At 72.0% G+C, this 56,525-nt stretch carries 58 protein-coding genes (1 of these 58 cut by a window edge); 35 read left to right on the top strand and 23 right to left on the bottom strand.

From position 1 onward, the window contains the following. The first annotated feature begins 37 nt into the window (after positions 1–37). The 3 genes from ACERUN_RS00815 to ACERUN_RS00805 are packed head-to-tail and all read left to right on the top strand — an operon-like array spanning position 38 to position 2,311. Positions 38–766 carry a LamB/YcsF family protein gene (locus ACERUN_RS00815; RefSeq protein ID WP_370287658.1) on the top strand — a complete coding sequence of 243 codons (729 nt, stop codon included), beginning with the start codon at positions 38–40 and terminating at the stop codon, positions 764–766. Then, positions 763–1,422 (top strand): allophanate hydrolase subunit 1, encoded by a 660-nt coding sequence (locus ACERUN_RS00810; protein WP_370287636.1) that lies wholly within the window; start codon positions 763–765, stop codon positions 1,420–1,422. The genes ACERUN_RS00815 and ACERUN_RS00810 overlap by 4 nt, the downstream gene beginning before the upstream one ends. A 1-nt stretch (position 1,423) precedes the next feature. Next, positions 1,424–2,311 carry a biotin-dependent carboxyltransferase family protein gene (locus ACERUN_RS00805; RefSeq protein ID WP_370287635.1) on the top strand — a complete coding sequence of 296 codons (888 nt, stop codon included), beginning with the start codon at positions 1,424–1,426 and terminating at the stop codon, positions 2,309–2,311. Between the two features lie 22 nt (positions 2,312–2,333). Here the strand turns inward: ACERUN_RS00805 and mce are convergent, their stop codons facing one another. Then, complete coding sequence (gene mce / locus ACERUN_RS00800; protein ID WP_370287634.1) at positions 2,334–2,783, bottom strand: methylmalonyl-CoA epimerase; 450 nt, start codon at positions 2,781–2,783, stop codon at positions 2,334–2,336. 141 nt (positions 2,784–2,924) lie between these two features. On the opposite strand from mce, the gene ACERUN_RS00795 reads away from it, so the two are divergent. The 9 genes from ACERUN_RS00795 to ACERUN_RS00755 all read left to right on the top strand — a co-directional run bounded on the left by ACERUN_RS00795 (position 2,925) and on the right by ACERUN_RS00755 (position 12,784). Next, the gene (locus ACERUN_RS00795) at positions 2,925–4,121 is read left to right on the top strand and encodes an acetyl-CoA C-acetyltransferase (RefSeq protein WP_370287633.1); all 1,197 of its coding nucleotides are present in this window, start codon (positions 2,925–2,927) and stop codon (positions 4,119–4,121) included. A 5-nt stretch (positions 4,122–4,126) separates the two neighbouring features. Next, a complete protein-coding gene (meaB, locus tag ACERUN_RS00790; protein WP_370287632.1) occupies positions 4,127–5,104 on the top strand; it encodes a methylmalonyl Co-A mutase-associated GTPase MeaB in 978 nt (325 codons plus the stop codon). A gap of 2 nt (positions 5,105–5,106) precedes the next feature. After that, positions 5,107–6,216 (top strand): 1-deoxy-D-xylulose-5-phosphate reductoisomerase, encoded by a 1,110-nt coding sequence (gene dxr, locus ACERUN_RS00785; protein WP_370287631.1) that lies wholly within the window; start codon positions 5,107–5,109, stop codon positions 6,214–6,216. Between the two features lie 59 nt (positions 6,217–6,275). Further along, positions 6,276–7,637 (top strand): RIP metalloprotease, encoded by a 1,362-nt coding sequence (locus ACERUN_RS00780; RefSeq protein ID WP_370287630.1) that lies wholly within the window; start codon positions 6,276–6,278, stop codon positions 7,635–7,637. 45 nt (positions 7,638–7,682) lie between these two features. Then, complete coding sequence (gene ispG, locus ACERUN_RS00775; protein ID WP_370287629.1) at positions 7,683–8,834, top strand: flavodoxin-dependent (E)-4-hydroxy-3-methylbut-2-enyl-diphosphate synthase; 1,152 nt, start codon at positions 7,683–7,685, stop codon at positions 8,832–8,834. Between the two features lie 54 nt (positions 8,835–8,888). Beyond that, a complete protein-coding gene (locus ACERUN_RS00770; RefSeq protein ID WP_370287628.1) occupies positions 8,889–9,734 on the top strand; it encodes a GNAT family N-acetyltransferase in 846 nt (281 codons plus the stop codon). Between the two features lie 59 nt (positions 9,735–9,793). After that, positions 9,794–10,162 carry a DoxX family protein gene (locus ACERUN_RS00765; RefSeq protein ID WP_370287627.1) on the top strand — a complete coding sequence of 123 codons (369 nt, stop codon included), beginning with the start codon at positions 9,794–9,796 and terminating at the stop codon, positions 10,160–10,162. Between the two features lie 76 nt (positions 10,163–10,238). Next, entirely contained in the window at positions 10,239–11,993 is a 1,755-nt protein-coding gene (locus ACERUN_RS00760; protein WP_370287657.1) for a proline--tRNA ligase, read from the top strand. 80 nt (positions 11,994–12,073) lie between these two features. Then, positions 12,074–12,784 carry an HAD family hydrolase gene (locus ACERUN_RS00755; RefSeq protein WP_370287626.1) on the top strand — a complete coding sequence of 237 codons (711 nt, stop codon included), beginning with the start codon at positions 12,074–12,076 and terminating at the stop codon, positions 12,782–12,784. Positions 12,785–13,062: 278 nt separating this feature from the next. Here ACERUN_RS00755 and ACERUN_RS00750 read toward each other — a convergent pair whose 3' ends face one another. Next, entirely contained in the window at positions 13,063–13,557 is a 495-nt protein-coding gene (locus tag ACERUN_RS00750) for a DUF4439 domain-containing protein (RefSeq protein ID WP_370287625.1), read from the bottom strand. Next, complete coding sequence (locus ACERUN_RS00745; RefSeq protein WP_370287624.1) at positions 13,554–14,111, bottom strand: hypothetical protein; 558 nt, start codon at positions 14,109–14,111, stop codon at positions 13,554–13,556. Before ACERUN_RS00745 ends, ACERUN_RS00750 begins: the two co-directional genes overlap by 4 nt. Before the next feature lie 137 nt (positions 14,112–14,248). Here ACERUN_RS00745 and rimP point away from each other — a divergent pair, with 137 nt between their 5' ends. From rimP to ACERUN_RS00700, 9 genes are all read left to right on the top strand, one after another. Then, a complete protein-coding gene (gene rimP, locus ACERUN_RS00740) occupies positions 14,249–14,851 on the top strand; it encodes a ribosome maturation factor RimP (protein ID WP_370287623.1) in 603 nt (200 codons plus the stop codon). Then, positions 14,851–15,828 (top strand): transcription termination factor NusA, encoded by a 978-nt coding sequence (nusA, locus tag ACERUN_RS00735; protein ID WP_370287622.1) that lies wholly within the window; start codon positions 14,851–14,853, stop codon positions 15,826–15,828. The genes rimP and nusA overlap by 1 nt, the downstream gene beginning before the upstream one ends. Before the next feature lie 59 nt (positions 15,829–15,887). Then, complete coding sequence (locus ACERUN_RS00730; protein WP_370287621.1) at positions 15,888–16,274, top strand: YlxR family protein; 387 nt, start codon at positions 15,888–15,890, stop codon at positions 16,272–16,274. Between the two features lie 94 nt (positions 16,275–16,368). Beyond that, positions 16,369–19,245: a translation initiation factor IF-2 gene (gene infB, locus ACERUN_RS00725; RefSeq protein WP_370287620.1), complete on the top strand. Its 2,877-nt coding sequence runs from the start codon at positions 16,369–16,371 to the stop codon at positions 19,243–19,245. Positions 19,246–19,344: 99 nt separating this feature from the next. Continuing rightward, positions 19,345–19,818 carry a 30S ribosome-binding factor RbfA gene (rbfA, locus tag ACERUN_RS00720; RefSeq protein ID WP_370287619.1) on the top strand — a complete coding sequence of 158 codons (474 nt, stop codon included), beginning with the start codon at positions 19,345–19,347 and terminating at the stop codon, positions 19,816–19,818. Further along, positions 19,818–20,684, top strand: a complete 867-nt coding sequence (truB, locus tag ACERUN_RS00715) for a tRNA pseudouridine(55) synthase TruB (protein ID WP_370287618.1) — start codon at positions 19,818–19,820, stop codon at positions 20,682–20,684. The genes rbfA and truB overlap by 1 nt, the downstream gene beginning before the upstream one ends. 43 nt (positions 20,685–20,727) lie before the next feature. Then, positions 20,728–21,675, top strand: a complete 948-nt coding sequence (locus tag ACERUN_RS00710) for a bifunctional riboflavin kinase/FAD synthetase (protein ID WP_370287617.1) — start codon at positions 20,728–20,730, stop codon at positions 21,673–21,675. Between the two features lie 3 nt (positions 21,676–21,678). Next, positions 21,679–22,701: a hypothetical protein gene (locus tag ACERUN_RS00705; RefSeq protein ID WP_370287616.1), complete on the top strand. Its 1,023-nt coding sequence runs from the start codon at positions 21,679–21,681 to the stop codon at positions 22,699–22,701. Positions 22,702–22,733: 32 nt separating this feature from the next. Continuing rightward, complete coding sequence (locus tag ACERUN_RS00700; RefSeq protein ID WP_370287615.1) at positions 22,734–23,915, top strand: sulfite oxidase; 1,182 nt, start codon at positions 22,734–22,736, stop codon at positions 23,913–23,915. Positions 23,916–23,942: 27 nt separating this feature from the next. Here ACERUN_RS00700 and arfB read toward each other — a convergent pair whose 3' ends face one another. Both arfB and ACERUN_RS00690 read right to left on the bottom strand, forming a co-directional pair. Beyond that, positions 23,943–24,356 carry an alternative ribosome rescue aminoacyl-tRNA hydrolase ArfB gene (arfB, locus tag ACERUN_RS00695; protein ID WP_370287656.1) on the bottom strand — a complete coding sequence of 138 codons (414 nt, stop codon included), beginning with the start codon at positions 24,354–24,356 and terminating at the stop codon, positions 23,943–23,945. Between the two features lie 52 nt (positions 24,357–24,408). Beyond that, positions 24,409–26,535, bottom strand: a complete 2,127-nt coding sequence (locus ACERUN_RS00690; RefSeq protein ID WP_370287614.1) for a molybdopterin-dependent oxidoreductase — start codon at positions 26,533–26,535, stop codon at positions 24,409–24,411. Positions 26,536–26,693: 158 nt separating this feature from the next. Between ACERUN_RS00690 and rpsO the strand changes: the two genes are divergently transcribed. The 3 genes from rpsO to ACERUN_RS00675 all read left to right on the top strand — a co-directional run bounded on the left by rpsO (position 26,694) and on the right by ACERUN_RS00675 (position 30,833). Beyond that, positions 26,694–26,969 (top strand): 30S ribosomal protein S15, encoded by a 276-nt coding sequence (gene rpsO / locus ACERUN_RS00685; RefSeq protein WP_370287613.1) that lies wholly within the window; start codon positions 26,694–26,696, stop codon positions 26,967–26,969. Between the two features lie 244 nt (positions 26,970–27,213). Then, entirely contained in the window at positions 27,214–29,445 is a 2,232-nt protein-coding gene (locus tag ACERUN_RS00680; protein ID WP_370287612.1) for a polyribonucleotide nucleotidyltransferase, read from the top strand. After that, entirely contained in the window at positions 29,442–30,833 is a 1,392-nt protein-coding gene (locus tag ACERUN_RS00675) for a M16 family metallopeptidase (RefSeq protein WP_370287611.1), read from the top strand. Before ACERUN_RS00680 ends, ACERUN_RS00675 begins: the two co-directional genes overlap by 4 nt. A gap of 85 nt (positions 30,834–30,918) precedes the next feature. On the opposite strand, the gene ACERUN_RS00670 is transcribed toward ACERUN_RS00675, so the two are convergent. After that, positions 30,919–32,682, bottom strand: coding sequence for a BCCT family transporter (locus tag ACERUN_RS00670; RefSeq protein ID WP_370287610.1), 1,764 nt, complete (start codon positions 32,680–32,682; stop codon positions 30,919–30,921). 242 nt (positions 32,683–32,924) lie between these two features. Further along, positions 32,925–33,440 carry a trans-aconitate 2-methyltransferase gene (locus tag ACERUN_RS00665; RefSeq protein ID WP_370287609.1) on the bottom strand — a complete coding sequence of 172 codons (516 nt, stop codon included), beginning with the start codon at positions 33,438–33,440 and terminating at the stop codon, positions 32,925–32,927. A 51-nt stretch (positions 33,441–33,491) separates the two neighbouring features. On the opposite strand from ACERUN_RS00665, the gene dapB reads away from it, so the two are divergent. Continuing rightward, the gene (dapB, locus tag ACERUN_RS00660) at positions 33,492–34,298 is read left to right on the top strand and encodes a 4-hydroxy-tetrahydrodipicolinate reductase (RefSeq protein WP_370287608.1); all 807 of its coding nucleotides are present in this window, start codon (positions 33,492–33,494) and stop codon (positions 34,296–34,298) included. Between the two features lie 20 nt (positions 34,299–34,318). Here the strand turns inward: dapB and ACERUN_RS00655 are convergent, their stop codons facing one another. Further along, a complete protein-coding gene (locus ACERUN_RS00655) occupies positions 34,319–34,813 on the bottom strand; it encodes an FBP domain-containing protein (RefSeq protein ID WP_370287607.1) in 495 nt (164 codons plus the stop codon). 74 nt (positions 34,814–34,887) lie between these two features. Between ACERUN_RS00655 and ACERUN_RS00650 the strand changes: the two genes are divergently transcribed. Further along, a complete protein-coding gene (locus ACERUN_RS00650) occupies positions 34,888–35,487 on the top strand; it encodes a TetR/AcrR family transcriptional regulator (protein ID WP_370287606.1) in 600 nt (199 codons plus the stop codon). A gap of 10 nt (positions 35,488–35,497) precedes the next feature. Here the strand turns inward: ACERUN_RS00650 and ACERUN_RS00645 are convergent, their stop codons facing one another. The 3 genes from ACERUN_RS00645 to ACERUN_RS00635 form a co-directional block, all read right to left on the bottom strand. Continuing rightward, a complete protein-coding gene (locus tag ACERUN_RS00645; RefSeq protein ID WP_370287605.1) occupies positions 35,498–35,809 on the bottom strand; it encodes an AzlD domain-containing protein in 312 nt (103 codons plus the stop codon). Continuing rightward, on the bottom strand, positions 35,806–36,513 hold the full coding sequence (locus ACERUN_RS00640) for an AzlC family ABC transporter permease (protein ID WP_370287604.1): 708 nt from the start codon (positions 36,511–36,513) through the stop codon (positions 35,806–35,808). The genes ACERUN_RS00645 and ACERUN_RS00640 overlap by 4 nt, the downstream gene beginning before the upstream one ends. 64 nt (positions 36,514–36,577) lie before the next feature. Next, positions 36,578–37,183: an N-acetyltransferase family protein gene (locus tag ACERUN_RS00635; protein ID WP_370287603.1), complete on the bottom strand. Its 606-nt coding sequence runs from the start codon at positions 37,181–37,183 to the stop codon at positions 36,578–36,580. A 61-nt stretch (positions 37,184–37,244) separates the two neighbouring features. Here ACERUN_RS00635 and ACERUN_RS00630 point away from each other — a divergent pair, with 61 nt between their 5' ends. Further along, complete coding sequence (locus tag ACERUN_RS00630) at positions 37,245–38,255, top strand: aldo/keto reductase family protein (RefSeq protein ID WP_370287602.1); 1,011 nt, start codon at positions 37,245–37,247, stop codon at positions 38,253–38,255. On the opposite strand, the gene ACERUN_RS00625 is transcribed toward ACERUN_RS00630, so the two are convergent. From ACERUN_RS00625 to ACERUN_RS00610, 4 genes are all read right to left on the bottom strand, one after another. Next, complete coding sequence (locus ACERUN_RS00625) at positions 38,248–38,919, bottom strand: hypothetical protein (protein WP_370287601.1); 672 nt, start codon at positions 38,917–38,919, stop codon at positions 38,248–38,250. The genes ACERUN_RS00630 and ACERUN_RS00625 overlap by 8 nt on opposite strands. 82 nt (positions 38,920–39,001) lie before the next feature. Further along, a complete protein-coding gene (locus ACERUN_RS00620; protein WP_370287600.1) occupies positions 39,002–39,613 on the bottom strand; it encodes a DUF3043 domain-containing protein in 612 nt (203 codons plus the stop codon). An 87-nt stretch (positions 39,614–39,700) separates the two neighbouring features. Further along, complete coding sequence (nadA, locus tag ACERUN_RS00615; protein ID WP_370287599.1) at positions 39,701–40,876, bottom strand: quinolinate synthase NadA; 1,176 nt, start codon at positions 40,874–40,876, stop codon at positions 39,701–39,703. Positions 40,877–40,930: 54 nt separating this feature from the next. Continuing rightward, positions 40,931–41,845 carry a GNAT family N-acetyltransferase gene (locus ACERUN_RS00610; RefSeq protein ID WP_370287598.1) on the bottom strand — a complete coding sequence of 305 codons (915 nt, stop codon included), beginning with the start codon at positions 41,843–41,845 and terminating at the stop codon, positions 40,931–40,933. 78 nt (positions 41,846–41,923) lie between these two features. Here ACERUN_RS00610 and ACERUN_RS00605 point away from each other — a divergent pair, with 78 nt between their 5' ends. Next, entirely contained in the window at positions 41,924–43,009 is a 1,086-nt protein-coding gene (locus tag ACERUN_RS00605) for a glycerate kinase (protein ID WP_370287597.1), read from the top strand. A 143-nt stretch (positions 43,010–43,152) separates the two neighbouring features. Next, positions 43,153–43,572, top strand: a complete 420-nt coding sequence (gene erpA / locus ACERUN_RS00600) for an iron-sulfur cluster insertion protein ErpA (RefSeq protein WP_370287596.1) — start codon at positions 43,153–43,155, stop codon at positions 43,570–43,572. Positions 43,573–43,714: 142 nt separating this feature from the next. Here erpA and ACERUN_RS00595 read toward each other — a convergent pair whose 3' ends face one another. Then, positions 43,715–43,927: a hypothetical protein gene (locus ACERUN_RS00595; protein WP_370287595.1), complete on the bottom strand. Its 213-nt coding sequence runs from the start codon at positions 43,925–43,927 to the stop codon at positions 43,715–43,717. A gap of 175 nt (positions 43,928–44,102) precedes the next feature. On the opposite strand from ACERUN_RS00595, the gene ACERUN_RS00590 reads away from it, so the two are divergent. Then, positions 44,103–45,035 carry a carbohydrate kinase family protein gene (locus ACERUN_RS00590; RefSeq protein WP_370287655.1) on the top strand — a complete coding sequence of 311 codons (933 nt, stop codon included), beginning with the start codon at positions 44,103–44,105 and terminating at the stop codon, positions 45,033–45,035. A gap of 57 nt (positions 45,036–45,092) precedes the next feature. Here ACERUN_RS00590 and ACERUN_RS00585 read toward each other — a convergent pair whose 3' ends face one another. Then, a complete protein-coding gene (locus ACERUN_RS00585) occupies positions 45,093–45,329 on the bottom strand; it encodes a sulfurtransferase TusA family protein (RefSeq protein WP_370287594.1) in 237 nt (78 codons plus the stop codon). A gap of 2 nt (positions 45,330–45,331) precedes the next feature. Next, positions 45,332–46,447: a cysteine desulfurase family protein gene (locus ACERUN_RS00580; protein WP_370287593.1), complete on the bottom strand. Its 1,116-nt coding sequence runs from the start codon at positions 46,445–46,447 to the stop codon at positions 45,332–45,334. A 219-nt stretch (positions 46,448–46,666) separates the two neighbouring features. On the opposite strand from ACERUN_RS00580, the gene coxB reads away from it, so the two are divergent. The 4 genes from coxB (at position 46,667) to ACERUN_RS00560 (ending at position 50,887) form a co-directional block, all read left to right on the top strand. Further along, positions 46,667–47,467 (top strand): cytochrome c oxidase subunit II, encoded by an 801-nt coding sequence (gene coxB, locus ACERUN_RS00575; protein WP_370287592.1) that lies wholly within the window; start codon positions 46,667–46,669, stop codon positions 47,465–47,467. 3 nt (positions 47,468–47,470) lie between these two features. Further along, positions 47,471–49,156, top strand: coding sequence for a cytochrome c oxidase subunit I (gene ctaD / locus ACERUN_RS00570; protein WP_370287591.1), 1,686 nt, complete (start codon positions 47,471–47,473; stop codon positions 49,154–49,156). After that, positions 49,153–49,569 (top strand): cytochrome c oxidase subunit 4, encoded by a 417-nt coding sequence (locus ACERUN_RS00565; RefSeq protein WP_370287590.1) that lies wholly within the window; start codon positions 49,153–49,155, stop codon positions 49,567–49,569. The genes ctaD and ACERUN_RS00565 overlap by 4 nt, the downstream gene beginning before the upstream one ends. A gap of 115 nt (positions 49,570–49,684) precedes the next feature. After that, the gene (locus ACERUN_RS00560) at positions 49,685–50,887 is read left to right on the top strand and encodes an Ig-like domain-containing protein (RefSeq protein ID WP_370287589.1); all 1,203 of its coding nucleotides are present in this window, start codon (positions 49,685–49,687) and stop codon (positions 50,885–50,887) included. A gap of 16 nt (positions 50,888–50,903) precedes the next feature. Here ACERUN_RS00560 and ACERUN_RS00555 read toward each other — a convergent pair whose 3' ends face one another. From ACERUN_RS00555 to ACERUN_RS00535, 5 genes are all read right to left on the bottom strand, one after another. Then, on the bottom strand, positions 50,904–51,689 hold the full coding sequence (locus ACERUN_RS00555) for a peptidoglycan-binding protein (protein WP_370287588.1): 786 nt from the start codon (positions 51,687–51,689) through the stop codon (positions 50,904–50,906). A gap of 133 nt (positions 51,690–51,822) precedes the next feature. Continuing rightward, a complete protein-coding gene (locus ACERUN_RS00550) occupies positions 51,823–53,535 on the bottom strand; it encodes a cytochrome bc complex cytochrome b subunit (protein WP_370287587.1) in 1,713 nt (570 codons plus the stop codon). Next, on the bottom strand, positions 53,525–54,625 hold the full coding sequence (locus ACERUN_RS00545) for a Rieske 2Fe-2S domain-containing protein (protein ID WP_370287654.1): 1,101 nt from the start codon (positions 54,623–54,625) through the stop codon (positions 53,525–53,527). Before ACERUN_RS00545 ends, ACERUN_RS00550 begins: the two co-directional genes overlap by 11 nt. Before the next feature lie 2 nt (positions 54,626–54,627). Further along, positions 54,628–55,503 (bottom strand): c-type cytochrome, encoded by an 876-nt coding sequence (locus ACERUN_RS00540; protein ID WP_370287586.1) that lies wholly within the window; start codon positions 55,501–55,503, stop codon positions 54,628–54,630. Positions 55,504–55,603: 100 nt separating this feature from the next. After that, positions 55,604–56,242 carry a heme-copper oxidase subunit III gene (locus tag ACERUN_RS00535; protein WP_370287653.1) on the bottom strand — a complete coding sequence of 213 codons (639 nt, stop codon included), beginning with the start codon at positions 56,240–56,242 and terminating at the stop codon, positions 55,604–55,606. A 211-nt stretch (positions 56,243–56,453) separates the two neighbouring features. Here ACERUN_RS00535 and ACERUN_RS00530 point away from each other — a divergent pair, with 211 nt between their 5' ends. Beyond that, positions 56,454–56,525, top strand: the 5' portion of a protein-coding gene (locus tag ACERUN_RS00530) for a hypothetical protein (RefSeq protein WP_370287585.1). 330 nt of this gene lie beyond the right edge of the window; the window shows 72 of its 402 coding nt (coding positions 1–72); the start codon lies at positions 56,454–56,456; the stop codon falls past the right edge of the window.

Genomic DNA, 56,525 nt, shown 5'->3' with positions numbered 1-56,525 from the left:
CACCTCGCAGTCCGTGTCGCGATCCGTGTCGCGATCCGTGGCGCGGATCGTCGACCTCAACGCGGACGTGGGGGAGTCCTTCGGCCGCTGGCGCCTCGGTGAGGACGACGCCCTCCTCCCGCTGCTGACGAGCGCCAACGTCGCCTGCGGGTTCCACGCGGGCGATCCGCTCATCCTGCGCCGCACCTGCGAGCTGGCCGCCGCGCACGGCGTGCGCATCGGTGCCCAGGTGGGCTACCGCGACCTCGCCGGATTCGGACGCCGCTTCATCGACGTCGAGCCGGCCGAGCTCGCGGCCGACGTCCTCTACCAGGTCGGGGCCCTGCGGGCGCTGGCCGAGGCGGCCGGGGCGCAGGTGGCCTACCTCAAGCCGCACGGGGCGCTCTACCACGCCGTCAGCTCCCACCCGGCCCAGGCGGAGGCGGTGATCGAGGCCGCGCGTCTCAGCGAGCTGCCCGTGCTCGGCCTGGCGGGCTCGCCGTTCCTCGCGGCGGTGCGAGCCGCGGGGCTCGAGGCCGTGGGCGAGGGCTTCGCCGATCGTGGCTACCGACCCGACGGCACGCTGGTGCCCCGCAGCGAGCCCGGGGCACTGCTCACCGAGACCGGGGCGGTGGCGCAGCAGGCCGTCGCGCTGGCGACCCGCGATCGCGAGCCGGCCGCGCGTTCGCTCTGCCTGCACGGCGACACCCCGGGTGCCGCCGCCTCCGCGGCGGCGGTGCGCGAGGCGCTCGCGCGTGCCGGCGTGACGGTGCGGGCGTTCGCGTGAGCGGTGCCGACGCGGCACCCGTGCGACCCGGGCCGGTGTCGTGGAGCCGCTACGGCGACCGTGCGCTCCGCATCCGCGTGCCGGACGCCGACCACGCTCTCGCCTGCGCGCGCATCGTCGCCGAGCGCGGCCGCCCCCTCGTGGACGACGTGGTGCCCGGCGCACGCACGGTGCTGGTGCTCGCCCGGCCGGGCGTCGACCTCGCCGCGGTGCAGCAGCTGGTGCCGGGCGTCGGCGAGCTCGAGGCGGCCGTCGCGGCGTCGTCCACCGCGGCGGAGATCGAGGTGGTGGTGCCCACTGTGTACGACGGACCGGACCTCGCCGAGGTCGCGGCGCTCACCGGCCTGAGCGAGGACGACGTCGTGGCTGCGCACACCGGCAGGCCCTGGCGGGTCGCCTTCGTGGGCTTCGCCCCCGGCTTCGGCTACCTCACCGGCGGCGACCCGCGCCTCCAGGTGCCGCGGCGCGCCGAGCCGCGCACGCGGGTGCCGGCGGGCTCGGTGGCGCTGGCGGGGGAGTACGCCGGGGTCTACCCCCGCGCCTCCCCGGGCGGATGGCGGCTGCTGGGGCGCACCGACCTCGTGCTGTTCGACCTCGACCGTGATCCCGCGGCGCTGCTGACCCCGGGCACCCTCGTGCGCTTCGAGGCGGTCTGAGGTGGGGCTGCTCGTGCGCGCGGTCGGCGCCTCCTGCCTCGTCCAGGACGCCGGACGCCCCGGCCGCGCCGCTCTCGGCGTGGCGCCGTCGGGGGTGGCCGACCGTGCGTCGTCCGGCCTCGCGAACCGGCTGCTCGGCAACGCCCCCGGCGCGGGCGTGCTGGAGGTGCTGCTCGGAGGTCTGGAGGTCGAGGCGACCGCCGACCTGTGGGTCTGCGTGACGGGGGCGCCGGTGCCGATCCGCGCCGACGGGCGGGCGCGCGCGATCGGCGACGTCGTGCGTCTGCGGCGCGGTGAGCGCCTCGCGCTGGGCGTCCCCGCCCGAGGGCTGCGCGCCTACCTCGCGGTGGGCGGAGGCGTGGCGGCCGAGGAGGTGCTGGGCTCGGTGGCCCACGACACGCTCAGCGGACTCGGGCCGCCGCCCGTGCGGGTCGGCGACCTGCTCCCCGTCGGCCGCGGCGGCTCCGGCGCGCTCGGTACCCCGCTGGCGGGTGCCGTGGCTGAGGCGACCGTGCCGCGGGAGGTGCTGGTGCTCCGGGCGGTGCCCGGGCCGCACACCGACCGGCTCGTCGATCCGGGAGCCCTCCACCGCACGACGTGGGTCGTGAGCTCCGACAGCGACCGCGTGGGCGTGCGCCTGGTCCCCTCGCGCGGGGACGAGCCGGGCGCCCTGCCGGCGATGCGGCACCGGGAGGGGGTGGGCGAGCTCCCCAGCGAGGGGGTCACCCGCGGCACGGTGCAGGTGCCGCCGAGCGGGCTGCCCGTCGTCCTCGGGGCCGACCACCCGGTCACGGGCGGCTACCCGGTGGTGGGCGTCGTCCTCGACGCCGACACCGACGCCCTCGCCCAGGCCCGGCCGGGCACCGCGGTGCGCTTCGTCCGGGCCTGAGCGGGATCCGCCGGGACCGACCTCAGTGGCCGCCGCCCGCAGCGGGCTCGACGAGCTCGACGAGCACGCCGCCGGCATCCTTGGGGTGCACGAAGTTGATGCGGCTGTCGGAGGTGCCGCGCTTGGGCTCGGGGTAGAGCAGGCGCACGCCGCGCTCCTTGAGGATCGCCGACACCGCGTCCAGGTCGGTGACGCGGTAGGCCAGCTGCTGCATGCCGGGGCCGCTGCGGTCGATGAACTTCGCGATCGTGGACTGCTCGTTGAGCGGGGCGAGCAGCTGGATGCACGAGCCCGACTCGCCGACGGCGAGCATGGCCTCGCGCACGCCCTGCTCCTCGTTGGTCTCCTCGTGCACCGACACCAGGTTGAAGGTGTCGCGGTAGAACGCGATCGCCTCGTCGAGGTCGGGCACGGCGATGCCGACGTGGTCGATGGCGGTGAACAGGTGCTGGGGCAGGCCGTCGAGAGTCATGGGCCCATCATGCCGCTCCGTCCGCGGTGACCAGCGCCACATCGGGTGCCCCTGAGACCCCTCGCGGCCCGCGCGGGGGCGCGAGTAGAGTCCGGCGGGTTACCGCTCGGTCACATCTTTTCTCTCGTCACGGAGGCAGCAATGTCCGACAACCCCACCGTCATCGTCGCCGGCGCACGGACGCCGATCGGTCGCCTCCTCGGCGGCCTGAAGACCCTGTCGGCCGCTGACCTCGGTGGCGTGGCCATCAAGGGTGCGCTCGAGAAGGCCGGTGTGTCGGGCGACCAGGTCGACTACCTGATCATGGGTCAGGTCATCCTGGCCGGCGCCGGTCAGAACCCGGCCCGTTCGGCGGGCATCGCCGGCGGTCTGCCGCTGAACGTCCCCTCGATCACCATCAACAAGGTGTGCCTCTCCGGCCTCAACGCCATCGCCACCGCTGACCAGCTGATCCGCGCCGGCGAGGCCGAGATCATCGTGGCCGGCGGCATGGAGTCGATGACCCAGGCCCCGCACCTGCTGCCGAAGTCGCGCGAGGGCTTCAAGTTCGGCGACACCAAGCTGGTCGACTCGATGGCTTACGACGCCCTCTACGACCAGGCCACCCAGCAGGCCATGGGCGGCCTCACCGAGCAGATCAACGCCGAGGGCACCCAGCTCACCCGCGAGGAGCAGGACGCCTTCGCCGCCGCCTCGCACCAGAAGGCCGCTGCGGCGTGGAAGAACGGCGTCTTCGACGAGGAGGTCGTGCCCGTCTCGATCCCGCAGCGCAAGGGCGACCCGATCGTCGTCTCCGCCGACGAGGGCGTGCGTGGCGACACCACCGCCGAGTCCCTCGGCAAGCTGCCCCCGGCCTTCTCGAAGTCGGGCACCATCACCGCCGGCTCGGCCTCGCAGATCTCCGACGGCGCCTGCGCCGTGGTCGTGATGAGCAAGGCCAAGGCCGAGGAGCTCGGCCTCGAGTGGCTCGCCGAGATCGGCGCGCACGGCATGGTCGCCGGCCCCGACACCTCGCTGCAGCTGCAGCCGGCCAACGCCACCGCGAAGGCCTGCGAGAAGGAGGGCATCACGCCCGCCGACCTCGACCTCGTCGAGTTCAACGAGGCCTTCGCCGCCGTCGGCATCGAGTCGGCCCGCAAGCTCGGCCTCGACGACGCCAAGATCAACGTCAACGGCGGTGCGATCGCGCTCGGCCACCCGGTCGGCATGTCCGGCGCCCGCGTGGTGCTGCACCTGGCCCTCGAGCTCAAGCGCCGCGGTGGCGGCATCGGTGCCGCCGCCCTGTGCGGCGGCGGCGGCCAGGGCGACGCCCTCATCGTGCGCGTGCCCAAGGCCTGAGCCGTTTGACCGTCCAGAGCACCGGGGGCGGCCGTCGTGCGATCAGCGCGGCGGCCGTCCCCGATCTCGTCTCCAAGGCCCGCGAGGGCGACCCCCGCTCGGTCGGCCGCCTCGTCTCGCTCGTCGAGGACGAGTCGCCGCTGCTGCCCGAGCTGATGCGCCTGCTCGCGCCGCACACCGGCGGGGCGCGCATCGTCGGCCTCACCGGCGCCCCCGGCGTCGGGAAGTCCACCTCGACCAACGCCCTCATCGGCGAGTTGCGCCGGCGCGGCCAGCGGGTCGCCGTGCTGGCGGTCGACCCGTCGTCCCCGTTCTCCGGGGGCGCGCTGCTCGGCGACCGCATCCGCATGGGCGACCACGTGCTCGACCCCGGCGTCTTCATCCGCTCCATGGCCGCCCGCGGCCACCTCGGCGGCCTCGCGTGGACGACGCCCCAGGCCCTGCGCGTGCTCGACGCCGCCGGGTTCGACGTCGTGCTCGTCGAGACCGTGGGCGTCGGCCAGAGCGAGGTCGAGGTCGCCGGCCAGGCCGACACCACGATCGTGCTGCTCGCCCCCGGCATGGGCGACGGCATCCAGGCCGCCAAGGCGGGCATCCTCGAGATCGGTGACCTCTACGTCGTCAACAAGTCCGACCGCGACGGCGCCGACCGCGTGCGTCGCGACCTGCGCGCCATGCTCGGCCTCGCCGAGCGGCGCGACGACGCCTGGCGCCCGCCCGTGCTCGGCACCGCCGCCTCCACCGGCGCCGGCGTGCCCGACGTGGTCGACGCCATCGAGCAGCACGGCGAGTGGCTGCGCACCAGCGGCGAGCTGCACCGCCGTCGCGTCCGCCGGGCCCGCGAGGAGATCGAGACCCTCGCCCTCACCGCGCTGCGCCGCCGCTGGGGTTCGGTGGACGACGGCGACCGGCTCGACGAGCTCGCCGCGGCCGTGGTGGCCGGCACCGAGGACCCCTACACCGCCGCCGAGCGCCTGCTGTGAGCATGCAGCAGGATGGCGGCGTGAAGGACGTCGTCATCCTCGGCTCGACCGGCTCCATCGGCATGCAGGCGCTCGACCTCGTGCGGGCCAACCCCGACCGGTTCCGCGTCGTCGGTCTCACGGCCGGCGGCAGCAACCCCGAGCTGTTCGCGCGTCAGGTCGAGGAGTTCGCGCCCGTCGTCCACGGGCTGGGGGAGGAGGCGAGCATCGACGCCGCCGCGCACGAGTGCGACGTCGTGCTCAACGGCATCACGGGCGCCGTGGGCCTGCGCCCCACCCTCGCTGCGCTCGACGCGGGTCGCACCCTCGCGCTGGCCAACAAGGAGTCGCTGGTGATGGGCGGTCCGCTGGTGCTCGACCGGGCCGCACCCGGCCAGATCGTGCCCGTGGACTCCGAGCACAGCGCCCTCGCCCAGTGCCTGCGCAGCGGCGCCGACCACGAGGTGCGCAAGCTCGTGCTCACTGCGAGCGGCGGCCCGTTCCGCGGGCGCAGCCGCGGCGAGCTCGCGCAGGTCACCCCCGAGCAGGCGATGGCCCACCCCACCTGGGACATGGGTCCGGTCATCACCATCAACTCGGCCACGCTGGTCAACAAGGGCCTCGAGGTCATCGAGGCGCACCTGCTCTTCGGCGTGCCCTACGACGCCATCGAGGTCGTGGTGCACCCCACGAGCGTCGTGCACTCGATGGTCGAGTTCGTCGACGGATCGACGCTGGTGCAGGCCAGCCCGCCCACGATGCTCATCCCGATCGCGCTCGGCCTCTCCTGGCCCGACCGCGTTCCCGACGCCGCGCCGGCGGTCGACTGGAGCACCGCCCAGACCTGGCAGTTCGACCCGCTGGACGACGACGCCTTCCCCGCCGTCGCCCTCGCCCGCGAGGCCGGGCGCCGGGGCGGCACCGCCCCCGCCGTCTACAACGCAGCCAACGAGGTCGCGGTCGCCGCCTTCCGCGAGGGCCGGCTGTCGTTCACCGGGATCGTCGACGTGGTGGCCGACGTCGTCTCGTCGCACGACGTAGTCTCGGAGCAGGCGATCGCTCTCGACGACGTCCTCGGAGCCGATGGATGGGCGAGGGAGGCGGCCGCCGCGGCCGTCGCCGGCAACCGCTGACGCCGACCCTCGTCGCCCCACCGCAACTCGAACCCGAACCCCGCGAGGACCGCACCCTCATGACCGCACTGCTCTACCTGCTCGGCGTGGTGATCTTCGTCGTCGCGATCCTGGCCTCGATCGGCCTGCACGAGCTGGGCCACATGATTCCGGCCAAGGCCTTCGGCGGGAAGGTGACCCAGTACTTCATCGGCTTCGGACCCACGGTCTGGAGCAAGCAGGTCGGCGAGACCGAGTACGGCATCAAGGCCATCCCGCTCGGCGGCTACGTGAAGATCGTCGGCATGCTGCCGCCGGGTGCCGACGAGCTCGTCGAGGTCGAGGCGGGCGCAGCCGCGGCCGGCGAGCCGCAGACCTTCCGGGTGCGCAAGTCCAACACCGGCATGTTCACCCAGCTGATCTCCGACGCCCGTGCCGCCGAGTGGGAGCTCGTCGGCCCCGAGGACTCCGATCGGCTCTTCTACCGCATGTCCTGGTGGAAGAAGGTCGTCGTCATGGCCGGCGGGCCGACGGTCAACCTCGCCATCGCGTTCGTGATCTTCACCGGTGTCTTCGCGACCTTCGGCAACCCCGCCGACATCCGCAGCAAGACCGTCATCGACGAGGTGAACGCCTGCGTGCTGCCGAGCTTCGACAGCGGTCGGGTGTGCACCCCCGAGGAGATCGACTCCTCACCGGCCCCGGCCCGTGCGGCGGGCATGCGCGCCGGCGACCGGATCGTGTCGTTCAACGGCACGCCCATCACCAGCTGGTCGCAGGTGCAGCGCTTCGTCAAGGACAACGGCACCCGCACCGCCGAGATCGTCGTCGAGCGCGGCGGCCGCGACGTCGCCCTCACCGTGACCCCGGCGGTGCGCCCGCCCACGAGCGCGGGGCAGAAGGCCGACACGAAGGTCGGCTTCCTGGGCGTCGTCCCGGTCACCGAGCGCGCCACGGGTGGCCCGTTCTACACGCTGCGCCAGATGGGCACGATGACCGTCGACGTGGTCCAGTCGCTCGTCACCCTGCCCGCCAAGGTCTGGGGTGTCGCCAAGGCGATCGTCGGCGTCGAGCAGCGCGACCCGGAGGGACCCGTCAGCATCGTCGGCGGGGGCCGCCTGGCCGGGGAGACCGCGGCCGAGACGAGCATCGACACCACCTCGAAGCTGGTCTCGCTGCTGCTGCTCGTGGCCGGCTTCAACTTCTTCATCGGCATGTTCAACCTCGTGCCGCTGCTGCCGCTCGACGGCGGCCACATCGCCAGCGCGCTGTGGGAGGCCGTGCGGCGCGGCTGGGCGCGGGTCACGCGTCGTCCCGACCCGGGCTACGTGGACGCCGCGAAGCTGCTCCCGGTCGCCTACGTGGTGGCGAGCGTCCTGCTCGTGATGAGCCTGGTGCTCATCGTGGGCGACCTCGTGGTGCCCGTGCGCCTCTACTCCTGATCAGGTCGGCCCGGGCCGCCATCGCGTGCGGACTAACCTGGTGCCATGACGTCGATCGACCTCGGCATGCCGGCCCCGCCCCCGCCCGTGCTGGCCCCCCGCCGCCCGACCCGCCAGATCCAGGTGGGCAAGATCGGGGTGGGCAGCGACCACCCGATCTCGGTGCAGTCGATGACGACCACCCTCACCGCCGACGTCAACAGCACGCTCCAGCAGATCGCCGAGCTCACCGCCGCGGGCTGCGACATCGTTCGCGTCGCCTGCCCCAGCCAGGACGACGCCGATGCGCTGCCGCAGATCGCGCAGCACTCGCAGATCCCGGTGATCGCCGACATCCACTTCCAGCCGAAGTACGTCTTCGCCGCCATCGAGGCGGGCTGCGCCGCCGTGCGCGTCAACCCCGGCAACATCAAGCGCTTCGACGACCAGATCAAGGAGATCGCCCAGGCCGCCACCGAGCACGGCACGTCGATCCGCATCGGCGTCAACGCGGGCTCGCTCGACAAGCGACTGCTCGAGAAGTACGGCAAGGCCACGCCCGAGGCGCTCGTCGAGTCGGCGGTGTGGGAGGCCTCGCTCTTCGAGGAGCACGGCTTCCGCGACTTCAAGATCTCGGTCAAGCACAACGACCCCGTCGTCATGGTGCGCGCCTACGAGCTGCTCGCCGAGCAGGGCGACTGGCCCCTCCACCTCGGTGTCACCGAGGCCGGCCCGGCCTTCCAGGGCACCATCAAGTCGGCCACCGCCTTCGGCGCCCTGCTCAGCAAGGGCATCGGCGACACCATCCGCGTCTCGCTGTCGGCGCCTCCGGTCGAGGAGGTCAAGGTCGGCATCCAGATCCTGCAGTCGCTCAACCTGCGCCCGCGCAAGCTCGAGATCGTCTCGTGCCCCTCCTGCGGTCGCGCCCAGGTCGATGTCTACAGCCTCGCCGAGAAGGTGACCGCCGGTCTCGACGGGCTCGAGGTGCCGCTGCGCGTGGCGGTCATGGGCTGCGTCGTCAACGGCCCCGGCGAGGCCCGCGAGGCCGACCTCGGCGTCGCCTCCGGCAACGGCAAGGGCCAGATCTTCGTCAAGGGCGAGGTCATCAAGACCGTGCCCGAGTCGGAGATCGTCGAGACGCTCATCGAGGAGGCGATGAAGATCGCCGAGACGATGGAGCCCGTGGACGGCGCGACGCCCGACGTCTCCGTCGGCTGAGGCCGGCGAGCGCGGCGGGAGCGCGGGCGAGGCCCGACCCCCTAGGCTCGTGGCGTGTTGACCACCCGCCACGGCGTCCGCGTGCTCGCGAGCGCCGACCTGCCGGCTTTCCTCGAGCTGGCCGGTCGCGATCCCGTGGTCAACGTCTTCGCGATCCACCGTGCCCGCACCACGAACCTCGAGCCGCGGTGGCTCGGCGGCGAGATGTGGGGGCGCTACGTCGACGGCGAGCTCGTGGCCGCCTGTCACGCCGCTGCCAACCTGGTGCCGATCGGTGCGAGCGTGGACGACGCCCGCGCCTTCGCCGAGCGGGCGATGGCGCGCCGGCGCACGGCGTCCACCATCGTCGGCCCGCAGGACGCCGTGCGCGAGCTGTGGGTGCGGGTCTCCGAGCAGTGGGGGCCGGGCCGCGACCTGCGCTGGGACCAGCGGCACCTGGCCATCGCCGGCCCGCCGGCGGTCGACCCCGACCCCGAGGTACGCGTCGGGGTGCGCGGCGACCTGCCGACGCTCTATCCCGCCTGTGTGGCGATGTACACCGAGGAGGTCGGGGTCTCGCCGGAGGCGGGAGGCGGCGCCGACCTCTACCGCGCCCGGGTGGCGCAGCTGGTGAGCCGCGCCTGGTCGTTCGTCCGCTACGACGGCGACGAGCTCGTCTTCAAGGCCGAGGTCGCCTGCGCGACGCCCGAGGCCGCCCAGGTCCAGGGGGTCTGGGTGCCCCCGCACCGCCGCGGTGAGGGGATCGCGACGACGGGCATGGCGGCGGTCGCCGCCCTGGTGCGAGCGCGCATCGCGCCCACGGTGTCGCTCTACGTCAACGACTGGAACACCCCGGCCCGCAGCGCCTACGAGCGGGTCGGCTTCGTCGAGACGGCACGCTTCGCCACGATCATGTACTGAACCGCGGCCCGGGTCGGCCCGGGTCGGCCCGTGCCCGGGGCGTCCGGTAGGAAGGACCCATGAGCCTTCCCCTCACCGCCAAGGCCGTCACCGGCGCCTTCGCCGTCAGCGGCGTGATCCACCTGGTCAAGCCGGAGGTCTTCGAGCCGCTCGTGCCCGAGCAGCTGCCCGGCGGCCCGCGCCCGTGGGTCGTCTGGAGCGGAGTGGCCGAGCTCGCCTGCGCGGCCGGGCTCGCGGTGCCGGCCACCCGTCGTCCTGCTGCCGTGGCGAGTGCGGCGCTGCTGGCCGGCGTCTTCCCCGGCAACGTCAAGATGGCGCTCGACGCCCAGCGCAGCTCGAACACCGCGTTTAAGGCGGGCACGCTGGCCAGGCTGCCGCTGCAGTGGCCGATGATCCGCAGCATGCTGAAGGTGGCGCGCGAGTCCTGACCCCGCGCGCCGCGGTGCTGTAACCGGTTCGTGCCGCGCCTCGTGCCGCCCGTAGGCTTCGCCCGTGCTGATGCGGATGTCGACCCTGTTCGTGCGGACCCTGCGGGAGGACCCGGCCGACGCCGAGGTGCCCAGCCACCGGTTGCTGGTGCGTGCGGGCTACATCCGCCGCGCGGCCCCCGGCATCTACACGTGGCTGCCCCTGGGTCTGCAGGTGCTGCGCCGCATCGAGGCGATCATCCGCGAGGAGATGAACTCGATCGGCGCCCAGGAGGTCAGCTTCCCGGCGCTGCTGCCCCGTGAGCCCTACGAGGCCACCAACCGGTGGACCGAGTACGGCGACGGCATCTTCCGGCTCAAGGACCGCAAGGACGCCGACTACCTCCTCGGCCCCACCCACGAGGAGATGTTCACCCTCCTGGTGAAGGACATGTACAGCTCCTACAAGGAGCTGCCGCTGAGCCTCTACCAGATCCAGACGAAGTACCGCGACGAAGCACGCCCGCGTGCCGGTCTGCTGCGCGGGCGCGAGTTCACGATGAAGGACTCCTACTCCTTCGACATCGACGACGCCGGCCTCGAGGCCAGTTACCGGGCCCACCGCGACGCCTACGTGCGCATCTTCGACCGCCTCGGCTTCGACTACGTCATCGTCAAGGCGACGGCGGGCGCGATGGGCGGCTCGACGTCGGAGGAGTTCCTGGCCCGGGCCGATGTCGGCGAGGACACCTACGTGCGCTGCGACACCTGCGACTACGCCGCCAACGTCGAGGCGGTGCAGGTCCGCCGTCCCGACCCGCTGCCCGTGGACGACGCCCCGACCGCGCACGTGGAGGACACCCCGGACACGGCGACGATCGACGCGCTCGTCGACCACCTCAACGCGGCCTTCCCGCGCCAGGACCGGCCCTGGCACGGCGGCGACACGCTCAAGAACGTGCTCGTCATGCTCAAGCACCCCGACGGCACCCGCGAGCCGCTCGCCATCGGCGTGCCGGGGGACCGCGAGGTCGACGCCAAGCGACTGGAGGGACAGCTCGAGCCCATCGAGGTCGAGCCCATGGACGAGGCCGAGTTCGCCCGCCACCCCGCCCTGGTCAAGGGCTACATCGGCCCCGGCGCCCTGGGGGAGGAGTCGACCAGTGGCATCCGCTACCTCGTCGACCCGCGGGTGGTCGACGGCTCGCGCTGGGTGACGGGCGCCGACGAGTCCGGCAAGCACGTTCTCGACCTCGTCGCGGGCCGCGACTTCACCCCCGACGGCACCATCGAGGCCGCCGAGGTGCGCGAGGGCGACGCGTGCCCGGTGTGCGACGGTGCGCTGCACACCGCCCGCGGCATCGAGATGGGCCACGTCTTCCAGCTCGGCCGCAAGTACGCCGACGCCCTCGACCTCAAGGTGCTCGACGAGAACGGCAAGCTGGTCACCGTCACCATGGGCTCCTACGGCATCGGTGTCACCCGCGCGGTGGCGGTGATCGCCGAGGCCACCCTCGACGACATCGGTCTCTGCTGGCCGCGCCACGTCGCCCCGGCCGACGTCCACGTCGTGGCGGCGGGCAAGGACGCCTCGATCTTCGAGGCCGCCGAGAAGCTGGCGGCCGACCTCACCGCGGCCGGTCTCGACGTCCTGCTCGACGACCGCGCCGGCAAGGTGAGCCCGGGCGTGAAGTTCAAGGACGCCGAGCTGATCGGCGTCCCGACGATCGTCACCGTGGGCCGCGGGGTCGCCGACGGCGTCATCGAGGTCAAGGACCGTCGCAGCGGCGAGAAGCAGGAGATCGCCCTCGAGGGCGCCAGCGAGGCGCTGGTCGCCCTCGTGCGGGGCTGAGCGCGCTGCTCGCCGACGCTCGTCCGGAGTGATCCGGGCGGGCGTCGTGCGTGTCGGCGGCGCTGCCTAGGGTGGGCGCCATGGCGATCGACGCAGTGATCTTCGACTGGGGCGGCACGCTGACCGCTTGGCACGACATCGACTTCCACGCCGAGTCCGTGGCGCTGGCGCAGGCGGTGCGCAGCACCCCCGACCCCAGCGACGACCACCACGCGTTCGCCGAGCGGCTGCACCGCGCGGGATCGGTGATCTGGGGACGCAGCCGCGACCACCAGCGCAGCGCGAGCATCGGCGACCTGTTCGACGAGGCGGGCCTCGACCACGACCCCGACCTGCTCGACGCCTACTACGACTTCTGGGAGCCCCACACCCTCACCGACCCCGAGGTGGCGCCGCTGTTCCGGTGGCTGCGCGGCGAGGGCATCAAGGTCGGGATCCTCTCCAACACCCTCTGGCCGCGCGCGTGGCACCGCGGCTTCTTCGAGCGCGACGGCGTACTCGACCTCATCGACGGCGACGTCTACAGCTGCGAGATCCCGTTCACCAAGCCGGCTCCCGAGGCCTTCCGTGCGGCCATGGACGCCGTCGGCGCCACCGATCCCGCGCGTTGCGTCTACGTCGGCGACCGGCTCTTCGACGACGTCTGGGGCGCCCACAACGCCGGACTCCGCGCCATCCACGTGCCGCACAGCGACATCCCCGCCGAGCAGGTCGGCCACACGGAGGGCACTCCGGACGCCGTGGCGCACCGCCTCAGCGAGATCCCCGACCTGCTCGCTCCCTGGCGCTGAGCCGGTGATCGTCTGCAGGTTTGTGCACTGCACATTTATGAGGATTGCGAGCTAGAGACCGCACCCGGTCGCGTGTTGCATGATTGTGCACACGGACGGCGACGAGCCCCACCTCTCCCGCCGCTCCGCGACCGTGTCCCCGGTCGACCAAGCGGTTCGTGGCCTCCGAGTTTCGGGGGACGTCTCGGGAGTTCCTCGGAACTCGGAGGCCACGAACCGCTGACTGGTTTTGGGGACCAGTCGAGTCGGCCGGCGGCCCGCGCCCTGTGCCCCGCGCTCTACAGCCCGGGCAGGCGATCGGGCGCCGCCCCGAGACCCACCGCGCGCACGGCCGCGTCGATCAGCGCCTCCACGCCGAACTGGCGCACCGCCCCGCTGCTGCGGGCCACGAGGTAGGCGTAGGTGGCCGCGCACGACTCCTCCAGCGAGGCGGCGCGGCGCCGGGTCGCGGCCGCGTCGGGTCGCAGCGGCAGGGCGTAGGCGGGCTCTGCCGCCACCGGTGTGGCCCGCCGCGCGGCGAGCAGTCGCTCGACCTGGTCGCGGCGCCCGCGGTGCACGTCGTAGGCGGAGGTCAGCGCCCGGTAGCCGCGCGGGTCGCCGCTGCTCGAGGTGCGCGCACCCAGGGCCGCGAGGACGAAGACCGCCGCGTGCTCGGCGGCCAGCACGGTCTGGAGGGCCTCGACCTCGGCGCTCGCGGCGTCGGAGCGCTCCGCACCGTCGGTGCCCGGCGAGGACGAGGAGCCCGGCGACGGCGCGCTCGTCGTCCCGCTCACCTCAGCACCGCCCGCTGCTGGGCCACTGACGCGGCCATGGAGGCGAGGAGTTGAGCCAGGACACCGCTGCGGGCCTGCAGCGCGGCTCCCACCAGTTCGTCCTGGAGGCGACGCTCCGCGGTGACCAGTGCGCGCAGTGCCCGCGCTCGGTCGCCTGCGGGCGCCGGCGCGGCCGGCGCGTTCGTGGAGGGCGAGGTGGAGGCTGCCGGCGAGGAGGACGTCGCGGTGCCGGCGACGGCGCCGAGCTCGCGCAGGTGCGCGCGGTGCAGTCGCGCGAGGCGGGAGCCGATCGCGGCGAGCGCGGGCACGCCGGCCGCGGCGACGGCGGCCCGCTCGGCCGACTCCAGAGCGGCCTTCGCGCGACCGACGACCGCGTCGTCGGCATCGGCTGCGGGGGCCGTGGGGGTGACATCACCGGAGGGGGAGGCGCCGTCGGGGCCGCCAGTGACGGCGTCGAGGGCATCGCACCCGCTGAGGGCCACCACGGCGCCCGCTCCGACGGCGATCACCGCGCGGCGCGACGGGCGCGTCCGGCCGAGAGAGGTGTCGCGCACATCGTGACCCTAGCGGCCCACGCGCTAGGGTGATGGATCCACCCGCGGTGGAGACGAGCGTGCCTCAGGCAGCCGGTCCCGCCCGCCGCGAGCGGACGCACCCACAACCAGACACACAACAGGACACGGAGGCATCCATGGGTTCGGGCCAGGGCGCACGTCGCGCCACCGAGGAGCGGGTCGCCGCCGCTCTCACCACACCGCTCGCCGAGGTCGGCCTCGACCTCGAAGCCGTCGAGCTCAGCCCGGCCGGCAACCGCCGCGTGCTCCGTGTCGCCGTCGACGCCGACGGCGGCGTCTCGCTGGACGACGTGGCCTCGGCCACCAAGGTGATCGACCGCGTGCTCGAGACGCCCGGCCCCGACGGCGCCTCCGACGCGATGGGCCAGCAGCCCTACACCCTCGAGGTCACCTCCCGCGGCGTCGATCGACCGCTCACGCATCCCCGCCACTGGCGGCGCAACCACGACCGGCTCGTGGCCGTCGTGCTGGGCGAGGGCGAGACGCGCGAGGAGGTGACCGGCCGCATCGGCGAGAGCGACGACGAGGGCGTCGTCCTCGAGGTCGACGGCGCGCCCCGCCGCCTGGCCTACGCCGAGATCACCAAGGCGCTCGTGCAGATCGAGTTCAACCGCCGCCCCGCCCGTGGCGCGGCCGACGAGCCCGACGACGGGATCGACGCCGAGGGCACCGACACCGACGGCACCGACAACGACGACACCGACGAGGTGGAGAACTGATGGACATCGACCTGAGCAACCTGCGCGCCCTCGAGCGCGAGAAGGAGATCTCCTTCGACGTCCTCGTCGAGGCCATCGAGCAGGCCCTGCTCACCGCCTACTACAAGACCGACCGAGCCCTGCCCGGCGCGCGCGTCGAGCTCGACCGCAAGTCCGGACGCGTGCGGGTGATCGTGCCCGAGCTCGACGGCGAGGGCGCGAAGGTGGGGGAGTACGACGACACCCCCGACGACTTCGGCCGCATCGCCGCCACCACGGCGCGGCAGGTGATGATGCAGCGGCTGCGCGACGCCGAGGACGAGATCAAGTTCGGCGAGTTCTCCGGCAAGGAGTTCGACATCGTCTCCGGCGTCATCCAGCAGGGGCGTCGCTCGGACGACGTCCTGGTCGATCTCGGCCGCCTCGAGGCCCAGCTGCCCGCGAGCGAGCGGGTGCCCGGCGAGGACTACAGCCACGGCACGCGCATCAAGGCGCTCGTGGTGTCGGTGCGCAAGGGCATGCGCGGTCCGCAGGTCTCGCTGTCGCGATCGCACCCGACCCTGGTCAAGAAGCTCTTCGCCCTCGAGGTCCCCGAGATCGCCGACGGCACCGTCGAGATCGTCGCGATCGCGCGCGAGGCGGGCCACCGCTCGAAGATCGCTGTGCGCTCGACCGTCCCCGGCGTCAACGCCAAGGGCTCCTGCATCGGCCCGATGGGCCAGCGCGTGCGCAACGTGATGGCCGAGCTCGGCGGCGAGAAGATCGACATCGTCGACTGGGCCGAGGACCCCGCCCGCTTCGTGGCCAACGCCCTCTCGCCGGCCCAGGTGCGCTCGGTCACGGTGGTCGACGCCTCCGCTCGCGCGGCCCGGGTCGTCGTCCCCGACTTCCAGCTCTCGCTCGCGATCGGCAAGGAGGGGCAGAACGCCCGACTCGCCGCGCGACTCACCGGATGGCGCATCGACATCCACTCCGACGAGGAGTCGAACGACTCCTGAGCCGCCGCGACACCGCCGGTTCGTGCTGCGGCCCACACCGGCGGTAGAGTGGACGCTCGGTGACCCGCCGACGAGATTCCCCTGCAGGGGCAGACGACCTCCCGATCCCGGGACCTGTCCGCACTTGCATCGGGTGTCGGCAGCGGGCCACCCGACGCGAGTTGTTGCGGGTGACCGCCGGCTCGGGACGCGACGGCCGCCCGGCCGTCGTCCCCGACCCGACGGGAGCTGCGCCGGGCCGTGGGGCGCATCTGCACCCCACCTCCGGCTGCTACGACCTCGCCGTGCGGCGGAAGGCCTTCGCCCGCGCCCTGCGCATCGCGCCGGGTCCGGACGGGCTGTCCACCGCGCCGGTGGGGGAGTACCTCGCGGCTGCGGCCGCCGGCGACCCGCACGATCCGAATCCGACCGAACCGTCCACCAGAGACTGGAGCAGCAGCTCATGAGCACTCGATGAGTACCTCGCGATGAGCCAGTTCGTTCTGCACCACCCACCAACGGTCTGAAGATCCCCCCGGGTCTTGGGCCAGAAGGAGAAACGTGGCCAAGACCCGAGTTTCCGAGCTCGCGAAGAAGTACGGCATCCCCAGCAAGGAAGCGCTGGAGAAGCTGAGCGCGATCGGTGAGTTCGCCAAGACGGCGTCCTCCAGCATCGAGCTCCCCGCCGTGAAGAAGTTCGAGGACACCTACGGTGCCGACCTTCTCGCGAAGATGAAGCCCGCCGGCGGCGAGGCTGCGGCACCTGCCGCTGCGCCCAAGCCCGCCGCGCCCAAGCCGGCCCCCAAGGCTCCGGCCGCTCCCGAGGCCCCGGCAGCGCCCGCTGCTCCGGCCCCGGCGGCCCCGGCCGCGCCCGCCGCCGACAAGCCGTCGGCGCCGCGCCCCGGCCCCCGCCCCGGTCCGGCGAAGACCCCCGAGGCGCCCGCCGCCCCGGAGGCCCCCGCCGCTGCTGCGCCCGCCGCCCCCGAGGCGCCGGCCGCCCCTGCTGCCCCCGCCGCGCCGGCCCCCGGCCGCACTGACGGTGGTGCGACCCCGGGTCCCCGTCCGGCCGCCCCGCGTCCGCCGGCCCCCAAGGCCCCGGCCCCGCGTCCGGTGGGCAAGCCCGGTGGCACGCCGCGCCCCGGCAACAACCCCTTCGCCCCCAGCCAGGGCATGGGACGACGCCCCGCCCCGCCGCCGCGCGAGGGTGACGCCGGCCCCGGCGGCCCGCGTCCGCCGGCCGGCGCCGGTGCCGGCGGTCCCCGCCCCGGCGGGATGCCGCGTCCGAACCCCGCGATGATGCCCAAGAACCCGGCCGCCTTCGGCCAGGGTCCGGGCGGTCGCGGTCCGGGTCGTCCCGGCGGCGGTCCCGGCCGCCCCGGTGCCCCCGGTCGCGGTGCCCCGGGTCGTCCCGGTGCCGGCGCGGGTGCTCCCGGTCGCGGTCCCGGCGGCTTCGGCCCCGGTCCCTCGGGCGGCGGTCGCCCCGGCGGCGGTCGCCCCGGCCAGCGCGGTCAGACGCAGGGCGCCTTCGGTCGTCCCGGCGGCCCCGCGCGTCGCGGTCGCAAGTCCAAGCGGGCGCGTCGCCAGGAGTTCGAGGCCATGGAGGCCCCGACGATCGGCGGCATGCGCGTCCGCAAGGGCAACGGCGAGACCGTCCGTCTGGCCCGTGGCTCCTCGCTCACCGACTTCGCCGAGAAGATCGGCGTCGACGCCGCCTCGCTCGTGCAGATGCTCTTCCACCTCGGTGAGATGGTCACCGCCACCCAGTCCGTGGGCGACGAGACCCTCGAGCTGCTCGGCGACGAGCTGAACTACGTGGTCGAGGTCGTCTCCCCGGAGGACGAGGACCGCGAGCTGCTGGAGTCCTTCGACATCGAGTTCGGTGCCGACGAGGGCGACGAGTCCGACCTGGTCGTGCGACCCCCGGTCGTCACGGTCATGGGTCACGTCGACCACGGAAAGACCAAGCTGCTCGACGCCCTGCGCAACGCCAACGTGGTGGCCGGCGAGGCCGGTGGCATCACCCAGCACATCGGCGCCTACCAGGTGCGCACCGATGTCGACGGCGACGAGCGTCGCATCACCTTCATCGACACCCCGGGTCACGAGGCGTTCACCGCCATGCGTGCTCGCGGTGCGCAGGCCACCGACATCGCGGTGCTGGTGGTCGCGGCCGACGACGGCGTGATGCCGCAGACGATCGAGGCGCTCAACCACGCCAAGGCGGCGAACGTGCCGATCGTGGTTGCGGTCAACAAGATCGACAAGGAGGCGGCCGACCCCACCAAGGTGCGCGGTCAGCTCTCCGAGTACGGCCTGGTGCCCGAGGAGTACGGCGGCGACGCCATGTTCGTCGACGTCTCGGCCAAGGCCGGTCTGCACCTCGACAAGCTGCTCGAGGCCGTCGTCCTCACCGCCGACGCCTCGCTCGACCTGCGCGCCAACCCCGTGCAGGACGCACAGGGTCTCGTCGTGGAGGCGCACCTCGACCGCGGTCGCGGTCCGGTGGCCACGATCCTCGTGCAGCGCGGAACCCTCCGCGTCGGCGACTCCATCGTCGCCGGCCCGGCCCACGGCCGCGTGCGCGCCATGCTCGACGAGCACGGCAACGAGATCACCGAGGCCGACCCGGCTCGCCCGGCGATGGTCCTGGGTCTGTCGTCCGTGCCGGGCGCGGGTCAGAACTTCATCGTGGTCGAGGACGACCGCATGGCCCGCCAGATCGCCGAGAAGCGCGAGGCACGCGAGCGTGCGGCCATGCAGGCCAAGCGTCGGGTGCGCCGCACCCTCGAGGACTTCATGGCCTCCATGGAGAAGGGCGAGAGCCAGGAGCTCAACCTCATCCTCAAGGGCGACGTGTCCGGTTCGGTCGAGGCCCTCGAGGACGCCCTGGCGCAGATCGACGTGGGCGACGAGGTCAGCCTGCGCGTGATCGACCGCGGTGTCGGTGCGATCACCGAGACCAACGTCGACCTCGCCGCCGCCTCCGACGCCATCATCATCGGCTTCAACGTCCGGCCCCAGGGCAAGGCGGGCCAGATGGCGGAGAAGGAAGGCGTCGAGATCCGCTACTACTCGGTCATCTACCAGGCGATCGAGGAGATCGAGGCGGCCCTCAAGGGCATGCTCAAGCCTGAGTACGAGGAGTCGACGCTCGGTCAGGCCGAGATCCGCGCGATCTTCCGCTCCTCCAAGGTCGGCAACATCGCGGGCTGCATGGTCATCGGCGGCGTCATCCGACGCAACGCCAAGGTCCGTGTGCTCCGTGACGGTGCCGTGGTGGCCGACAACCTGGACCTCGCCTCGCTCAAGCGCGAGAAGGACGACGCCGCCGAGGTCCGTGAGGGCTTCGAGTGCGGTCTGGTCCTGCGCAACTTCCAGGACATCAAGGAGGGCGACATCGTCGAGGCCTTCGAGATGAAGGAGATCCCGCGGGGCTGAGACGCCTCCCGGTCCTCTGCGCCGCCCGTCCCGCACCGGGGCGGGCGGCGCAGCCGCTCCACCCTGCGAATCCCACAGCCGAACTGATAGGAACACCCCATGGCCAGCCCCCGCGTGCGCAAGATCGCCGACCGCATCCAGGTGATCGTCGCCGAGATGCTCGAGCGCCGCATCAAGGATCCCCGGCTCGGCTTCGTCACCATCACCGAGGTGCGCCTCACCGGCGACGCCCAGAACGCCACCATCTACTACACCGTGCTCGGTGAGGACGCCGACCAGCAGGCCACCGCGGCGGCGCTCGAGTCGGCCAAGGGGATGCTGCGCTCGGAGGTCGGCAAGCAGCTGGGCATGCGGCACGTGCCGAGCCTGGCCTTCGAGTTCGACGGCGTTCCGGAGTCCGCACGTCAGCTCGACGAGGTGCTCGCCCGCGCCCGCGAGGCCGACGCCGCCGTCGCCGCCGCCCGCGAGGGCGCACAGCCGGCTGGCGAGGCCGACCCCTACAAGAAGCCGCGCGAGATCGGCGAGGACGTCGAGGATGTCGAGGACGGCGAGGGCGACCGGGACGACGACTGATGGCGGGCTCCTTCATCGTGGTCGTCGACAAGCCGGAGGGCATGACCTCCCACGACGTCGTGGCCCGCGTGCGGCGCACCTGCGGCACCCGCAAGGTCGGCCACGCCGGCACCCTCGACCCGATGGCCACCGGCGTGCTCGTGCTGGGGGTCGAGCGCGCCACCCGTCTGCTCGGGCACCTGATGCTCACCGAGAAGGTCTACTCCGCCACCGTGCGCCTGGGCCAGGCCACGACGACCGACGACCGCGAGGGCGAGGTCGTCTCGACAGCCTCGGCCGCCCACCTCGACGAGGCCGCCGTGCGCGCGGCGCTGGAGGCCTTCCGCGGCGAGATCGAGCAGGTGCCCTCGGCGGTCTCGGCCATCAAGGTCGACGGGCGCCGCGCCTACGAGCGGGTGCGGGCCGGTGAGCGTGTCGAGCTGAAGGCCCGGCGGGTCGTCGTCCACGACCTCGAGGCCGATGGCTTCCGGCGGGCCGGCGAGGACGGCGCGCTGCTCGACCTGACCATCCTGGTGCGCTGCTCGAGCGGCACCTACATCCGCGCCATCGCCCGCGACCTCGGGGCGGCGCTCGGCGTCGGCGGCCACCTCACCTCGCTGCGGCGGCACTCGGTGGGCGGGTTCACCCTCGACGAGGCGAACACCGACCTCGACCACCTCGGCGTGATCGGCCTCGACGACGCCGCCCGGCAGAGCTTCCCGAGCCTCGACCTCGACGCCGAGCAGGCGCAGGCCGTGCGCTACGGACGCCGCCTGGCGCTGCGCATCGACGACCTCACCGCTCTGTTCGACCCGGCGGGGGAGTTTCTCGCCCTCTACCGCCCCGACAGCGACGGCGCGCGCCCCGAGGCCGTCTTCGTCGGCTGAACCCGGAGCCCCACGTCACCGGCGATGTGGGAGAGTGACCGACGTGCGAGTGTGGCGTGACTTCAGCGACGTCCCGGCCGATCTCGGCCGCACGGTGGTGACGATCGGCAACTTCGACGGCATGCACCGCGGGCACCGCCACGTGGTGGCGCAGGCCCGCGAGGTGGCCCGGCGCGTCGGCGTCGACCACGTGATCGCCGTGACCTTCGACCCGCACCCCATCGCGGTGCTGCGACCCGACCACGCGCCGGCCGCGCTCACGAGCATCGCGGAGCGCACCCGGCTGATGGCCGAGGCCGGGGTGGACGACGTGCTCGTCATCCCCTTCAGTCGCGACATCGCGGCCTGGAGCCCGCAGGAGTTCATCGACCGGATCATCGTCGACACCCTGCACGCGCGCGCCGTCGTGGTCGGTGCGAACTTCCGCTTCGGCAACCGCGCCGCCGGCGACTGCAACCTGCTGCGCGCCGTGGGCACCGAGAAGGACTTCGAGCTCGAGGAGGTCACCCTCGACGGCGGGCCCCAGGTGTGGTCCTCCACCTACGTGCGCACCTGCCTGGCGGCCGGCGACGTCTCCGGCGCCGCCGAGGCCCTCGGCCGGCCCTTCACCACGCGCGGGATCGTCGTGAAGGGCGACCAGCGGGGCCGTGAGCTGGGCTACCCCACGGCCAACGTGGCGGTCGGTGAGGGAGCCGCCGCTCCGGCCGACGGCGTCTACGCCGGACGGCTCACGGTGCTCGACGGACCCGACGCCGGCACCACCTATCCCGCGGCGATCAGCGTGGGCACCAATCCCACCTTCGCCGGCGAGCGCGAACGCCGGGTGGAGTCGTACGTGCTCGACCGCGACGACCTGCGGCTCTACGACCGCGAGGTCGAGGTGGCCTTCGTCGAGCGCGTGCGCGGCATGGCCCGCTTCGACTCCGTCGAGGAGCTGCTCGAGGCGATGGCGGGCGACGTGGCCGACACCCGCAGGGCCCTCGGGCTGTAACCGGTGGCGGCATCGGCGGCGGAGGTCGAGGCGGCCGAGCGGTGGTTCGTGGACCACGGCCTGCCCTACTTCGTCGACGGCTACCGCGCGTCGGTGGCCCGCGGGCTGACGCGAGCCCGCCTCGTGCCGATCACCGCGGCGGCCGTGGTGCTCGCAGCAGCCGTGGGCGCGGTGGGGGCGCCCCTGCTCGGGGCCGCCGCCTCGCTCGGTGCGGCACTGACGACGATCGGGCTCGTCCTGTCGGTGTACGCCGTGGCCACGCTGCGCGCCTGGCTCATCGTCGTCTGGGCGCTGCGGCGCACCTTCGGTTCGCTCGGGCTCCTGCTGCCGCTGGTGACGCGCGCCCTGCCGCTCCTGCTCCTGTTCATCACCTTCCTCTTCATCAACACCGAGGTCTGGCAGGTGGCGGCCGCACTCGACAGCGGCGTGCTCTGGATCGCCGTACTGCTCTTCGCCGCGGTGGCCGTGGGCTTCCTGCTCACTCGGCTGCCCGAGGAGCTCGATCGCGTCGACGACCAGGTCGAGGCCGAGCAGCTCGTCGAGGCCTGCGCGGGCACGCCGTTCGAGCCGACCTCGCGCGCCATCGCCGACCGTGTCGATCGGGTCGGCGGGGTGCATGCCGAGGTCACCGGTCTGCAGCGGGCGAACCTCGTGCTGGTGCTCCTCGTGACGCAGTTCGTCCAGGTGCTCCTGCTCGCGGTCGCGGTGTGGGCCTTCTTCCTGCTCTTCGGTGTCGTGGCGATGGATCCGGCCGTGCTCGAGCTGTGGCTCACGCACCCGCTCACCGCCGTCCGCGGGCCGGTCGGCGACCTGTTCGGCACCCGACTCAGCCTCGAGCTGCTGCGCGTGGCCACCTTCCTCGCGGCGTTCAGTGGGCTCTACTTCACCGTTTACGCCGTCACCGACGACCTCTACCGGCGCCAGTTCTTCTCCACCGTGACCCGCGAGCTCGAGCGGGCTGTGAGTGCGCGGGTGGCCTACCGCGAGATGCGTCGCGACGACTCCCCGACGATCGAAGAAGATTAAGAGGACTAAGAGAGTCTTGTTACTCTCTTCGCATGTCGCTCTCGGTGGACCGTCGCTCCCTGCTCGCCCTCCCGGCCGTCGGCGCCGCTGGCCTGGCCGCGGCTCGACTCGGGGCCCTGGTGCCTCCTGCTCAGGCGGCCAGCCCCGCGATCCTCAAGCCGACCCCGCCCGCGACCTTCATCGACTTCGGCACCAATGCCGAGATGCGCTTCTCCGCCGTCGATCCGCGCCGCTACCTCACTCCGCAGCCGCGCCTGTTCGTGCGCAACCACACCCGCACGCCGCAGATCGACCCCGCGACCTACCGGTTGCGCCTGCACGGCGACGGCCTGCGTCGCCCCGAGGGCGTGAGCCTCGGGCTCGATGAGCTGCGACGACGCTTCCGCGTCGTCGAGCTCACCTCAGTGCACGAGTGCACCGGGAACGGCCGCAGCTTCTTCGCCACCCAGCAGGGCACGCCCGCGCCGGGCACGCAGTGGACGCTCGGTGCGGTCGGCACCGTGCGCTGGCAGGGCGTGCGGCTGCGCGACGTGCTGCGCTGGGCCGGAGTGCGCCCCGACGCCGTCTCGATCCAGGCGGTCGGCCTCGACGACGACTACATCGACAAGGGCGAGAACCTCGGGCGCGTGCGCCGTGCCTTCCCCGTCGCCAAGGCGCTGGACGACGCCCTCCTCGCCTGGGGTGCCAACGGGCGGCCCCTGCTGCCCGACCACGGGTTCCCGCTGCGACTGGTGCTGCCCGGCTGGGTCGGCATCGCCAGCATCAAGTGGCTCGGGGAGCTCGAGGTGGCCAGGCGCGAGCTGACCTCGCCGTGGAACACCCGCTGGTACAACATCGGCGGTCCGCTGACGGTCAACCCCGTGCGCTCCGCGTGGGAGCTGCCGTGGGAGGCCGCGCTGCCGGCCGGGCGCAGCGTCGTCCTCACGGGCCGCTCGTGGTCGGGAGCAGCGCCCATCGCCCGCGTCGAGATCAGCACCGACGGCGGCACGACGTGGCGGGCCGCCCGCCTGCGCCGCGACGACGCCCGCAGCGCCGACCACGGCAACGGCTGGACGCGCTGGAGCCACGTCTGGAGGTCGCCCCGAGCGGGGCGCCACGAGCTGCTCGCGCGCGCCACCGACCGGCTCGGCCGCACCCAGCCCGACGTGGCCGCCGCCAACCCCAACGGCTACTTCTTCGACGCCGTGGTGCGCCACCCCGTCGTCGTCGGCTGAGAACGGCGGCTGGGCCGCCAGGCAGCTTCAGTCCTGGACGCGCCCGCGCAGCCGCTTGACGTCGCCGCGACGCGACTTGGCGTCGAGCCGGCGTCGCTGCGAGCCGCGGGTCGGCTTGGTCGCGCGTCGCGGGGGCGGCGGAGGAGCGAGCAGCTCGCGGATAAGCGCCGCCAGTCGTTCACGGGCTGCCACCCGGTTGCGGTGCTGGGAGCGGTGCTCGTGGGCCACCACGCTCAGCGGCCCGGGCGCGCGGACGACGAGCCGCTCGCGCCGTCGCTCGTCGAGCACGCTCGAGGTGGCGGGGTCCCAGAGGAGCTCGACGCGGCTGTCGGCGGTGTTGACCGACTGGCCGCCGGGGCCGGGAGAGCGGGAGAAGCGCTCCACGAGCTCGCCCGCGGGCACGACCAGTCCACCGGGCACGCCCGGCCCGGGAGGCACGATCAGGTCCACCGGGTCTCCCGTGGGGTCATCCGCGCGCCGACACGGCAGCCGGTCAGGCGACCGTGACCGGCACGCCCGACAGGGCGGCGTTGCCGGACACGTCGAGGCGCTCGGGATCGGTGAGGTCGTTGATCGAGACGCCGACGACCGACTCGGCCACCGCCAGGCGCACGTTCGCGCCGGGTCGCTGGTGCCCGTAGCCGTGCGGCAGCGAGACCACGCCGCGCATGACGTCCTCGCTGGCGCGCACCTCCACCTGCACCGACCCGACGCGGGAGGTGACCGTGACCGTCGCGCCGTCGACCAGCCCGCGCTCGGCCAGGTCGCCGGGGTGCATCAGCAGGTGGTGGCGGGCCTGCCCCCTGGTCAGCCGCTCGGTGTTGTGCAGCCACGAGTTGCAGTCGCGCTGGTGGCGCCGGCCGATGAGCAGCAGGCGGCCGTCGTCCACGGGCTGCTGGGTGCGCAGGCGGGCGAGGTCGTCGCCCACGATGCCGGGCAGCGCCCGCACTCGCTTGTCGCGGGTGAAGAGCCGTTGCGGCAGCTGGCCGGGGGTGAGCGGGCCGAGGTCGACTCCCTGCGGGGTGCGGCGCAGGTCGGTGAGGGTGACGCCCGAGCGGCCCGTGCGCAGCAGCATGCCGACGAGGAACGTGGGGCTCATGCTCATCCTGGCCCGCGCGGTGAGTCGCGAGCGGAGCGATCCACCGGCGGGCAGGCGCTGCTGGAGTCGGGCGTGGAGGTCGCGGAAGATCTGCCAGTCGTGACGCTGGTCGCGGCCCTTCGGCAACAGGGCCGGGGTGAAGCGGGCGGTGTCGCGCACGGCCAGCGCGTGGAAGACGAGGTCGTAGTGGTCGCGCTCGAGCAGGGTCGTCGGGGGCAGGATCACGTCGGCGTGGCGCGTGGTCTCGTTGAGGTAGATGTCGATGGACACCATGAAGTCCAGGTCGTCCATCGCGCGGTCGAGCGCAGCGCCGTCGGGGGTGGAGAGCACCGGGTTGCCGGCGATGGTGAGCAGCGCCCGCACCTGCCCCTCGCCAGGGGTCTCCATCTCCTCACGGAGCACCGAGACCGGCAGCTCGCCGCCGGTCTCCGGCGCCTGTCGCACCCGCGAGCGCCAGCGGGCGTGACCACCGCGGCCGATGAGACCGCGTCCGACGATGTCGATCGCCGGCCGCGTCAGCATCATGCCGCCCTCGCGGTCGACGTTGCCGGTGACGAGGTTGATCAGCTGCACGGCCCACTGGCACACGAGGCCGAACTCCTGGGTCGAGACCCCCATGCGGCCGTAGACCGCGGCGCCGTCGGCGGCGGCGATCTCGCGCGCCAGGCGCTCGATCGTCGCTGCGGGGACGCCGCTGGCCCGCTCGGCAGCGTCGGGGGTGAAGTCCGCGATCGCGGCGCGGACGTCGTCCACGTCGTCGAGCCAGGCCGGGGGAGTGGCGAGTCCCTCGTCGAGGATCGTGCGCAGCACCGCGAGCAGCACCCAGGCGTCCGTGCCGGGCCGCACGAAGTGGTGCTCGTCGGCGCGTTGCGCGGTCTCGGTGCGCCGCGGGTCGAGCACCACCATGCGCCCGCCGCGCTCCTGCAGCGCGCGCAGCCGTCGCGGGAAGTCGGGCACGGTCATCAGCGAGCCGTTGGAGGCCATCGGGTTGCCGCCGATCACCACGAACAGCGAGGTGCGGTCGATGTCGGGCACCGGGAGCAGCAGCTGGTGGCCGTAGAGGAGGTGGCCGATCAGCTGGTGGGGGAGCTGGTCGACCGAGGTGGCGCTGAAGGGGTTGCGGGTGCGCAGCGACTTCACCAGCGCCGTGCCGTGGGTCATCGAACCGAGGCTGTGCGCGTTGGGGTTGCCCAGGTAGACCGCCACGGCGTCGCGCCCGTGCTCGCGGACGACGCCCGCCAGCCGATCGGCGACGAGGTCGAGCGCCTCGTCCCAGGACATCTCCTCCCAGCGCGCGGCCTCGCCGTCGCCGATGCGGCGCACCGGACGGCGCAGGCGGTCGGGGTCGGCGTGGACGTCGCCCAGGGCGACGCCCTTCGGGCAGATGTGCCCGCGCGAGAGCGGGTCGTCGGGGTTGCCGCGCGCGCGGGTGACGCGGCCGTCCTCGATCGTCAGGAGCAGACCGCAGGCGGCCTCGCACAGATTGCAGACTCCCACGCGCTCCGCGGCCTTCTCGCTCATCCGTGCATCCTCACACGCGCGCGAGGCCCGTTCCGCGATTGGGTCGGGCCCGCGGGGCGTTGGTAGTCTCCTGCGGTTGCCGTCAGAACGGCCGCGGACAAAGAGAGCCCCAGGATTCCAGGCTGGAGCGCCGCGCAACGAGTGAGAGAAGGGTCCCCATGTCAGTCGGAACCGACGCTGAGACCAAGAAGAAGATCATCGCCGAGTACGCCACCGTCGAGGGCGACACCGGCTCTCCCGAGGTGCAGATCGCGCTGCTGAGCCACCGCATCAGCCACCTCACCGAGCACCTCAAGAAGCACAAGCACGACCACCACAGCCGTCGTGGCCTGCTGCTGCTCGTCGGCCAGCGCCGTCGCCTGCTCAACTACCTCAAGAAGACCGACATCGAGCGCTACCGCTCCATCATCGAGCGCCTCGGCCTGCGCCGCTGATCTCGACACGTCTGCGGAGCGTCTCCGGCGTTGCCGGCTCTCGACGGCCCGCTCCGCTCGAAGGCCGCCTTCGAGCCGGCGCCTTGGAGCCGCACACGCAGACGTGCCGAGCATCCCGCTCGAACGGGCGACCCTCGTGGGTCGCCCGTTCCGCATTTCCGGCGCTGCTCGCTAGTGTGGTGCGCGACATCTACGTCCATTGCGCGGGGCAACGCGTCCCGCACCGTACGAATAAGAGAAGATTTTGACTGACCCCGTCATCTCCGAGGTCGAGACCGTCCTCGACAACGGCAAGTTCGGCACGCGCACCATCAAGTTCGAGACCGGGCTCCTGGCCCGCCAGGCCGCCGGTTCGGTGAGCGCCTACCTCGACGGCGACACCATGCTGCTCTCGGCCACCACGGCCGGCAAGCACCCGAAGGACCACTTCGACTTCTTCCCGCTCACCATCGACGTCGAGGAGCGGATGTACGCCGCGGGCCGCATCCCCGGCTCGTTCTTCCGTTCCGAGGGCCGCCCGGGCGAGGACGCGATCCTCGCCTGCCGCCTCATCGACCGCCCGCTGCGCCCGACCTTCAAGAAGGGTCTGCGCAACGAGGTCCAAGTCGTCATCACCGTGATGGCGCTCAACCCCGACACCCCCTACGACGTCCTCGCGATCAACGCGGCGTCGCTGTCGACCCAGCTCTCGGGCCTGCCGTTCAGCGGCCCCGTCGGCGCCACCCGCGTCGCCCTCATCGACGGCCAGTGGGTCGCCTTCCCGACCCACAGCCAGCTCGAGACGGCCGTGTTCGACATGGTCGTCGCCGGCCGCGTCACCGCGTCGGGCGACGTCGCGATCATGATGGTCGAGGCCGAGGCCACCGAGCAGACCATCGAGCTCGTCCGCGGCGGTGCGACCGCCCCCACCGAGGACGTCGTGGCCGGCGGCCTCGAGGCCGCCAAGCCGTTCATCAAGCAGCTGTGCGAGGCCCAGGCCGAGCTCGCCGCCGTGGCCGCCAAGCCCGTCCAGGAGTTCCCGATCTTCCTCGACTACGAGGACGACGTGTACGCAGCCGTCGAGGCGGCCGCCAAGGACAAGCTCTCGCAGGTCATGACGATCGGCGACAAGCAGGAGCGCGAGTCGGCCACCGACGAGCTCAAGGCCGAGGTCCTCGAGTCGCTCGGCGCCCAGTTCGAGGGTCGCGAGAAGGAGCTCGGCGCGGCCTTCCGCTCGGTCAACAAGCAGGTGGTGCGCGAGCGCATCCTGCGCGACAAGGTGCGCATCGACGGCCGAGGCCTCGCCGACATCCGTCCGCTGCACGCCGAGGTCGGCGTGATCCCGCGCGTGCACGGCTCCGCGCTGTTCGAGCGTGGCGAGACCCAGATCCTGGGCGTCACCACCCTCGACATGCTCAAGATGGAGCAGCAGATCGACACGCTGTCGCCGGAGACCCACCGGCGCTACATGCACAAGTACATCTTCCCGCCGTTCTCCACCGGCGAGACCGGTCGCGTGGGTTCGCCCAAGCGCCGCGAGGTCGGCCACGGCGCGCTGGCGCGCCGCGCCCTGCTGCCGGTGCTCCCGAACCGCGAGGAGTTCCCCTACGCGATCCGCCAGCTCTCCGAGGCGATGGGCTCCAACGGCTCCACCTCGATGGGCTCGGTCTGCGCCTCCACCCTCGCGCTGCTGCAGGCCGGCGTGCCGCTCAAGGCCTCGGTCGCGGGCATCGCCATGGGTCTCATCTCCGGTGAGGTCGACGGCAAGACCGAGTACGTCGCGCTCACCGACATCCTCGGTGCCGAGGACGCCTTCGGCGACATGGACTTCAAGGTCGCCGGCACCAAGGAGTTCGTCACCGCGTTGCAGCTCGACACCAAGCTCGACGGCATCCCGGCCGACGTCCTCGCCGCTGCGCTGCAGCAGGCGCGCGGCGCCCGACTGACGATCCTCGAGGTCATGGCCGAGGCGATCGACGCTCCCGAGGAGATGTCGATCCACGCGCCGCGCATCATCACCGTCAAGGTGCCCGTCGACAAGATCGGCGAGGTGATCGGGCCCAAGGGCAAGGTCATCAACCAGATCCAGGACGACACCGGCGCGAGCGTCTCGATCGAGGACGACGGCACCGTCTACATCGGCGCCACCAACGGCGAGGCCGCCGAGGCCGCCCGGGCCGCGATCAACGCGATCGCGAACCCGACGATGCCCGAGGTCGGCGAGCGCTACCTCGGCACGGTCGTGAAGACCACCAACTTCGGTGCCTTCATCGCGCTCATGCCGGGCAAGGACGGCCTGCTGCACATCAGCAAGCTGCGGGGTCTCGCCGGCGGCAAGCGCGTCGAGAACGTCGAGGACGTCGTCGCGGTCGGCCAGAAGATCCAGGTCGAGATCGCCGAGATCGACGACCGCGGCAAGCTCTCGCTGATCCCCGTGGTCGACGAGGCGGCCGAGGGTGCCGGCACCGAGGGCTCCGAGGAGTCCGAGGAGGCGTGAGCACCACCCGCTCCACGACGGCCGGTCAGCAGCACGCTGACCGGCCGTCGGCCGTCTCCCGGGCCACCACCCGCACCCTCGAGACCGTGCGCGACGACGCCGGTCAGGTCACCTCGGTGGTCCGCCGCACCACCCTGCCCTCCGGCCTGCGCATCGTCACCGAGCAGATGGCCGGCGCCCGCTCGGCCTCGCTCGGTGTCTTCGTCGGGGTGGGCTCGCGCGACGAGAACCCCCGCACGCACGGCGCCTCCCACTTCCTGGAGCACCTGCTCTTCAAGGGCACCGCCGAGCGCTCGGCACTCGACATCTCGATCGCGCTCGACGCGGTCGGGGGCGAGTTCAACGCCTTCACCGCGAAGGAGTACACCTGCTACCACGCGCGGGTGCTGGCCGACGACCTCCCCGTCGCAGTCGACGTCCTGGGCGACATGATCACCGGCTCGCTCATCGAGGCCCCCGACGTCGACGCCGAGCGCGACGTGATCCTCGACGAGATCGCCATGCACGACGACGATCCCGACGACGTCGTCCAGAACCTCGTGGCCGCGCTCGCCTGGGGTGAACAGTCACCGCTCGGGCGCCCGATCGCCGGCAGCACCGCCTCCATCGAGGCGATGACCCCGCGCCAGATCCGCACCTTCTACCGGCGCCACTACACCCCGGCGAACACCGTCGTGGCGGTGGCCGGTGCACTCGACCACGCGGACGTCGTCCGCGCGGTGCGGGTCGCCTTCGCCCGCAACGGTTGGCTCGAGGACGCCGCGGCTCCCGCCCCGGGCCGTGGCGCGGGACCCCGACGCCGCCCCGCGCTGAGCGAGGCCGAGGGCCGCGTCGAGCGGCCCTTCGAGCAGGTGAACCTCGTCGTGGCCCGCCAGGGTCTGCACCGCGACGACGAGCGCCGCTACGCCCTCGGCGTGCTCAACACCGCGCTCGGCGGCGGCACGTCGAGCCGGCTGTTCCAGGAGGTGCGCGAGGTCCGCGGCCTGGCCTACTCGGTCTACTCCTTCGCCTCGCAGTACGCCGACGCCGGGCTGGTGGGCGTCGCCATCGGCTGCCTGCCCGAGCGCACCGACGAGGTCCTGCGGGTCGTGCGCGAGCAGCTGCAGATCATCGCCGCCACCGGCATCACCGCCGACGAGCTCGCCCGCGGCAAGGGCCAGCTGATCGGCGGCATGATCCTCGGGCTCGAGGACAACGGCTCGCGCATGATGCGCCTGGGCAAGAACGAGCTCGTCCACCACGAGGTCGTCGGCATCGACGACGTCATCGCCCGCATCGAGGCCGTCACCGTCGAGCAGGTCCGCGACGTCGCCGCCGACGTCTTCACCCGCCCCGAGATCCTCGCGGTCGTCGGGCCGGCGGGGGCAGATTCACCGGCCGGCCGGTGAAACTGGCACTGGGACGACGGAACTCCGTCGTCCCAGTGCCAGTTTCCTCGTCCAGGTCACATCGACCCCTGTGGACGACGCCCGCTCAGCGTCCGCTGACGGAACTCTGTCGCCGCTCGGCCGGGGTCGGCTCGCTCGCCCCGACCACCAGCGCGAAGTCGTCGCCGTGCTCGCTCACCCCGTCGATGACGGCCTGCTCGACGGCCTCGACGGCGTAGCGGCGCCGCACGACGAGGGGGTCGGTGCGCAGGTCGGCGACGAGTGAGACGGCGAGGCCGATCAGCACGAACACGAAGGGCAGCGCCGCGACGATGGTGATCGTCTGCAGCCCCTCGAGCGCGTCGGTGCCCGCGAGCAGCATCACCGCGGCCACCGCGCCGGTGGCCACGCCCCAGAAGATCACCACGGGGCGGCGCGGAGAGGTGCTGCCGTGCTCGGACAGGCTTCCCATCACGATGGAGGCGGCGTCGGCCCCGCTGACGAAGAAGATGGCGACCAGCACCATCACCACCACGCCGGCGATGGTGCCCAGCGGTAGTGCGCCGAGGGTGTCGAAGAGCTGTGCCTCGAGGCCGTCGGCGCTCGCGAGGTCGCGCCCGGCGTCCTGGAGGTCGATGGCGGTGCCGCCGAGGATGCAGAACCACAGCAGGCTCACGGCGCTGGGGACCAGCAGCACGCCGGTGACGAACTGCCAGATGGTGCGTCCGCGCGAGATCCGGGCGATGAACATGCCCACGAAGGGCGTCCACGACAGCCACCAGGCCCAGTAGAAGACGGTCCAGTCGCCGAGCCAGTCCTGGGTGCCGGTGCCCTCCGCGCCGGTGCGTCCAGCCATCATGCCGAGGTCCTGCACGTAGCTGCCGAGCGAGGTCGGCACGAGGTTGAGGATGAATACGGTGGGGCCGACGATGAAGACGAAGAGCGCGAGGACGACGGCCAGCACCATGTTGGTGTTCGACAGCCACTGGATGCCCTTGGCCACCCCTGAGACCGCCGAGGCCACGAAGGCGGCGGTGAGCACGGCGATGATGGCCACGAGTGCCCCGTTGCCCAGCGGCCCGACGCCGCCGACGATCTCAAGGCCGCTGCTGATCTGCAGCGCCCCCAGGCCCAGCGAGGTCGCCGAGCCGAAGAGGGTCGCGAAGATCGCGAAGACGTCGATGAGTCGTCCGGCGCCGCCCGACGCGCGACGGCCGAGGAGCGGGGCGAAGGTCGCGGAGATCAGCTGCACCCGGCCCTTGCGGTAGCTGCCGTAGGCGATGGCCAGGCCCACGAGGGCGTAGATCGCCCAGGGGTGCAGGGTCCAGTGGAACATCGTGGTGGCCATCGCGGTGGCGGCCGCCGCGTCGTCCCCGCGACCCTCGGTGCCGGGCGGGGGAGTCGTGTAGTGCGACAGCGGCTCGGAGACGCCGTAGAACATCAGACCGATGCCCATGCCCGCGCTGAACATCATCGCGATCCACGAGACGGTGCGGAACTCCGGCTCCTCGTCGTCGCGCCCGAGGGGGATGGCGCCGTAGCGGCTCAGCGCCAGCCACAGCACGAAGACCACCACGGCGCTGGTGGTGAGCACGAACAGCCAGCCGGTGTTGGTGAGCACCCAGTCGAGCGCCGCGCTCGAGGACGACGACAGCGAGGCGGTGTCGAGCAACCCCCAGACCACGAACCCGACGATCACCGCTGCCGCGATCCCGAAAACGGTGCGGTCCAGGCCTGCGGCGGGAGCGGGGGCGGTGGCGAGGTCGTGGTCGACGACCTCCGACAGCGCGGGGTGAGGGGCCTCGTCCGCCGGTGGCGGCGCCTCGTCGAAGGGGGTGGCGGTCGGCGTTCGGTCCAGCTGATCGGTCACGGCGCTCCTCGTCGGGGTCGCGGGCAGGTCCGCGGCGGCTCCGGGCGTCCTGGACGACGGCAGCCGGCCGCTGGGGGAGGAACCTGCTCGCGGGTGGCAGCGCACGAGTAGCAGCGCGAGGGCACGGCTACGTGCAGGCTCGACGTCCCCGAGGAGATCGAGTACCCGGCGTCCCGGCGGGCACACCCTGGCATGCGTCGGTGCGAGTCACGTCACGGTGCGGCGTGACCAGCCGCGAGCGTTCAGCGGCGGCCGATGATGCCGATGACGGGCGGTTGTTTGGAGTCGACGATGTACACGCGGAAGCCACCGTCGCGCAGCTGCGCGGAGGCCTTCTCGAGCACCGCAGGAACCTGCTCGGGCCGCGAGGTGTCGAAGAAGAGGTTGACCGAGCCGCCGGGCATGAGGCGCTCGTGCAGCAGTGCGATCTCCTCGGCGGCGTCGCGCACCCAGAAGAGGTTGACGTCGAAGGCGAACACCTTGGTGAGCCGCTTCACGGGCACCCGGAGGGTCGCGAGGTCGATCTGGCGCACGGTGAGCCGTCCGGCCTCGACGTACTCCGCGCAACGCGCCTTGGTGCGGTCGACGCCGGCCTCGGAGCGGTCGATGGCGAACATCTTGCCCTTGCCCTCGAGGCGGCTGCAGATGAGCTCGGCGGCAGCCCCGTTGCCGCATCCGATCTCGAGCACGTGGTCGCTGGGCTGCACGTCGATGAAGTCGACCGCCCAACGGATCCGGGCAGGGATCTTGTTCACCATGGGGGTCAGCCTGCCAGAAGCGTCGGGGCCGCGACGCACTACGGTGGTGCTGTGACGTCACGTGTCGCCCACAGCACAGGTCCTGACGCCGATTCCGCCGCCACCGGCGCGCCCCTCAGGGTCGGCGTCCTCGGTGCCCGCGGCAAGGTCGGCTCGGAGGTGGTCGCTGCCGTCGAGGCCGCCGACGACCTCGAGTTCACCGTCGGCGTGGACGCCGGCGACGACATCGCCGAGCTCGCCGCGAGCGGCACGCAGGTCGTCGTCGACTTCACCCACCCCGATGTCGTGATGGACAACCTGCGCTTCTGCATCGAGCACGGCATCCACGCGGTCGTCGGCACCACCGGCTTCGACGACGATCGCCTCGCCACGCTGCGCGGCTGGCTCGCGGAGAGCCCGAGCACCGGCGTGCTGATCGCCCCCAACTTCTCCATCGGCGCCCTGCTGATGATGCGCTTCAGCGCGATCGCCGCTCCGTTCTTCGAGTCCGTCGAGGTCGTCGAACTGCACCACCCCACCAAGGCCGATGCACCCAGCGGCACCGCGCGCCGCACCGCCGAGCTCATCGCGGCCGCGCGGCGCGAGGCCGGGGTGGGTCCGGTGCCCGACGCGACGTCCACCTCGCTGGAGGGGGCACGCGGCGCCGACGTCGACGGCATCCGCGTGCACGGGCTGCGCATCCGCGGCCTGGTGGCGCACCAGGAGGTCGTGCTCGGGGCCCTGGGTGAGACCCTCACGATCCGCCACGACTCGCTCGACCGGGTCTCCTTCACCCCCGGGGTGCTCACCGGGGTGCGCCGCATCGGCACGGTGCCCGGGCTCACGATCGGTCTCGAGCACTTCCTCGACCTCGACTGAGCGCCGGGTCGCCGACGGCGCTAGGCCGCCTCGGTGACCCGCCGCACGAAGGACGCCAGATTCTCCTGCAATCGCGCGACCCGCTGCTCCACGCCCAGCGTCTCGGGGAGCCCGACGACGGCGGGACGACGCCGCCCCCGCACGTAGAGCGAGCACGCGAGGTCGGCGCAGATGTAGGTGCCGACCGAGTTGCCGTCGCTGCCGCGACGCCCGGCCCGCGGGGCGACCATGAGGTTCACGCCGCCGGTGTGGGCGGTGAGGCAGAGCGAGCACAGGTTGCGGCGCCCTGCCGCGCCGGCGGCCGACCCCGCGCGCAGCACGATGCCGACCGGACCGTGCTCGGTCGGGGCGACGAGACACCCGCGTGCGGGGGCGCGCGGGTCGCGCCACCCGAGGTAGTCGAGGTGCTCCCAGGGCTGCTCGACGAGATCGCGGGGGAGCGCGAGTCGCGTGGCCTCGCCCCGGGTGCAGTTGACCAGGCTGGCGCGGATCGTCGACTCGGTGAGCGGTTCCATGGCCTCGACGCTACGTTTCCTATGATGCATAGGCAAATGATTACTACTCATAGTCGCTGGGCTAGGGTGGCGGCGTGCCCCGCGCTGGTCTGAGCCCTGAGACGGTGGTGCTCGCCGCCGCCGAGATCGCCGACGCCGAGGGACTCGAGGCGGTCACGCCCTCCGCGGTCGCCCACCGCTTGGGGGTGCGCCCGCCCAGCATCTACGCCCACGTCGACGGTGCGGGCGACCTTCGGCGACGTCTGCTCGCCCGAGCGCTCGACGAATCGGCCGACCGGGTCGCGGAGGCCGTCGCGGGTCGCGCCGGCGACGAGGCGGTGCGGGCCCTGGCCGAGGCCCACCGTCAGTGGGCCCACCAACATCCGGGCCGCTACGCCGCCACCCGGATCGTCACCTCCGGCGCCGAGGACGACGAGGCCTCCTTGCTCGCGCTGGCCGCGGGCCGTCGCCACGCCGACCTCCTGCGCGCCGCGCTGCGCGCGTACGGGCTGGACGACGCAGCTGAGGTGCACGCGGTGCGATCCGTCGGAGCCTTCGTCCACGGCTTCATCGCGCTCGAGCTCGCGGGCAGCTTCGAGCACTCGCGGCCCGCGGCCGCGTCGAGCTGGTGCGTGGGGCTGCGGATCATCCTGGCCGGTATCGCCGACCTCGCGCGCGACTCCGCGGGGCCCTGACGGCGCGAGGTCACCCGCCCAGTGCGCGCAGTCCGGCCGTGACGGCGGCCGCACCGAGCACCACCACGAGGAACGGCGCGCGTGCCACCAGCAGGGCGATCGCGGCGCCGAGACCGGCCAGCCGGGCGTCGGCCACCAGCCCCGCACCGGACGGCGCGGCCAGCACCTGCACGGCCACCAGGCCGGAGAGCAGCGCCACGGGCAGGAGCGTGGCGGCGCGCGCCACCCGTGGTCGGGCCAGGACGCGTGCGGGCACGCTGAGGCCTGCGAGCTTCAGCAGGTAGCAGCCCACGCCGGCCCCCAGCACCGCCCACCAGATCACCGCGTCACCTCCCCGGAGCCGTCACGGCCCCCGCTGAGCGCGGCGACGAGCAGGGCGACCCCGGCCGCCGCCAGCACCGGCACGCCGGCGGGCACGAGGGGCACCGCGCCAGCGGCCACCGCGGCCGCGCCGAGGGCGACGAGGCGCTCGACCGCGCCATCGAGGCGCGGCCACAGCAGTGCGAGGAACGCCGCTCCCACGGCCGCATCGAGGCCGACCGCCCGCGGGTCGCCCAGACGGTCGCCCCCGAGGGCGCCGAGCGCGGTCGCGAGGTTCCAGAGCGCGAAGATGCCGAGTCCCGCGGTCCAGAATCCGGTGCGCGCGACCTCGCGCTCCTCGTGGCCGATCGCCATGGCGGTCGACTCGTCGATGAGCACGTGGGCGGCCACCACCCGTCGCCAGCCGCGGTAGCCGAGCAGGGGAGCCAGCCGCAGGCCGTACAGCGTGTTGCGGACGCCGAGCAGCAGCGCCGCGGCGCCCGCGGCGAGCGGGCCGCCGCCTGCGCCGAGCACCCCGACGAGGGCGAACTGGGAGGCGCCGGTGAACATCACCAGCGAGAGCGCGCAGGTCTGCCAGACATCGAGGCCTGACGCCACGGAGACCGCCCCGAACCCGACACCGTAGGTGCCGGTCGCGACGGCGACCGCGAGGGCGTCGCGGCGCACCGCGCGCACCCGCTCCGGCGTCGGACGACGAGGGGCCACCGCATCCGGCCCATCCGGCCCATCCGGCCCATCCGGCCCGGCCGGCCCGGCCGGCCCGGCCACCTCAGCCATGCTCGTCCGCGGCGCCTCCGGTGCCGATCGCGGCCAGGAGGCGGATCTGCTTGAGCCTGCCGGAGGGTGCTCGCTCCGTGCCGGCTTCGGCCGCGGGCGCTGCGTCGTCCTCGAGGGCGAGCTCGCGGCTCGCGCCGTCGGGCTCCCACCCCGCGCTGGCGAGGAAGGCGCGCAGGCGATCGTCGGAGCCCTCCACCCACACCACGGCCCGCGTGAAGCCGTCGGCCACCAGCGTGTCGACGGCGGCCTGGACCAGCCGGGACCCGTGACCGACGCCGCGGTGGTCCGGGTGCACCGTGAGCTCCGCGAGCTCACCGTCGCGGGCTGGGTCGAGGTCCGGGTCGGTGCCCGGCGCGCAGAGCACGAAGCCCACGACGCTCGCCCGGTCGAGGGCCACCAGGACGCGGTGGCGGGCGGTGGGGGGCCGGGTGAGGCTCGTCGTCCACGCGGAGGTCAGCGCGCCCCGGTCGATCCCCGTGGCATCGAGGTCGAGCCCGTCGGCCGTCGCCGCCCGCTGCGACCAGGTCGCCCACTGGGCCGCCGCCATACCGGGGGCGTCGGCGGGCCAGGCGAGTCGGACGGAGAGATCGGCGGCCACGCGCCGAGTCTGCCAGCAGCGCGGCCCACCCGGATTGGGCGGTGCGGCCTAGGGTCGCAGCATGGAGATTCGCAACCTCGGAGCGAGCGGCCTGAGGATCTCGGCCATCGCGTACGGCAACTGGCTCACCCACGGCTCCCAGGTCGAGGAGGACGCCGCGCAGGCCTGCGTGCGTCAGGCCCTCGACGACGGCATCACGACCTTCGACACCGCCGACGTCTACGCCAACACCGCGGCCGAGACGGTGCTCGGCAAGGCGCTGTCGGGCGAGCGCCGCGAGGGCCTGGAGATCTTCACCCAGGTCTTCTGGCCCACCGGCCCCGGCTCCCACAACGACCACGGGCTCTCGCGCAAGCACATCCTGGAGTCCATCGACGGCTCCCTGCGGCGCCTCGGCACCGACTACGTGGACCTGTACCAGGCCCACCGCTTCGACCACGAGACGCCGCTGGAGGAGACGATGCTGGCCTTCGCCGACGTCGTGCGCTCGGGCAAGGCGCTCTACATCGGCGTCTCCGAGTGGCGTGCGGAGGAGATCCGCGCGGCGGCCGAGCTCGCGCGCGAGCTCCGGGTGCCGCTCGTGTCGAACCAGCCGCAGTACTCGATGCTGTGGCGCGTCATCGAGTCCGAGGTGGTGCCGACCAGCGAGGAGCTCGGCATCGGCCAGATCGTCTGGTCGCCCATCGCCCAGGGCGTGCTCACCGGCAAGTACCAGCCGGGCCAGCCGCCGCCGAGCGGCTCGCGCGCCACCGACACCAAGGGCGGCGCCGACATGATCGGGCGCTGGATGAAGGACGACGTGCTCGAGCGCGTCCAGCGGCTGCGCCCCATCGCTGACGACCTCGGCCTGAGCCTCGCCCAGCTCGCCGTGGCCTGGGTGCTGCAGAACGACAACGTCTCGGCGGCCATCATCGGCGCCAGCCGTCCCGAGCAGGTCACCGAGAACGTGAAGGCGGCCGGTGTTCGCTTGGAGAGCGACGTGCTCGCCGCCATCGACGAGGTGCTCGACGGCGTCGTCACCACCGACCCCGCGCTGACCACCTCGCCCCGCCGGTCGGAGATGTTCAGCTGAGATCGAGCAGGTAGCGGCTGGTCGGCACGAGGTCCAGGCCCTCGGCCGCCCCGAAGCGGGCGCAGCTCTCGAGCAGCTCGCCCATGCGCCGCTCGAGTTCGCTCCGGTCGCCGCCCGACCCGTAGAAGACGTGCGGGTCCCGGGCGGCGTCCGGCGCGAAGAGCTCCTCCACGATGCCGGCGACGTCGTCGCCCGTCGCGGTCAGGCACTCCAGCACGGGGTTCTGGACGTAGCCGAAGGTGGCCTGGGTGGCGATCGCCACCGCGGTGTGGCGCCCGAGCCAGTCCGCCAGCCACTCCTCGTGCGCCATCGCGGCCGGACGCCGCAGCAGCGCCACGTTGGCGAGCGCAGCGGCTCGCTCGCCAACGTCCACCGCCGGCGGCTCCAGCGGCACGACCTCGTCGGTCACCCATGCCCGCGCCTCGGGATCGACGCCGCGCATCAGGTCCACCAGGGCGCCGGGCGAAACGTCGTCGGTGAGGTGGACCGACACGACGGCTCGCACGGGTGCGGCGGGGTCGGGCCCGAAGCGCATCGCGTCGGCGACGTGGGCGTCGTCCAGGTTGACCTGAGCGCTGCTCGCTCCGATATTTCGCAGCGACGAGGAGAAGTCGGGGGAGAGCAGGAACGGATCCGCCGTCGCGAGCGCGCCGATCACCTTCATGGCGTCACGGTAGGGAGCCGCGGCAGAAAAGAGAACACGTTCTCCTTCGCCGGCCCGTCGATGCGTACGCGGACCGGGCCGATCAGCTATAGCGCTCGGGGAGGGTGTCGCCAAGCGCGTACTGCGGCTTCGGCAGTCGCATCAGGCGCGGCAGCATCGCGCGACGCACCGCGTAGAAGGTGGTGCCGCGCAGCCGCTCCTCGGGGAAGCGTCGGGTGAGTTCGCGCCGCACTCGGAAACGCAGCGCGAAACCGCCGAACAGGATCGCCAGCGCGGTGGCGGAGAAGAGGTAGCTGGCGGCGAGGCTGAGCGCGCTGATGTTCGTCGCCGTCGACTGGGCGCTGCCGATCGAGCTGAGCACGAGGGTGAAGATCATGAGCGGGATCGAGAGACCAAGGATCGAGAACCGGCTGTCGACGTAGTCGCGCACGAAACGGCGCACCGGACCGCGGTCGGAGGGGGGAAGGAACTTCTCCTCGCCGCGCTTGATGCCCTCGCGGATCTCCTTCGACGACGGTCCGCCGGCCGACGTGCGCCGACCGCGTGTCTTCTTGCCCGATGCAGCGGCCTTGGCGCGCGCCTTGGCCGCCGCCTCGGCCTCCTTGCGGGTCGGGGTCGGCCGCCCCTTGCCGCCAGGCTTCTCGACGACGGTCGCCGCGGAGGCGGTCTCGGTGGACTTGGTGCGCTTGAACACGCTGCGTGCCTTTCTCAGCGCGGCTCCGTGGACGACGTCCCGCGCTCCGGGTGGTTCGGGTGGTTCGCGATCGGTGGGGAGAGGGGATCAGTCCTTGTGCGTGCGGCCGGGCAGGTCGAGCATCCGCTGCAGCGCCACGAGTGCATCGGCCTCGGTGCGGCTGTCGACCTCGATGCGGTTGACCACGTTGCCGGCCACGAGGTTCTCCAGCGCCCACACCAGGTGGGGCAGGTCGATGCGGTTCATCGTCGAGCAGTAGCAGACGTTGCGGTCGAGGAAGACGATGTTCTTGTCGGGGTGGGCGCGTGCGAGTCGCTGCACCAGGTTGAGCTCGGTGCCGATCGCCCAGCTCGACCCGGCGGGTGCGGCCTCGATCGTCTTGATGATGAACTCGGTCGACCCGACGAGGTCGGCCTTGAGCACGACCTCGTGCTGGCACTCGGGGTGCACGAGCACGTTGAGGTCGGGGATGCGGGCGCGCAGGTCGTCCACGACGTCGGCCGAGAAGCGGCCGTGCACCGAGCAGTGCCCCTTCCAGAGGATGACCTTGGCCGCGGTGAGCTCCTCGCGGGTGAGACCGCCGTCGGGCTTGTGGGGGTTCCACACGACGCAGTCGTCGAGGGAGTAGCCGAGCTTGAGCACCGCCGTGTTGCGCCCCAGGTGCTGGTCGGGCAGGAAGAGCACCTTCGTGTCGGCGCCCTTCTGCTCGAAGGCCCACTCGAGCGCCACCTCGGCGTTCGACGAGGTGCACACGACGCCGCCGTTGCGCCCGCAGAAGGCCTTGATGGCCGCACTGGAGTTCATGTAGGTGACCGGGACGACGACGTCCTGCACGCCCGCCGCGGCGAGCGCCTCCCAGGCGCGCTCCACCTGGGCGATGCGCGCCATGTCGGCCATCGAGCACCCGGCGGCGAGGTCGGGGAGCACCACGGCCTGGTCGGGCCCGGTGAGGCTGTCGGCCGACTCGGCCCTGCAGTGGACGCCGCAGAACACCACGAACTCCGCGTCCGGGCGTGCGGCGGCGTCGCGGGCCAGCTTGAAGGAGTCGCCGGTGACGTCGGCGAACTGGATGACCTCGTCGCGCTGGTAGTGGTGCCCCAGCACGAAGAGCCGGTCGCCGAGGGCCTCCTTCGCGGCCTTCGCACGGGCCACCAGGTCGGGGTCGGAGGCCGGCGGCAGGTCGCCGGGGCACTCGACGCCGCGCTCGGAGAGCGGGTCGGTGCCTCGCCCGAGCGGCAGCAGCGGAAGGTCGACGGTCGTCATGGGGTCATCGTAGTTGTGCGCCCCGTCGGCACCCCGCACCGGACGGGCGCCGGATCAGAGCAGGACGCCGTGCGGCAGGTAGGGGGCGGGCACGGCGAGCCCCCGCACGGCCAGGTAGCCGCGGCTGCCGAGCCCCAGGCCCGCGCTGAGCCCGACGTCCACGGCCCACTGGTTCTCGGAGGTGACGTGCAGCAGCTCGGCCGGTGGGGCCTCGGGCCCGGACGTCGGCCCGGCGCAGGCGGCCCCCCCGAGCACCTCCACGAGCAGGCTGCGAGCGCTCGTCTCGTCGCGGGCGGCGAGGAGGTCGACGCGTCGTCCGGAGGCGTAGACGTAGCCCGCGCGATCGCGGTGCACCAGGAGCACCGCCTCGGCCGAGAGCACCGCGTGGTCGGTGCCGTGGGCGCCACCGCGCAGCTCGCGGTCGAGATCGTCCATCCAGTCGCGGTCGCCGTGGTCCCCGACGTGGACGACGCCCGCGCCCACCGCCGGCAGGCGCGAGGCCTCCACCCGGCCGGTGAGCTGCATCCGCGGATGCAGGTGGAAGCCCGCGCGGTGGTAGCTGCGCACGGCAGCGGGGTCGGGGGACGCGCAGAGCATCGCGTGGGTGCACCCGCGGCCGTGCTCCTCGACCGCTGCGAGGAGCCGCCTCCCGATGCCGTGGCCCTGCAGACCGGGGCGCACGGCGAAGCTCCCGAGGCACCACAGGGACTCCCTGCGCAGGCTGGTGGCGAACCCGACCAGCTCGCCGTCCATCTCGGCCGCCCAGCAGCCGTCGGGGTCGGTGTCGACGAGGTGGCGGGTGCGCGCGGTCCAGCGGGCACTGCCGTCGTCCCCGCGGCGGGCGGCGGGAGGGTCGTCGGCCTGCCGGGCTGCCTCGGCGACGGCCAGGAAGGCATCGTCGCTGAGTCGCTCTGCAACGGGCGCGTCGCCGCTGGTGAGCGGACGCAGGGTGACGGTGCCGAAATCCACGGGCACGACCTTAGGACGCAGTGGCGTCGGACCTGGGCGTCGGACCTGGGCGTCGGACCTGCCGTCCATGATGGGCCCATGAGGATCCTGGTGGCGCCCGACAAGTTCGCAGGCACGCTCACCGCCGTCGAGGCGGCCGAGGCCATCGCCGCCGGCTGGCGCCGCACGTGTCCGGACGACGAGATCGTGGCGATGCCGCTCTCCGACGGCGGCCCGGGCTTCGTCGACGTCCTGCACGCCTGCCTCGGCGGCGAGCTGTTGGCCGTCACCGCCACCGGTGCCACGGGATCCGACGTCCCCACCACGCTGCTGCTCGTCGGCGAGACCGCCTACATCGAATCGGCGCAGGCCTGCGGCATCCACCTCACCGGCGGCCGCGGCGGGGAGTTCGCCACGTCCGCGGGGGTCGGCACCCTGCTGTTCTCGGCCGTGCAGGCCGGCGCTCGTCGGGTCGTGGTCGGGCTCGGCGGCTCCGGCAGCAATGACGGCGGCGCCGGGTTCCTGGCGGCGCTGGGCGCCGAGGCCGACGTCCCGCTCGACGTCGGCGGGATCTTCCTCGACGGCGTGAGCCGGGTCGATCTCGCGATGGCCCGCGACCTCGTGGCCGGCGTCGAGATCGTCGCCGCCACCGACGTCGACATCCCGCTCACCGGCCTCTTCGGGGCCACCCGCACCTTCGGCCCCCAGAAGGGGATCGAGGAGGAGCACCAGCTGGCGCTCGACGGCTTCCTGGAGCGTTTCGCCGCCGCCACCGATCGCCGGCTCTCCCTCGAGCCCGGGGCCGGCGCTGCCGGAGGCCTGGGGTTCGCCCTGATGCTCCTCGGAGCACGCCGGGTCTCCGGCCTCGACCTCGTGGCCGACGCGGTCGGACTCGCCGCCCAGGCGGCGCAGGCCGACCTCGTCATCACCGGGGAGGGGGCCTTCGACGTCAGCAGCCGCGCGGGCAAGGTGCCCGCCGGCGTCGCCGCCGTCGCCACCTCCGCGCTGCGCCCCTGCATCGCGCTGGCCGGTCGGGTCCTGGTGGGCTCGCGCGAGATGCGCGCCCTCGGCCTGGATGCCGCCTACGCCCTCGTCGACGCCTTCGGTGAGGAGCGGGCGCTCGGTGAGCCGGCGTCCGCGCTCAGCGACCTCGCCGAGCGGGTGGCCCGCACCTGGGCGATGTGACCCGCGGTGCCACCCCTGGTGTGACCCTGGTGTGACCGCGGTGTGACGAGGTCGACGGGCTCCCGCGCGACGGCGGTGGAATAAGGCGCCCTGTGCGAGGATTGGGCAGAGGACACCCGTTCGACACCCACTTGGAGTGATGCATGAGCGACCAGTGCTGCGGAGGCGCCGCCCACAGCCACGAGGCCCCCGGTGCGACCACCACCGTTGCCGCGCCTGTCGACGTCGACCGTCGTGAGGACCAGATCAACCTGAGCCCCGTGGCGGCCACCAAGGTCAAGACCCTGCTCGAGCAGGAGGGCCGCGACGACCTCTCCCTGCGCATCTCCGTGCAGCCCGGCGGTTGCAGCGGTCTTCGCTACCAGCTCTTCTTCGACGAGCGCACCCTCGACGGCGACGTGGTCACCGACTTCGACGGCGTGGCCGTCGTCGTCGACCGCATGAGCGTGCCCTACCTCAACGGGGCGCTCATCGACTTCGTCGACACCATCGAGAAGCAGGGCTTCACCATCGACAACCCCAACGCCACCGGCTCCTGCGCCTGCGGCGACTCGTTCCACTGATCGGCTGACACCGCCGGCCACTGATCGGCTGACGCCGCCGGTCGAACCCGGAACAGCACGACGGCCCGCCACCTGCGCAAGGTGGCGGGCCGTCGTCGTCCTGCGGCCGGGTAGGGCGGCCGAGGAAGCCGCCGAGGACGCCTCAGTCGAGGTGGAGGTGCAGGGCGTTGGCGAGGCGCTGGGCCGCCTCGGAGATCTCGATGCCGCGCTTGGACTGCTCACGCGGGAACTCGTCGTAGTGGATGCTGGGCGCCGGGCGGGTGGCCCGGACGGCGGCCTGCTCGAGGCGGCGGTTGACGGCCTCGCAGTCGGCGGAGAGGTCCTGCGGGGTGGCGATCTCCTCGTATGCGGTCATGGCTCGACGCTAAGCGTTACCCCGGGGTAGTCCCAGACGTACCAGCGAGTAGTTCCCCGGGCGGCTCGGCGCCGAGATGCGGGGACCGACCGGAGGCTGGGCGTTAGTGTTCGGTCTCGTGACTTCTCCCGCTGGCTCCCTCCTGATCGCCGGTTCGATCGCCACCGACCACCTGATGACCTTCGGCGGCAAGTTCGCCGACTCCCTCGTCGTCGACCAGCTCGACAAGCTGTCGGTGTCGTTCCTGGTCAACGACCTCGAGATCCGCCGCGGCGGTGTGGCACCGAACATGTGCTTCGGCCTCGCCCGCCTCGGCCTCCGCCCCGTGCTGGTGGGCGCGGCGGGCGAGGACTTCGCCGACTACCGCTCGTGGCTGGAGCGCCACGGGGTCGACTGCGACTCGGTGCACATCTCCGAGTCCAAGCACACCGCGCGCTTCGTCTGCACCACCGACAGCACCATGGCCCAGTTCGCCTCCTTCTACCCCGGCGCGATGGCCGAGGCCGCCCAGATCGAGCTGGCTCCGATCGTCGAGCGGGTCGGTGCACCGGCCTACGTGCTCATCGGCGCCGACGACCCCGAGGCCATGCGTCGCCACACCCACGAGTGCCGCCAGCGCGACTACCCCTTCATCGCCGACTGCTCCCAGCAGCTCGCCTTCGCCGAGGGCGACCTGATCCGCGACCTCATCGAGGGCGCGGCCATCTTGTTCTCCAACGAGTACGAGTCGCACGTGATCGAGAAGAAGACCGGGTGGAGTGCCGAGGAGATCCTCGAGCGCGTCGACATCCAGGTCACCACGCTCGGCAAGGACGGCGTGCGCGTCACCCTCAAGGACGGCACCTCGTTCGAGGTGGCCGCCGCCACGGGCGTCAACGCCGTGGAGCCCACCGGCGTGGGCGACGCGTTCCGTGCCGGCTTCCTCGCGGCGCTGTCGTGGGGCACCACGCTCGAGCGCGCCTCCCAGGTGGGCTGCGTGCTCGCCGCCTACGTGGTCGAGACGGTCGGCACCCAGGAGTACGACTTCACCGCCGAGCAGTTCGTCGAGCGCGTGCGCGTCTCCTACGGCGACGAGGCGGCTGCGGAGATCGGCGGCTTCGTGCGCTGAGCTGGCCTCGTCCCCTCACCCCTGCGGCGGCGTGCCCGGCCGCCTCGCCCAGCGCGCCTATCCGGCGACGCGGACGAGGTAGCGGGGCACGCCGTCGTCGGTGAGGTCCTCGCCGAGGTAGCTCTGGCCCCTCATCCGACACCACGCCGGCACGTCGTGGCGCGCGGCGGGGTCGCGAGCCACGACCGCCAGCACGCCTCCGGGCGCAACCCTCGGCAGTGCCCTGCCGAGCTCGATCACCGGCCGCGGGCAGGGCAGGTCGCGGCAGTCCAGCTCGACGTCCACCGCGGGCATGCTCACAGACCCTCCCGGGAGCGGATATCGGCCACGATCTCGGTCACGGCCCGGCACAGGCCGTCGACGTCGGCCTCCTCGGTGTCGCGGCCCACCGAGACCCGGACGTTGCCGTGCGTCAGCGCTCCCACCGCGGCGAGCACGTGGCTCGGTTCGAGCGTGGACGCCGTGCACGCCGAACCGCTCGCCACCGCGTAGCCGCGCCGGGCCAGCGCGTCGACCAGCTCGTCGCCGGCCACGTACAGGCACGAGAAGGTCAGCACGTGCGGGAGCCGGTGCACGGGGTCGCCCACCAGCTCGAGATCCGGCACCTCGGCCAGCGCCGCGCGGGCGCGGTCGATGAGCGCGTGCTGGCGTGGTGCGGTCTCGGCAGACTCCGCGAGCACGGCCTGCAGGGCGGCGGCCGCCGCCAGCGCGGCCGGCACGTCCGGGAAGGGCGACTCGTCCACGGCGTCCTCGCCCGGGAACGGGTTGCGCCAGCGGGTGCCCCGACGCACCACCAGCACACCTACGCCGCTGGGCCCGCCCCACTTGCGCGCCGATGCCGCGAGCACCGACCAGCGCCGGGGGAGCGGCCCCCGGCCGACCGCCGCCGCGGCGTCCATGAACACCGGCACGCCCGCGGGCACGTCGAGCTCGTCCACCGGCTGGAGGGTGCCGATCTCCTGGTTGCCCGCCTGCACGGCCACGGCGCCCACGCCGTCCACGCGGGCAGCGGCGGCGAGCGCCTCGACGTCCACGCGTCCCGTGCGGTCGACGCCGACGGCGGCGTGGGCGTCGTGCTCGCGCCAGGCGAGCGCGTGCAGCACCGCCGAGTGCTCCACGGCCGTGTGCACGATGCCGCCACGCCCCGAGGAGGCGGTGAGCCCGAGCAGGCCGCGGTGGACGGCGCTCGTGCCCGACGCCGTGAACCCGACCTCCTCCGGGTCGACCTCCAGACACTCCGCGATGGCGGCTCGCGCGTTGTCGAGCAGGAGCCGCGCGTCGCGACCGGGGGCGTGGCGCCGCCGGGGGTCGGCCCATCCGCGGGCCAACGCGGCCTCGAGGACGTCGCGCGCGGCCGGGTGGAGCGGTTCGGCCGACGCCGCGTCGAGGTAGCTCGCGGAGATGATCGTCACACCGCGTCAGCCTAGGTGCACGCTGTTCCCGCGTGGAGACCGCCTGCTGCAGCGCGGATCGGACCATGCGCACCTGGAACGGGGACGGGCCTGCGGCCGGCCGGCGGGAACCCTCGGATAGACTTACGACGTTCAGATCACCGAGAGGAAGGCTCGTTCGTGGGCTGGTGGCACCCCGAGCGCACACGGGACGGTCGACGCGCGCGTCGCCTGGGCCCGGTGGCCGGATTCGTCGTACTCGCGTTCGCCCTCACGGGGTGCTCCTCCGACTCCCAGTGGGAGCGGTTCGGCATGCCGGAGATCAAGTCGGAGCAGGGTGTCCACATCCTGCACCTGTGGCAGGGCGCATGGATCGCCGCGCTCGTCACGGGCGTCGTGACCTGGGCCCTGATCATCGGGGTACCGCTCTACTACCGCCGTCGCAGCGAGGACGAGGTCCCCGTGCAGACGCGCTACAACCTGCCGATCGAGATCTTCTACACGATCTTCCCGGTCATCATGGTGATCGCGTTCTTCTCGCGCACCGTCGACGTGCAGAACACCGTCCTGGACGACAAGAAGCCCGACGTGGTCGTCTACGTCGTCGGCCAGAAGTGGTCGTGGACGTTCAACTACCCCGACACCCCGCAGGCCGACGGCAAGAACGTCTACATCTCCGGCACCGGCGACAAGATCCCGCAGCTCGTGCTGCCGGTGAACAAGACCGCCGAGTTCCAGCTGCGCAGCCCCGACGTCATCCACGACTTCGGCGTCCCCGCCTTCGCGATGAAGATGGACGTCATCCCGGGCCGCGAGAACCACTACCAGATCAAGCCCACTGAGACCGGCACGTACGCCGGCAAGTGCTACGAGCTCTGCGGTGCCTACCACTCGCGGATGCTCTTCACCGTCAAGGTCGTGAGCCAGGCCGACTACGAGAAGTTCCTCGCCGGTCTCGCCGCCGATCCCGCGAGCGTCTCCGACGAGCCTGTCGTGGGCGGTCGCTACGCGAACGAGCTCATCAACACTGAGGAGGGGTGACGAATGGCCGCGGTCCTTCGTAACGCCGACATCCCCGCGCGCAAGCCGCTCGGGCAGCAGGTCGTGCGGGTCCTCACCACGACCGACCACAAGCTGATCGGCAACCTGTACTTCGGCACGGCGATGTTCTGGTTCATGGCCGGCGGCATCATGGCCCTGCTGATCCGGTCCGAGCTCGCCTACCCGGGCAGCCAGGTCGTCAACGAGGAGCTGTACAACCAGCTCTTCACGATGCACGGCACGATCATGCTGCTGCTCTTCGCGACGCCGCTGTTCTTCGGTTTCGGCAACGCGCTGATGCCCCTGCAGATCGGTGCTCCGGACGTCGCGTTCCCGCGCCTGAACATGTTCAGCTACTGGCTGTACCTCTTCGGCGGCCTGATCGCCGCGGCGGGCTTCCTCACCCCCTCCGGTGCGGCCTCGTTCGGCTGGTTCGCCTACGCGCCGCTCTCCGACGCGGTCAACAGCCCCGGCGTGGGTGGCGACCTGTGGATCATGGGCCTGTGGCTCGGTGGTCTCGGCACCATCCTCGGCGCGGTCAACTTCATCACCACGATCATCTGCATGCGCGCGCCCGGCATGACGATGTTCCGGATGTCGATCTTCACCTGGACCGTGCTGATCACCGCGATCCTGGTGCTCATCGCGTTCCCGATCCTCGCCGGTGCGCTGCTCTCGCTCGAGGCCGACCGCATCCTGGGTGCCCACGTCTTCGACTCCGCCACCGGCGGCGCGATCCTGTGGCAGCACCTGTTCTGGTTCTTCGGGCACCCCGAGGTGTACATCATCGCCCTGCCGTTCTTCGGCATCATCTCCGAGATCCTGCCGGTGTTCAGCCGCAAGCCGATCTTCGGCTACATCGGCCTGGTCGGTGCGACGCTCGGCATCGCGATCCTCTCGGTGGCGGTGTGGGCGCACCACATGTTCGTCACCGGCGGCGTGAACCTCGCGTTCTTCTCCGGCATGACGTTCCTCATCGCTGTGCCCACCGGTGTGAAGTTCTTCAACTGGATCGGCACGATGTGGGGCGGATCGGTGCGCATGGACACGCCGATGCTGTGGTCGATCGGCTTCCTGACCACCTTCCTGTTCGGTGGCCTGACGGGCATCATCCTCGCCAGCCCGCCGCTCGACTTCGCCGTGTCCGACTCCTACTTCGTGGTGGCGCACTTCCACTACACCGTCTTCGGCACCGTGGTCTTCGCGATGTTCGCGGGCTTCTACTTCTGGTGGCCCAAGTTCACCGGCAAGATGCTCGACGAGCGTCTCGGCAAGATCCACTTCTGGCTGCTGTTCGTCGGCTTCCACACCACCTTCCTGGTGCAGCACTGGCTCGGCATCGAGGGCATGCCCCGTCGTTACGCCGACTACCTGCCCAGCGACAACTGGGAGTTCCTCAACCAGGTCTCCACCGTGGGCGCCTTCCTGCTGGCCAGCTCGATGCTCCCCTTCTTCTACAACGTCTACGTCTCGGCCAAGGGTCCCCTGGTCGGCACCGACGACCCGTGGGGTTGGGGCCGGTCCCTGGAGTGGGCCACCTCGTGCCCGCCGCCGCGCCACAACTTCAACTCGATCCCGCGGATCCGTTCGGAGTCGCCGGCCTTCGACCTGCACCACCCTGAGATCGCGGCCATCGAGATGTACGACAACCCGGCCGACGAGCTGGTCACGGAAGGCGGCGCACGATGAAGATCGAGTCCTGGATCTTCGGGGTCACCACCGTCTTCCTGGTCCTGGTCAGCCCGGCCTACTGGTTCATCACCGACGCCGGCGAGTCCGGTGCCGACTGGACCGGAACGTCGGCACTGGTCATGACCACGCTCCTGACGGCGATGCTGTGGCTCTACCTCGGCTTCCACGCGCGCCGCATGGATGCTCGGCCCGAGGACCGCGAGGACGCCGAGGTCGCCGACGGTGCCGGCGAGCTGGGCTTCTTCCCGCCCTACTCGTGGTGGCCCCTGTGGTGCGCGGCGGCGCTGGCCGTCGTGACCTTCGGTATCGCCGTCCAGGCGTGGTGGCTGTTCATCATCGCGATCGTGCTGGGCGCGGTGGCCCTGTCGGGGTGGATCTTCGAGTACTACCGCGGCGAGTACGCCCACTGAGGCGATCGCATCGCTACGCCGACGGCGGCGTCGGACCTGCTAGAGGTCCGACGCCGCCGTCGTCGTTGCGAAGGCGGTCCTGGCGACACTGGCGGGTATCGTCTGAGGAGTGCTCGTGACTTCCACCCCTGTTCGACGCGGCCTCGGCGCTGTGGCTCTGCTCGCGGCTGTGACCTCCACGCTCTCCGCGTGCGACGGGTCAGGTTTCTCGTCGTCGTCCGAGACCCCGCGCCCCTCCGCTGCTTCGTCCTCGGCCGCGGCGCAGCCCGTGGACATCACGACCAACCCCGCCCAGGGGGCCACGGGCGTCGGCGTCGACACCGTGGTGAAGGTCGGCGCCCGCGGTGGAGACCTCACCTCGGTGGTGGTGCGATCCAAGGCCGGCCCCGTGCCCGGCACGCTCGCCGACGACGGGTCGTCGTGGACGGCGAGCGGTCGCCTCGAGCCCGGCACCCGCTACCGGATCCACGCCGTGGCCACCGACCAGGCCGGGGAACGGCAGGAGAGCGACACCCTGTTCACGACGCAGAACCTCACGCTCGACCAGCAGACCTACCCCTCGGTCGCGCCCCTCGACGGTGAGACCGTCGGGGTCGGCATGCCGGTGGTCGTCAGCTTCGACCTGCCCGTCGCCGACAAGGCGGCGTTCGAGAAGCACATGGTGGTCACCTCGACCCCTGCCCAGGCGGGCGGGTGGCGCTGGGTGAGCGACCGCGAGGCGCACTGGCGCCCGCGCTCCTACTGGAAGGCCGGCACCAAGGTGAAGGTCGCCGTCGACGTCAACAGCGTGCCGGCAGGCAACGGCATCTACGGCCAGGAGGACCGCGACATCGACTTCGCGGTCGGTGCTGCGCACATCTACCGTGTCAACGCCAAGACGCACCGGATGAAGGTCTACAACGACGGTCGTCTCGTCCGCACCCTCCCCATCACCACCGGCAAGCCCGGGTTCATCACCCGCTCAGGCACGAAGGTGATCATGGAGAAGTTCGCCAGCCGCCGGATGAACTCCGAGACCGTCGGCATCCCTCAGGGTTCCTCCGAGGCCTACGACCTCGACGACGTGAAGTGGGCCATGCGGCTCACCAGCTCGGGCGAGTTCATCCACGCCGCCCCGTGGTCGGTCGGCTCGCAGGGGCGGGAGAACGTCTCCCACGGATGCACCGGCATGTCCACCGCCGACGCCAAGTGGCTCTACGACCGCAGCCGCCGCGGCGACGTGGTCGAGTACGTCGGCACGGATCGTCCGATGACGGCCGACAACGGCTGGGGTGACTGGAACCTCCCGTTCTCGAGCTACCAGCAGAGCGACGCCTGAGCAGCGTCCCCAGCGCTCAGAGCACCACGACCGCGGTGGAGACGCGTCCTGCGGTGAAGTCCCACACCGTGCGCGCCATGCGTGCGCTGAGGCGCACGCATCCCGACGACTCGCCGCGCAGGTCGGTGCCGAGGTAGTACTCCGCGTGCAGGGGAGCGCCCCCGGCGACGTGGCGCGGGATCCGGTGGAAGCCGATGCCGCAGGGTGCGAAGCGCACGAAGTGGTCGAGGTAGAGGTTGCCGTGCGCGCTGCGGTTGAGCCGCACTCGGGCAGGGCGACCGCACTGCGACCCGGTGCGGTAGCGGCCCCGCTTCAGCACGCCGGGGTTGTCAACGATCCCGCCCTGCGCCACGACGCGGCCGGTGTCGGCGACCAGCCAGATCCAGGACTGCCGCTGGCTGAGGACGACGCGTCGTCCACGCCCGGAGGCCCGCGGGACGGGGCGGAGGTCGCACCGCTGCGCGCGAGCTGAGGCCAGGAGACGACGTGTGGGCGCGTCAGGCTGGCCGGTGGCGCGCAGTCCGTGCCGGGTCTGCACCCGGACGAGCGCGCTGCGGGTGTGATCCCCCAGGCGGCCATCGGCGGGACCCGGATCGCAGCGCAGCTGCTGCAGTCGCTGCTGCACCCGGGTCAGGGCGGGGGAGCGGGGCGCGTCCGACGTCCTCGTCGCGGCGGCGGCGGCAGGGCGCGTGCCGTGCGCGGCGGCGCGCGGGACAGTCGTGAGCGCGGTCGTCGAGGCGACGACCACGGCTGTGGTGATGAGGGTGACCGCCAGGTTGCGGCAGGGGGAGCGTCGGAGCACGGGCGTGATCTCCTCGATCGTGCTCAGGCGTGCCGCCCGAGCGGGGAGTGCCCGGGAACGACGACGGGCGCCGCCCATCCTCGCACTGCGAGGTGGACGGCGCCCGTCGTCTGATGCGATCGGCGCCTGAGGATCAGGCGTCGGGACCGTGCCGGTTGGGGCCGGCAGCGATGTGCGCCTCGAGCTCGTGGAGCTCGTGCTCGGCGTGGTGCTGGCCCTCCTCGAGCTCGGCGAGGGTCGGCTTCTGCACGTTGTCGGCGTAGAAGGCCGTCTGCAGGCGAGCCCGCAGCTTGCGCAGCCGCAGCGCACGACCCTCGAGGCCGAGGGCCTCGATCTCCTCCGGGGTCTCCGGGATCGGGTCGCGCTCGCGAGCGGTGAGCGTGTAGGCCTTCTCGTTCGACAGCGGCAGGTGCTTCTCCGCGTAGGCGCCATCGGGCGAACGGACCAGCACGCCGGTCTCGTAGCCGTGGAGCAGCTTCGCCTCGTCGTGACGCTGGAGCGAGATGCACCAGCGTCGCGTGATGATGAAGGCGATCACGGGGCCGACGAACAGCGCGACCCGCAGGAAGTACGTGATCTGGTTGATGCTCAGGTGAAGCTTGATGGCGATGATGTCGTTGCCGCCACCGGCCCAGGCCAGACCGTAGAAGGTCATCAGCGCGACCATGATGGCCGTGCGAGTCGGGGCGTTGCGCGGGCGCTCCAGCAGGTGGTGCTCGCGCTTGTCACCGGTGATCCACGACTCGATGAACGGCAGCGCCATCAAAATCATGAGCATCAGCGGCGGCATCACCAGGATGGGGATCATCACGTTCCACGAAATCGTGTGACCGAACAGGTGGGTCTCCCAGCCCGGGATGATGCGCAGGAGGCCGTCGGGCCATCCCATGTACCAGTCGGGCTGCGAGCCTGCCGTGACCTTGGAGGGGTCGTAGGGGCCGTACTTCCAGACCGGGTTCAGCGTGAAGAGACCGCCCATGAAGGCGCAGATGCCGAACACGATGAAGAAGAAGCCACCCGCCTTGGCGGCGTAGACCGGGAGCATCGGGTAGCCGACGACGTTCTGCTCGGTGCGACCGGGTCCAGGCCACTGCGTGTGCTTGTGGTAGACGAGCAGCAGCATGTGAGCCGCGACCAGGGCGAGCAGGATGCCCGGGATCAGCAGGATGTGGATGGCGTACAGGCGCGGGATGATCGAGTCACCCGGGAACTCACCGCCGAACAGGAAGAACGACAGGTAGGTGCCCACGACCGGCGTGGCCTTGATGAAGCCGTCGGCCGCGCGGATACCGGTGCCCGAGAGCAGGTCGTCGGGCAGCGAGTAGCCGGTGAAGCCCTCGATGGTGCCGAGGAGCAGCAGCAGGCAGCCGATGACCCAGTTGAGCTCGCGAGGCTTGCGGAACGCGCCGGTGAAGTAGACGCGCATCATGTGGATCATCATCGAGGCGATGAAGATCATCGCGGCCCAGTGGTGCATCTGCCGCAGGAGCAGACCGCCGCGCACGTCGAAGGAGATCTCGAGGCTCGAGGCGTAGGCCGCGGACATGTGCACGCCGCGCAGCGGGTCGTAGGACCCGTTGTAGGTGACCTCCTGCATGCTCGGGTCGAACCAGAGCGTGAGGAAGACACCGGTCAGCAGGAGGACCACGAAGCTCCACAGGGCGATTTCGCCCAGCATGAACGACCAGTGGTCGGGGAAGACCTTGCGCAGGTTCTTCTTCATGGCGGTGCCGAGCCCGAGACGCTCGTCCGCCCAGTTCGCGATCGCGCCCGCAGCCTTGGCGCCCTTGGGGCTGGCTGGGGTTGAACCGTTGGTGGTCGCGACCTTGCTCACATCAACGCTCATAGTAGTCACGCTCCCAGAAGCTCGGCCCGACCGGCTCGTCGAAGTCGCTCGCGGCGACCAGGTAGCCCTCGTCGTCCACGGCCAGCGGGAGCTGGGGGAGCGGACGGCCGGCAGGGCCGAAGAGGACCTTGCCGGAGTCGGCGAGGTCGAAGGTCGACTGATGGCACGGGCACAGCAGGTGGTGGGTCGTCCGCTCGTTGAGCGAGATCGGGCATCCGACGTGGGTGCAGATCTTCGAGTAGGCGACGATTCCGTTGACCGACCAGTTCTCACGGCTGGAGCCGTCGGCGGCCTTACCCGGCTTGATGTCGCGCGGGTCCATGCGCAGCAGGATCAGGGAGGCCTTGGCCTTCTGAGTCTGCAGTTCGATGCCCTCGACCTCGGCGGGGTCGATGCCGTAGCGCTCAGGGTTCTTGAGCGCGTCGGGCTGGCAGTTCACCAGGTCGCCGATCTCGAGGTCGGAGGCCAGGATGGGGGTCCAGATGCCGTCACGCACGATGCGCATCGGGGCATCGGCGGTGCCGCGGCCCCAGATCGTGCTGAGCAGCTTGTCGCCCGGGAGCGGACCGAGGTCGCGCAGGACGACGATCGCCGGCAGGCCGAGCAGGCCCACCGCGCCGAGCAGCGAGTTGCGGATCAGCGGGCGGCGTCCGATGCCGGACTCCTCGAGACCGTCGTTGAGCGCCTCGATGGTCTGCTCGCGGTCCTCGTCGCTCGAGCGCGCGGGGTGGCGCATCTCGACCATCTCGTGGTCGGCCATGAGCTTGCGCGCCCAGTGGATGACGCCGACGCCGATGAGCATCATGGCCAGGCCCAGCGTCACACCGAGGACGATGGTCGAGGCGCCGAAGCCGGCCACCACGCTCCAGTTGTCATCGATGTCGAGGGTGAAGTAGCCGACGAGGAACAACACCGTGCACACGGCCGAGGCGCCGAACAGCGAGGCGACCTGGCGCTCAGCGCGCTTCTCCGCCGCCGCGTCGACGTCGGTGGGGCGCCACTGGTGCTCGGGCAGGCCGGGGTCGGGGATCGGCTCGATGGAGGAGTCGGCCTTCTCCAGCTCCGAGCCGGGGGTGTCGCGGTGGTCGATGCTCACGTCGTCACCTCGTCCTTCTTCTTGGTGGACCGCGTGGTGTGGGCCGCGATCCAGATCGCGAAGGCGACCAGGCCCCCGATGCCGACGACCCAGGCGATGATGCCCTCGCTCACCGGACCGAGGCTGCCGAGCGTGAGGCCGCCGTAGTTGGGCGACTTGTTGAGGGTCTCGAGGTAGGCGATGACGGCCTTCTTGTCCTCCGGCGGGATGTTGCCGTCGGAGAAGGTGTCCATCGACTGCGGGCCGGTGAGCATGGCTTCGTAGATGTGGACGGGCTCCACGCCGCGGATCTTGGGCGCGTAGCCGCCCCGCGGCATCGCTCCGCCGGAGCCCTCGAAGTTGTGGCAGGCGGTGCAGTTGGCCAGGAAGATCTGGCTGCCGCGGGTGACGAGCTCGTCGAGCTCGTCCTTCGGGATCCCCTCAGTGGAGTAGAGCTCCTTGTCGGGGATGGCGGGGCCGGTGCCCAGGGAGGCGACGTAGGCCGACAGCGCCGCGATCTCCTCCTTGGTGTAGACGACCTTCTTGCGCGGGGCCTGGCCGCCGGGCTGGGCCATCGGCATGCGGCCGGTGCCCACCTGGAAGTCGACCGATGCGGCGCCGACGTCGGTCAGCGCGGGGCCGTACTGCTTGCCGTTCTGGGTGAGGACGCCCTCGCCGTTCTGGCCGTGGCAGAACGCGCAGCCCACGAGGAAGAGCTTGCGGCCCTCCTGCACGAGCGCCTTGTTGTCCTGGCTGGAGTCGGCCTGGGCCGGCGCCAGGGCTGCGTACAGGCCGCCGGTGAGCAGCAGTCCGCAGACCAGGACGAGCAGACCCGCGATGGGGCCGCGACGGTGCCGGGACAGTCGTCCGGCGGATCGGTTGATGAGTCGCACAATCAGTCCTTGCAGTCCTTGCAGCAGGTGCGGTTCGGATCGGTTGCGGGGCGCAGCGGGGGCTGGGTACTGCTGGAAAATTCAGGGGTGGTCACGCGCATCACTTCACCAGGTAGATCGTGGCGAACAGGCCGATCCACACGACGTCGACGAAGTGCCAGTAGTACGACACGACGATCGCGCTGACGGCCTGTTCGTGAGTGAACCGGCGGGCCAGGTAGGTGCGTCCGAGGACGAAGAGGAAGGCGATCAGACCGCCGGTCACGTGGATGCCGTGGAAGCCGGTGGTCAGGTAGAACATCGTGCCGTAGCCGTCCTTGGGGATGGTGACGCCCTCGTGGATGAGCTCGGTGTACTCCAGAGCCTGGCCGCCGATAAAGATGGCGCCCATGACGTAGGTGGTGATGAACCACTCGCGCAGGCCCCACTTGCTCACCTGGAAGAGCGAGCCGAGCCGCCCGACCTGGCCGCGCTCGGCGGCGAAGACGCCCAGCTGGCAGGTGAACGACGACAGCACCAGGATCGTGGTGTTGATCGAGGCGAAGGGCACGTTCAGCAGCTCCGTGTTCTCGGCCCACATCTCGGGCGCCACGGAACGGATCGTGAAGTACGACGCGAACAGCGCCGCGAAGAACATCAGCTCGCTGGACAGCCAGATGATCGTGCCGACCATGACCATCGAGGGTCGGTCGTGCTGGCCGTGGAGCCGGGAGGCCGGGAGAGTTGCCGAAGCTGAGATCGCCACCCTCACATTATGCGGCAGGGATCCGCGCCGTTCACGCCGGACCCCAGGAAAGCGGTCGAGCGTCGTCCGTCGTCGTCCACAACGAACGACCCCTGCGAGCCGTTCCCCCGCGTGAACACGGGGTTGACGTGCAGCGACATCCGCCGACGCGCGTGGGAATCGTCACACGCCCGGGAGCGTCCGCACACGGAGTAGCATCTCGCGGGTGAGCTCTCCCAAGGCCGTGAAGGTGCTGGTCTACAGCGACGACGTGCACACCCGCGAGCAGGTGATCCTC

The sequence above is a fragment of the Nocardioides sp. genome, assembly GCF_964229035.1.
GTDB lineage: Bacteria > Actinomycetota > Actinomycetes > Propionibacteriales > Nocardioidaceae > Nocardioides.
The sequence above is the reverse complement of the archived record's forward strand: the minus strand, read 5'-3'. Positions and strand labels throughout refer to the sequence as shown.

Coding starts and splice junctions, on each gene's coding strand:
- ACERUN_RS00630 (WP_370287602.1), top strand. CDS start 37,245: ATGGAGATTCGCAACCTCGGAGCGAGCGGCCTGAGGATCTCGGCCATC.
- erpA (WP_370287596.1), top strand. CDS start 43,153: ATGAGCGACCAGTGCTGCGGAGGCGCCGCCCACAGCCACGAGGCCCCC.
- rimP (WP_370287623.1), top strand. CDS start 14,249: ATGGGTTCGGGCCAGGGCGCACGTCGCGCCACCGAGGAGCGGGTCGCC.
- ACERUN_RS00665 (WP_370287609.1), bottom strand. CDS start 33,440: ATGGTGAACAAGATCCCTGCCCGGATCCGTTGGGCGGTCGACTTCATC.
- ispG (WP_370287629.1), top strand. CDS start 7,683: ATGACGTCGATCGACCTCGGCATGCCGGCCCCGCCCCCGCCCGTGCTG.
- ACERUN_RS00700 (WP_370287615.1), top strand. CDS start 22,734: ATGTCGCTCTCGGTGGACCGTCGCTCCCTGCTCGCCCTCCCGGCCGTC.
- nusA (WP_370287622.1), top strand. CDS start 14,851: ATGGACATCGACCTGAGCAACCTGCGCGCCCTCGAGCGCGAGAAGGAG.
- ACERUN_RS00625 (WP_370287601.1), bottom strand. CDS start 38,919: ATGAAGGTGATCGGCGCGCTCGCGACGGCGGATCCGTTCCTGCTCTCC.
- ACERUN_RS00595 (WP_370287595.1), bottom strand. CDS start 43,927: ATGACCGCATACGAGGAGATCGCCACCCCGCAGGACCTCTCCGCCGAC.
- ACERUN_RS00585 (WP_370287594.1), bottom strand. CDS start 45,329: ATGCCCGCGGTGGACGTCGAGCTGGACTGCCGCGACCTGCCCTGCCCG.
- ACERUN_RS00605 (WP_370287597.1), top strand. CDS start 41,924: ATGAGGATCCTGGTGGCGCCCGACAAGTTCGCAGGCACGCTCACCGCC.
- ACERUN_RS00690 (WP_370287614.1), bottom strand. CDS start 26,535: ATGAGCGAGAAGGCCGCGGAGCGCGTGGGAGTCTGCAATCTGTGCGAG.
- rpsO (WP_370287613.1), top strand. CDS start 26,694: ATGTCAGTCGGAACCGACGCTGAGACCAAGAAGAAGATCATCGCCGAG.
- ctaD (WP_370287591.1), top strand. CDS start 47,471: ATGGCCGCGGTCCTTCGTAACGCCGACATCCCCGCGCGCAAGCCGCTC.
- ACERUN_RS00760 (WP_370287657.1), top strand. CDS start 10,239: ATGTCGACCCTGTTCGTGCGGACCCTGCGGGAGGACCCGGCCGACGCC.
- truB (WP_370287618.1), top strand. CDS start 19,818: ATGGCGGGCTCCTTCATCGTGGTCGTCGACAAGCCGGAGGGCATGACC.
- nadA (WP_370287599.1), bottom strand. CDS start 40,876: ATGACGACCGTCGACCTTCCGCTGCTGCCGCTCGGGCGAGGCACCGAC.
- ACERUN_RS00550 (WP_370287587.1), bottom strand. CDS start 53,535: ATGAGCGTTGATGTGAGCAAGGTCGCGACCACCAACGGTTCAACCCCA.
- ACERUN_RS00780 (WP_370287630.1), top strand. CDS start 6,276: ATGACCGCACTGCTCTACCTGCTCGGCGTGGTGATCTTCGTCGTCGCG.
- dxr (WP_370287631.1), top strand. CDS start 5,107: ATGCAGCAGGATGGCGGCGTGAAGGACGTCGTCATCCTCGGCTCGACC.
- ACERUN_RS00655 (WP_370287607.1), bottom strand. CDS start 34,813: ATGGAACCGCTCACCGAGTCGACGATCCGCGCCAGCCTGGTCAACTGC.
- rbfA (WP_370287619.1), top strand. CDS start 19,345: ATGGCCAGCCCCCGCGTGCGCAAGATCGCCGACCGCATCCAGGTGATC.
- ACERUN_RS00565 (WP_370287590.1), top strand. CDS start 49,153: ATGAAGATCGAGTCCTGGATCTTCGGGGTCACCACCGTCTTCCTGGTC.
- ACERUN_RS00765 (WP_370287627.1), top strand. CDS start 9,794: ATGAGCCTTCCCCTCACCGCCAAGGCCGTCACCGGCGCCTTCGCCGTC.
- ACERUN_RS00590 (WP_370287655.1), top strand. CDS start 44,103: ATGACCTTCGGCGGCAAGTTCGCCGACTCCCTCGTCGTCGACCAGCTC.
- mce (WP_370287634.1), bottom strand. CDS start 2,783: ATGACTCTCGACGGCCTGCCCCAGCACCTGTTCACCGCCATCGACCAC.
- ACERUN_RS00795 (WP_370287633.1), top strand. CDS start 2,925: ATGTCCGACAACCCCACCGTCATCGTCGCCGGCGCACGGACGCCGATC.
- ACERUN_RS00755 (WP_370287626.1), top strand. CDS start 12,074: ATGGCGATCGACGCAGTGATCTTCGACTGGGGCGGCACGCTGACCGCT.